At 57.8% G+C, this 57,671-nt stretch carries 53 protein-coding genes (2 of these 53 only partly in view); 23 read left to right on the top strand and 30 right to left on the bottom strand.

Annotation, left to right across the window (positions count from 1 at the left end; translation table 11 throughout):
• The 4 genes from IB226_RS06455 to lolB form a co-directional block, all read right to left on the bottom strand.
• Positions 1-570: the beginning of a GGDEF domain-containing protein gene (locus IB226_RS06455; RefSeq protein WP_192234164.1), read on the bottom strand. It extends 606 nt beyond the left edge of the window; 570 of the gene's 1,176 nt are visible here — the first part of the coding sequence; its start codon is at positions 568-570; the stop codon falls past the left edge of the window.
• 227 nt (positions 571-797) lie between these two features.
• Positions 798-1,745, bottom strand: coding sequence for a ribose-phosphate diphosphokinase (gene prs / locus IB226_RS06450; RefSeq protein WP_006118899.1), 948 nt, complete (start codon positions 1,743-1,745; stop codon positions 798-800).
• Positions 1,746-1,869: 124 nt separating this feature from the next.
• The gene (ispE, locus tag IB226_RS06445) at positions 1,870-2,739 is read right to left on the bottom strand and encodes a 4-(cytidine 5'-diphospho)-2-C-methyl-D-erythritol kinase (protein WP_192234162.1); all 870 of its coding nucleotides are present in this window, start codon (positions 2,737-2,739) and stop codon (positions 1,870-1,872) included.
• Positions 2,736-3,359, bottom strand: a complete 624-nt coding sequence (lolB, locus tag IB226_RS06440; RefSeq protein ID WP_101764109.1) for a lipoprotein insertase outer membrane protein LolB — start codon at positions 3,357-3,359, stop codon at positions 2,736-2,738. The genes ispE and lolB overlap by 4 nt, the downstream gene beginning before the upstream one ends.
• 216 nt (positions 3,360-3,575) lie before the next feature.
• On the opposite strand from lolB, the gene hemA reads away from it, so the two are divergent.
• The 6 genes from hemA to kdsA are packed head-to-tail and all read left to right on the top strand — an operon-like array spanning position 3,576 to position 8,887.
• The gene (hemA, locus tag IB226_RS06435) at positions 3,576-4,832 is read left to right on the top strand and encodes a glutamyl-tRNA reductase (RefSeq protein ID WP_061718543.1); all 1,257 of its coding nucleotides are present in this window, start codon (positions 3,576-3,578) and stop codon (positions 4,830-4,832) included.
• 41 nt (positions 4,833-4,873) lie between these two features.
• The gene (gene prfA / locus IB226_RS06430; RefSeq protein ID WP_192234160.1) at positions 4,874-5,956 is read left to right on the top strand and encodes a peptide chain release factor 1; all 1,083 of its coding nucleotides are present in this window, start codon (positions 4,874-4,876) and stop codon (positions 5,954-5,956) included.
• The gene (gene prmC, locus IB226_RS06425; RefSeq protein WP_192234158.1) at positions 5,956-6,795 is read left to right on the top strand and encodes a peptide chain release factor N(5)-glutamine methyltransferase; all 840 of its coding nucleotides are present in this window, start codon (positions 5,956-5,958) and stop codon (positions 6,793-6,795) included. Before prfA ends, prmC begins: the two co-directional genes overlap by 1 nt.
• A gap of 2 nt (positions 6,796-6,797) precedes the next feature.
• On the top strand, positions 6,798-7,196 hold the full coding sequence (locus IB226_RS06420) for a SirB2 family protein (RefSeq protein WP_101764112.1): 399 nt from the start codon (positions 6,798-6,800) through the stop codon (positions 7,194-7,196).
• Positions 7,193-8,002, top strand: a complete 810-nt coding sequence (sirB1, locus tag IB226_RS06415) for an invasion regulator SirB1 (RefSeq protein WP_101764113.1) — start codon at positions 7,193-7,195, stop codon at positions 8,000-8,002. Before IB226_RS06420 ends, sirB1 begins: the two co-directional genes overlap by 4 nt.
• Before the next feature lie 30 nt (positions 8,003-8,032).
• On the top strand, positions 8,033-8,887 hold the full coding sequence (gene kdsA, locus IB226_RS06410) for a 3-deoxy-8-phosphooctulonate synthase (protein WP_101764114.1): 855 nt from the start codon (positions 8,033-8,035) through the stop codon (positions 8,885-8,887).
• 119 nt (positions 8,888-9,006) lie between these two features.
• On the opposite strand, the gene chaA is transcribed toward kdsA, so the two are convergent.
• Positions 9,007-10,092, bottom strand: coding sequence for a sodium-potassium/proton antiporter ChaA (gene chaA / locus IB226_RS06405; RefSeq protein WP_110866345.1), 1,086 nt, complete (start codon positions 10,090-10,092; stop codon positions 9,007-9,009).
• 367 nt (positions 10,093-10,459) lie between these two features.
• Here chaA and chaB point away from each other — a divergent pair, with 367 nt between their 5' ends.
• Both chaB and IB226_RS06395 read left to right on the top strand, forming a co-directional pair.
• Positions 10,460-10,690, top strand: coding sequence for a putative cation transport regulator ChaB (chaB, locus tag IB226_RS06400; RefSeq protein ID WP_192234156.1), 231 nt, complete (start codon positions 10,460-10,462; stop codon positions 10,688-10,690).
• Positions 10,691-10,927: 237 nt separating this feature from the next.
• Positions 10,928-11,599 (top strand): gamma-glutamylcyclotransferase, encoded by a 672-nt coding sequence (locus IB226_RS06395; protein ID WP_168197458.1) that lies wholly within the window; start codon positions 10,928-10,930, stop codon positions 11,597-11,599.
• A 6-nt stretch (positions 11,600-11,605) separates the two neighbouring features.
• On the opposite strand, the gene IB226_RS06390 is transcribed toward IB226_RS06395, so the two are convergent.
• The 8 genes from IB226_RS06390 to IB226_RS06355 all read right to left on the bottom strand — a co-directional run bounded on the left by IB226_RS06390 (position 11,606) and on the right by IB226_RS06355 (position 20,590).
• Entirely contained in the window at positions 11,606-13,021 is a 1,416-nt protein-coding gene (locus IB226_RS06390; RefSeq protein WP_192234154.1) for a serine/threonine-protein kinase, read from the bottom strand.
• Positions 13,022-13,087: 66 nt separating this feature from the next.
• On the bottom strand, positions 13,088-14,038 hold the full coding sequence (locus IB226_RS06385) for a hypothetical protein (protein ID WP_192234152.1): 951 nt from the start codon (positions 14,036-14,038) through the stop codon (positions 13,088-13,090).
• 13 nt (positions 14,039-14,051) lie between these two features.
• Positions 14,052-14,828 carry a PP2C family serine/threonine-protein phosphatase gene (locus IB226_RS06380; RefSeq protein ID WP_137385968.1) on the bottom strand — a complete coding sequence of 259 codons (777 nt, stop codon included), beginning with the start codon at positions 14,826-14,828 and terminating at the stop codon, positions 14,052-14,054.
• Positions 14,825-15,937 carry a type VI secretion system-associated FHA domain protein TagH gene (gene tagH / locus IB226_RS06375; protein ID WP_192234150.1) on the bottom strand — a complete coding sequence of 371 codons (1,113 nt, stop codon included), beginning with the start codon at positions 15,935-15,937 and terminating at the stop codon, positions 14,825-14,827. The genes IB226_RS06380 and tagH overlap by 4 nt, the downstream gene beginning before the upstream one ends.
• A 33-nt stretch (positions 15,938-15,970) precedes the next feature.
• A complete protein-coding gene (gene tagF / locus IB226_RS06370; RefSeq protein WP_110866339.1) occupies positions 15,971-16,669 on the bottom strand; it encodes a type VI secretion system-associated protein TagF in 699 nt (232 codons plus the stop codon).
• 13 nt (positions 16,670-16,682) lie between these two features.
• Complete coding sequence (gene tssM / locus IB226_RS06365) at positions 16,683-18,797, bottom strand: type VI secretion system membrane subunit TssM (RefSeq protein WP_192234525.1); 2,115 nt, start codon at positions 18,795-18,797, stop codon at positions 16,683-16,685.
• Entirely contained in the window at positions 18,797-20,011 is a 1,215-nt protein-coding gene (icmH, locus tag IB226_RS06360; RefSeq protein ID WP_101764124.1) for a type IVB secretion system protein IcmH/DotU, read from the bottom strand. The genes tssM and icmH overlap by 1 nt, the downstream gene beginning before the upstream one ends.
• An 84-nt stretch (positions 20,012-20,095) precedes the next feature.
• Positions 20,096-20,590, bottom strand: coding sequence for an SH3 domain-containing protein (locus IB226_RS06355; RefSeq protein WP_192234148.1), 495 nt, complete (start codon positions 20,588-20,590; stop codon positions 20,096-20,098).
• Positions 20,591-21,074: 484 nt separating this feature from the next.
• Here IB226_RS06355 and IB226_RS06350 point away from each other — a divergent pair, with 484 nt between their 5' ends.
• The 10 genes from IB226_RS06350 (at position 21,075) to IB226_RS06305 (ending at position 36,775) form a co-directional block, all read left to right on the top strand.
• A complete protein-coding gene (locus IB226_RS06350; protein WP_101764125.1) occupies positions 21,075-22,295 on the top strand; it encodes a nitrate regulatory protein in 1,221 nt (406 codons plus the stop codon).
• Between the two features lie 264 nt (positions 22,296-22,559).
• Positions 22,560-23,813 (top strand): CmpA/NrtA family ABC transporter substrate-binding protein, encoded by a 1,254-nt coding sequence (locus tag IB226_RS06345; protein WP_110866338.1) that lies wholly within the window; start codon positions 22,560-22,562, stop codon positions 23,811-23,813.
• A gap of 11 nt (positions 23,814-23,824) precedes the next feature.
• Complete coding sequence (gene ntrB / locus IB226_RS06340; RefSeq protein ID WP_101764127.1) at positions 23,825-24,697, top strand: nitrate ABC transporter permease; 873 nt, start codon at positions 23,825-23,827, stop codon at positions 24,695-24,697.
• A gap of 10 nt (positions 24,698-24,707) precedes the next feature.
• On the top strand, positions 24,708-25,496 hold the full coding sequence (locus IB226_RS06335; RefSeq protein ID WP_101764128.1) for an ABC transporter ATP-binding protein: 789 nt from the start codon (positions 24,708-24,710) through the stop codon (positions 25,494-25,496).
• Between the two features lie 10 nt (positions 25,497-25,506).
• Positions 25,507-29,574 carry a nitrite reductase large subunit NirB gene (nirB, locus tag IB226_RS06330; protein WP_110866336.1) on the top strand — a complete coding sequence of 1,356 codons (4,068 nt, stop codon included), beginning with the start codon at positions 25,507-25,509 and terminating at the stop codon, positions 29,572-29,574.
• Positions 29,571-32,174, top strand: coding sequence for a nitrate reductase (locus IB226_RS06325; RefSeq protein ID WP_110866335.1), 2,604 nt, complete (start codon positions 29,571-29,573; stop codon positions 32,172-32,174). The genes nirB and IB226_RS06325 overlap by 4 nt, the downstream gene beginning before the upstream one ends.
• Before the next feature lie 11 nt (positions 32,175-32,185).
• On the top strand, positions 32,186-33,049 hold the full coding sequence (gene cobA, locus IB226_RS06320; protein ID WP_137385963.1) for a uroporphyrinogen-III C-methyltransferase: 864 nt from the start codon (positions 32,186-32,188) through the stop codon (positions 33,047-33,049).
• An 87-nt stretch (positions 33,050-33,136) separates the two neighbouring features.
• Positions 33,137-34,288 (top strand): flagellar biosynthesis protein FlhB, encoded by a 1,152-nt coding sequence (gene flhB / locus IB226_RS06315; protein ID WP_101764132.1) that lies wholly within the window; start codon positions 33,137-33,139, stop codon positions 34,286-34,288.
• Positions 34,281-36,368: a flagellar biosynthesis protein FlhA gene (gene flhA, locus IB226_RS06310; RefSeq protein ID WP_101764133.1), complete on the top strand. Its 2,088-nt coding sequence runs from the start codon at positions 34,281-34,283 to the stop codon at positions 36,366-36,368. Before flhB ends, flhA begins: the two co-directional genes overlap by 8 nt.
• A complete protein-coding gene (locus IB226_RS06305) occupies positions 36,368-36,775 on the top strand; it encodes a flagellar protein FlhE (protein WP_192234146.1) in 408 nt (135 codons plus the stop codon). Before flhA ends, IB226_RS06305 begins: the two co-directional genes overlap by 1 nt.
• Before the next feature lie 45 nt (positions 36,776-36,820).
• Here the strand turns inward: IB226_RS06305 and IB226_RS06300 are convergent, their stop codons facing one another.
• The 8 genes from IB226_RS06300 to galB form a co-directional block, all read right to left on the bottom strand.
• Positions 36,821-38,134, bottom strand: coding sequence for a cytochrome c (locus IB226_RS06300; RefSeq protein ID WP_192234144.1), 1,314 nt, complete (start codon positions 38,132-38,134; stop codon positions 36,821-36,823).
• Between the two features lie 10 nt (positions 38,135-38,144).
• Positions 38,145-39,746, bottom strand: a complete 1,602-nt coding sequence (locus tag IB226_RS06295) for a GMC family oxidoreductase (RefSeq protein WP_192234142.1) — start codon at positions 39,744-39,746, stop codon at positions 38,145-38,147.
• A complete protein-coding gene (locus IB226_RS06290) occupies positions 39,739-40,266 on the bottom strand; it encodes a sugar dehydrogenase complex small subunit (RefSeq protein WP_192234140.1) in 528 nt (175 codons plus the stop codon). Before IB226_RS06290 ends, IB226_RS06295 begins: the two co-directional genes overlap by 8 nt.
• 15 nt (positions 40,267-40,281) lie before the next feature.
• Positions 40,282-40,737: a heme-binding protein gene (locus IB226_RS06285; RefSeq protein ID WP_110866328.1), complete on the bottom strand. Its 456-nt coding sequence runs from the start codon at positions 40,735-40,737 to the stop codon at positions 40,282-40,284.
• Positions 40,738-40,853: 116 nt separating this feature from the next.
• Entirely contained in the window at positions 40,854-41,738 is an 885-nt protein-coding gene (locus IB226_RS06280) for an NAD(P)-dependent oxidoreductase (protein ID WP_192234136.1), read from the bottom strand.
• A gap of 3 nt (positions 41,739-41,741) precedes the next feature.
• Complete coding sequence (locus IB226_RS06275) at positions 41,742-42,830, bottom strand: 4-oxalomesaconate tautomerase (RefSeq protein WP_192234134.1); 1,089 nt, start codon at positions 42,828-42,830, stop codon at positions 41,742-41,744.
• Positions 42,831-42,833: 3 nt separating this feature from the next.
• Positions 42,834-43,547, bottom strand: coding sequence for a 4-carboxy-4-hydroxy-2-oxoadipate aldolase/oxaloacetate decarboxylase (locus IB226_RS06270; RefSeq protein ID WP_192234132.1), 714 nt, complete (start codon positions 43,545-43,547; stop codon positions 42,834-42,836).
• Positions 43,544-44,284: a 4-oxalmesaconate hydratase gene (gene galB / locus IB226_RS06265; RefSeq protein ID WP_192234130.1), complete on the bottom strand. Its 741-nt coding sequence runs from the start codon at positions 44,282-44,284 to the stop codon at positions 43,544-43,546. The genes IB226_RS06270 and galB overlap by 4 nt, the downstream gene beginning before the upstream one ends.
• 130 nt (positions 44,285-44,414) lie before the next feature.
• Between galB and IB226_RS06260 the strand changes: the two genes are divergently transcribed.
• Positions 44,415-45,641: a LysR family transcriptional regulator gene (locus tag IB226_RS06260; RefSeq protein WP_192234128.1), complete on the top strand. Its 1,227-nt coding sequence runs from the start codon at positions 44,415-44,417 to the stop codon at positions 45,639-45,641.
• On the opposite strand, the gene aroQ is transcribed toward IB226_RS06260, so the two are convergent.
• The 6 genes from aroQ to IB226_RS23325 form a co-directional block, all read right to left on the bottom strand.
• Positions 45,642-46,073 (bottom strand): type II 3-dehydroquinate dehydratase, encoded by a 432-nt coding sequence (gene aroQ / locus IB226_RS06255; RefSeq protein WP_101764144.1) that lies wholly within the window; start codon positions 46,071-46,073, stop codon positions 45,642-45,644.
• Positions 46,070-46,909 (bottom strand): amidohydrolase, encoded by an 840-nt coding sequence (locus tag IB226_RS06250; RefSeq protein WP_192234126.1) that lies wholly within the window; start codon positions 46,907-46,909, stop codon positions 46,070-46,072. The genes aroQ and IB226_RS06250 overlap by 4 nt, the downstream gene beginning before the upstream one ends.
• Positions 46,909-48,168, bottom strand: a complete 1,260-nt coding sequence (locus IB226_RS06245; RefSeq protein WP_192234124.1) for a gallate dioxygenase — start codon at positions 48,166-48,168, stop codon at positions 46,909-46,911. Before IB226_RS06245 ends, IB226_RS06250 begins: the two co-directional genes overlap by 1 nt.
• 18 nt (positions 48,169-48,186) lie before the next feature.
• Entirely contained in the window at positions 48,187-49,566 is a 1,380-nt protein-coding gene (locus IB226_RS06240) for an aromatic acid/H+ symport family MFS transporter (protein ID WP_110866319.1), read from the bottom strand.
• 402 nt (positions 49,567-49,968) lie between these two features.
• The gene (argS, locus tag IB226_RS06235) at positions 49,969-51,699 is read right to left on the bottom strand and encodes an arginine--tRNA ligase (protein WP_101764148.1); all 1,731 of its coding nucleotides are present in this window, start codon (positions 51,697-51,699) and stop codon (positions 49,969-49,971) included.
• A gap of 170 nt (positions 51,700-51,869) precedes the next feature.
• Entirely contained in the window at positions 51,870-51,992 is a 123-nt protein-coding gene (locus tag IB226_RS23325; protein WP_007889544.1) for a hypothetical protein, read from the bottom strand.
• A gap of 311 nt (positions 51,993-52,303) precedes the next feature.
• Here IB226_RS23325 and IB226_RS06230 point away from each other — a divergent pair, with 311 nt between their 5' ends.
• Entirely contained in the window at positions 52,304-52,864 is a 561-nt protein-coding gene (locus IB226_RS06230) for a VOC family protein (protein ID WP_192234523.1), read from the top strand.
• Here IB226_RS06230 and IB226_RS06225 read toward each other — a convergent pair.
• On the bottom strand, positions 52,861-54,000 hold the full coding sequence (locus IB226_RS06225; protein ID WP_192234122.1) for a MalY/PatB family protein: 1,140 nt from the start codon (positions 53,998-54,000) through the stop codon (positions 52,861-52,863). The genes IB226_RS06230 and IB226_RS06225 overlap by 4 nt on opposite strands.
• An 85-nt stretch (positions 54,001-54,085) precedes the next feature.
• Here IB226_RS06225 and cutC point away from each other — a divergent pair, with 85 nt between their 5' ends.
• The 3 genes from cutC to IB226_RS06210 all read left to right on the top strand — a co-directional run bounded on the left by cutC (position 54,086) and on the right by IB226_RS06210 (position 56,660).
• Positions 54,086-54,838, top strand: a complete 753-nt coding sequence (gene cutC, locus IB226_RS06220; RefSeq protein WP_101764150.1) for a copper homeostasis protein CutC — start codon at positions 54,086-54,088, stop codon at positions 54,836-54,838.
• 169 nt (positions 54,839-55,007) lie between these two features.
• Positions 55,008-55,865: a hypothetical protein gene (locus IB226_RS06215; protein WP_192234120.1), complete on the top strand. Its 858-nt coding sequence runs from the start codon at positions 55,008-55,010 to the stop codon at positions 55,863-55,865.
• Positions 55,866-56,039: 174 nt separating this feature from the next.
• Positions 56,040-56,660, top strand: a complete 621-nt coding sequence (locus IB226_RS06210; RefSeq protein ID WP_192234118.1) for a LysE family translocator — start codon at positions 56,040-56,042, stop codon at positions 56,658-56,660.
• Between the two features lie 3 nt (positions 56,661-56,663).
• On the opposite strand, the gene cmoB is transcribed toward IB226_RS06210, so the two are convergent.
• Positions 56,664-57,632 (bottom strand): tRNA 5-methoxyuridine(34)/uridine 5-oxyacetic acid(34) synthase CmoB, encoded by a 969-nt coding sequence (gene cmoB / locus IB226_RS06205; protein WP_192234116.1) that lies wholly within the window; start codon positions 57,630-57,632, stop codon positions 56,664-56,666.
• Positions 57,629-57,671: the end of a carboxy-S-adenosyl-L-methionine synthase CmoA gene (cmoA, locus tag IB226_RS06200; protein ID WP_192234114.1), read on the bottom strand. 686 nt of this gene lie beyond the right edge of the window; 43 of the gene's 729 nt are visible here — the last part of the coding sequence; its start codon lies beyond the right edge, outside the window; it ends in the stop codon at positions 57,629-57,631. The genes cmoB and cmoA overlap by 4 nt, the downstream gene beginning before the upstream one ends.

The raw sequence follows: 57,671 nt of genomic DNA, 5'->3' as shown, positions 1-57,671 counted from the left end.
AATCACATACACCGAGAAGCTGGAACCGCCAATCGCACCGCGCACCGGCGTCGCCACCGCATCGTCCAGAAAGATACGCGCCACGTGAAACAGCAAATGGATCCATAGCAGGATTTGTGCCGGCCAGAAGGTGACGGTCAACGACGCGCGCACGCGCCACAGCAAGCGGATTAGCGCGCCGGTATAGATGATGCACAGCAGGCAAACCACCAGCACGCGCTTCGGCTGGCTGTGATAAAACGCGGGGAACAGGCACAGAATCGCCCACAACAAACCGCCGCCTAACCAGCTGAGGCCAATCGCTTTTCCGCAGAAGATGCGGAAGGCATTGAGCAGATTGCCATAAGCCAGCAACAGCATGACGTTGCCGACCGCGACCGGTAAAAAATGGAATCCCGCACTGCGTAAGCTGCTAAGGAACACCGCCGCCAGGGTTAAAACCAGCGCCAGCGTGGTGCAGCCCAATACGCGATCGTACTGCGCACCGACCCAGGCAAAAATCAAAATGATACTCAAAAACCCCAGCACAAAGAGCTCGCAAACAAACAGTGTGTAGAGGTCGAGAGTCATAGTGGTCGGAGCTCTTAAAAAAGTGGGGAAGAAAATACCATTAATTATTGGAGCGCTAAAGGGCGGCAATGCGAGTTGATGGAAAAGAGTGGATGGCAGCGAGAATAGCGAGATTTAACGAAATTTATCGCGCAAATATCAATGGGGAAAGTGGCTTAATCGGTGAGTCAGATTGAGGGCCGGGTGCAAAGAAAAACCGGGCACGAGGCCCGGTTTCACGCGATGAATTAATGCTCAAACATCGCGGAGATTGATTCTTCGTTGCTGATACGACGAATCGCTTCGGCCAACATGCCAGACAGCGTCAAAGTACGCACGTTTGGCAGAGATTTCATCTCTTCAGACAGCGGAATGGTATCGCAGACAATCACCTGGTCAATCACCGACTTACGCAGGTTTTCCACCGCGTTGCCGGAGAAGATCGGGTGAGTAGCGTAAGCGAAAACACGTTTCGCGCCGCGCTCTTTCAACGCTTCAGCCGCTTTGCACAGCGTACCGCCGGTGTCGATCATATCGTCGACCAGTACACAGTCACGACCCGCAACGTCACCAATAATGTGCATCACCTGAGAAACGTTCGCGCGCGGGCGGCGTTTGTCGATGATAGCCATATCGGTATCGTTGAGCAGTTTGGCGATGGCGCGGGCACGCACTACGCCACCGATGTCTGGGGAAACTACAATGGGATTTTCCAGGCCAATTTGCAGCATATCTTCCAGCAGGATTGGGCTGCCGAAGACGTTATCCACCGGGACATCAAAGAAGCCCTGAATCTGTTCAGCATGCAGGTCAACGGTGAGAACACGGTCAACGCCCACGCTAGAAAGGAAATCGGCAACCACTTTGGCGGTGATCGGTACACGAGCAGAACGCACACGGCGGTCCTGACGCGCATAGCCAAAGTAAGGAATGACAGCAGTAATACGACCAGCAGAAGCCCGACGCAAGGCGTCGACCATCACAACCAGCTCCATCAGATTATCGTTGGTGGGGGCACAGGTGGACTGGATGATGAAAATATCACCACCGCGTACATTTTCGTTAATCTGTACACTTACTTCACCATCACTGAAACGGCCAACAGCGGCGTCTCCGAGGCTAGTGTAAAGGCGGTTGGCAATACGTTGTGCTAGTTCCGGGGTGGCGTTACCAGCAAATAGCTTCATATCAGGCACGAGAAGAACCTCAGGCTTGGCGTCCAGAGAATGAACGGCTCTAGAGTAACCGGCGAATACCAAAGAGCATGTTCATACGGGTGTGTTAATGCGCAACATGCAGTGTCTGGAACGGGTGACACTGTCACGTAGACGCTTTTAGCCCAGAAAGTGTGCGCTGTAACGGCGAGAGGTTAAGCCCGCGCGCCACAAATCCGCAAATCCATTTCGGGGCAAGCTCCAGCACCTGACGTGCGTCGGATTCGGTGTCAAATTCAGCAAACACACAAGCTCCGGTCCCAGTCAGGCGCGACGGCGCGTATTCTAGCAGCCAGGAAAGCAGCTCATCAACCTTACGAAAACGTTTTCTTGCCACAGCCTCACAATCATTGTGAAAAGGACGCTGTAACAGTTCATCTAATGTGCGGATTGGTGAATCGCGCGTCAGTTCGGGATCGCAGAACAGATCTGGCGTCGCGATGCTCACGCCTGGATGCGCCACCAGATACCATTTTTCTGCCGGTTCAGCCGGCTGCAACAGTTCGCCCACGCCTTCTGCAAAGGCCGCATGACCTCCAATAAACACTGGCACATCCGCGCCCAGTTTGATACCAATCGTCGCCAGCTCAGCAACACTTAATCCGGTTTGCCACAGATGATTCAGCGCCATTAACACCGTTGCCGCATCTGAAGAGCCGCCGCCAAGCCCGCCGCCCATCGGCAAAACCTTCTCCAGCGCGATGCTGGCACCGGCCTGCGCGGGCAAGGTGCCACGCGCAGCGGCAACGGTTTTTAACGCCTGCGCAGCACGCACAATCAGGTTCTCGTCATCCGACACGTCAGTCAGCGGCGTCAGCAGCGTTATCTTGCCGCTGCTGTCCGGTGTGATTTCCAGCGTGTCACCGTAATCGAGGAACTGAAACAGCGTTTGCAGATTGTGGTAGCCGTCAGCACGACGGCCAGTGATATACAGGAACAGATTCAGTTTTGCTGGCGCGGGCCACGTGGTGATCATTGAGTGGTCCAGCTATCCATGCGTAATTTGATGCGCTGACCGCCTTCAGACAGCTCCAGATTCGCTGGCAGCGGCGGATTCACTTTGCTGTCGTAATCAGAAATGTTCACTTTCCACTGCTGACCGTTGCGGCTGTAGTTCAGGCTTTGCAGCTGGTAGTTGTTATTCAGCTGATAATCGCTGGCATCGCCCGGCAAGCCCATCATCCACTGACGCAGATTGGCGAGCGGGATATCCATGCCGGTAAGCTGTGAAATCATCTTCTCGGCATCGTTACTCACGTAGCGCTTGCCTTTGTTATCCACGATCTGCACCACGGAACCTTGTGCATCCAACTGCAATTCGGTGCTGCCCAGCGGATTGGTCAGCAGCAGGCGATAGCGATCCGCAGCGGTTTGCTGCCAGTTAAAGCGTGCATACACTTTTTGCTTATCCGACAGGTAAGCGAACGCACCGCGCGTCTGATACTGGCTGATTTTCGCCACGGCTTGCTGATGCTGCTGCCATTGCGGTGACGTGGTGCTTGGGCCCGGACCTTGTGGTTTGTTAATGGTACATGCAGCCAGTAACACGCTGGCAAGGGGTAAAAGGCGCAGTAACTTGCGCGGGGGCAAATGCATCACGTGGTCATCTCCTCAGACACGTTTTTACTTCGTAACCGGTAACGCTAACCATCCGCATGTAAGCCGTCAATGCTGTTATGGCAATAATTGCGCACGATCAGTTTAATCTTATTACTGTCATAGGCTTTGTATGGCTTTTCTTGACCTGTGGCATCTTGTAGAATGCGCTGCACAAAACCCTGACAACACTTGGGATATCCCAACCCGAATCACATGACGCTGCTTGCACTCGGAATCAACCACAAAACTGCACCTGTTGCGCTACGCGAACGCGTTGCGTTTACACCAGACACGCTGGAACTGGCGCTGAATAGCCTGCTGTCCCAGCCGATGGTGCAGAGCGGTGTGGTCCTTTCGACCTGCAACCGTACAGAACTCTACCTCAGTGTAGAGCAGCAAGCCGACCTGCAGGAGAAGCTGGTGCGTTGGCTGTGTGACTATCACGATCTGCGTGAAGAGGATGTGCGCAACAGCCTCTACTGGCATCAGGATAACGCGGCGGTTAGCCATCTGATGCGCGTGGCCAGCGGGCTGGATTCACTGGTGTTGGGTGAACCACAGATTTTAGGTCAGGTTAAAAAAGCTTTTGTTGATTCGTCACGCGACCACGCGCTGAGCAGTGAACTGGAGCGCATGTTCCAGAAAACCTTCTCGGTGGCCAAGCGTGTGCGCACCGAAACCGAGATTGGCGCCAGCGCCGTATCGGTCGCCTTCGCTGCCTGTTCACTGGCGCGTCAAATTTTTGAATCGCTCAGCACCGTTAACGTGCTGCTGGTCGGCGCTGGTGAAACCATCGAGTTAGTGGCGCGTCATCTGCGCGAACACTCCGTCAAGAAGCTGATGATCGCCAACCGCACCCGCGAACGCGCACAGCTGCTGGCCGATGAAGTGGGGGCAGAAGTGATTGGCCTCGGCGATATCGAAACCCGTCTGGCCGATGCCGACATCATTATCTCTTCCACCGCCAGCCCGCTGCCGATTATCGGTAAAGGGATGGTGGAGCGCGCGCTGAAAGCACGTCGCAATCAGCCGATGCTGCTGGTGGATATCGCCGTACCGCGCGATGTCGAGCCGGAAGTGGGCAAGCTGGCGAACGCCTATCTCTACAGCGTTGATGATCTGCAAGCGATCATCGAGCAGAACATGGCGCAGCGCAAAGCCGCCGCCGTGCAGGCTGAAAGCATTGTGGTGCAGGAGAGCGGCGAATTTATGGCCTGGCTGCGCGCGCAAAGCGCGGTTGAGACCATCCGTGAATACCGTTCGCAGGCCGATCAGGTGCGCGCCGAGTTACAGGAACGCGCGCTGGCCGCGCTGCAGCAGGGCGCTGACGCCGAAAAAGTGCTACAGGAACTGGCACACAAGCTGACCAACCGTTTAATTCATGCACCAACCAAATCACTGCAGCAGGCCGCGCGCGACGGCGACAGCGAACGCCTGCAGATCTTACGTGACAGCCTCGGTTTAGAGTAATCTGGTCAGTCACGACCTATCACTGGGATACCCGCTATTACATGAAGAGCTCTATTGTTGCCAAGCTGGAAGCGCTCCAGGAACGCCACGAGGAAGTGGAAGCGTTGCTGGGCGATGCCGGCGTGATTGCCGATCAGGATCGTTTCCGTGCGTTATCACGCGAATATGCCCAGCTTAGCGACGTCACCCGTTGTTTCCGCGAATGGCAGCAGGTGCAGGAAGACGTTGAAACTGCCGAAATGATGCTGGAAGACCCGGAAATGCGCGAGATGGCGCAGGAAGAATTAAAGCTGTCACGCGAGAAGCGTGAAGTGCTGGAACAACAGCTGCAAGTGCTGCTGCTGCCGAAAGATCCCGACGATGAACGTTCGTGCTTTGTCGAAGTGCGCGCCGGAACCGGCGGTGATGAAGCGGCGATTTTTGCCGGCGATCTGTTCCGTATGTACAGCCGTTACGCCGAAGCGCGTCGCTGGCAGGTTGAGATCATCAGCGCCAACGAAGGTGAGCACGGCGGCTATAAAGAAGTGATCGCCCGCATCATCGGCGATGGCGCGTATGGCCGCTTTAAGTTTGAATCGGGCGGCCATCGCGTACAGCGCGTGCCAGAAACCGAATCGCAGGGCCGTATTCACACCTCGGCTTGTACCGTTGCGGTCATGCCGGAACTGCCCGAAGCGGAAATGCCGGAAATCAACGCCGGCGATTTGAAAATCGACACCTTCCGTTCTTCCGGTGCCGGTGGTCAGCACGTTAACACCACCGATTCCGCGATTCGTATCACCCACTTGCCAACTGGCATTGTGGTGGAGTGTCAGGACGAACGTTCACAGCACAAAAACAAAGCCAAAGCCTTGGCGGTGTTGGGCGCGCGTATTCACGCGGCGGAAATGGCGAAGCGTAATGCCGCTGAAGCTTCGACGCGTCGTAACCTGCTCGGCAGCGGCGACCGTTCGGATCGTAACCGCACCTACAACTTCCCGCAGGGCCGCGTAACCGATCACCGCATCAACCTCACGGTTTACCGTCTCGATGAGGTGATGGAAGGCAAGCTGGATGCGCTGATTGAGCCGATTGTGCAGGAGTATCAAGCCGATCAGCTGGCCGCGCTGGCTGGACAGGACTAATGATCATCCGTCGCTGGCTACAGGAGGCTGTGGTAGCGCTCTGTGGCGGCGACAGCCCGAAGCGCGATGCGGAAATATTGCTGGGTTTTGTGACGGGCAAAGCGCGCAGTTGGCTGATTGCCTTTGACGATGCGGAACTGGACGCGCAGCAGCTGGAACAACTGAATGCGCTGCTGGCGCGCCGCGTCAACGGCGAGCCGATTGCGCATCTGGTCGGCGAGCGTGAATTCTGGTCGCTGCCGTTGCGCGTCAGTGATGCCACGCTGATCCCGCGTCCGGACACCGAAGTGCTGGTGGAGCAAGCGCTGGCACATCTGCCGGCCGCCGCGACGTCTTTGTTGGATTTAGGCACCGGCACCGGCGCGATTGCGCTGGCGCTGGCCAGCGAACGGCCAGGCTGCCAGGTTATCGGCTGCGATCGCATCGCGGCGGCGGTGAAACTGGCGCAGGACAATGCGCAGCGTCTGCACATTGATAACGCCCGCTTCATCCTCAGCAACTGGTTTAACGATCTTCCCGCCCAACGTTTTGATCTGATTGTCAGCAATCCGCCCTATATTGATGCCGCCGATGAACATCTGCAGCAGGGCGACGTGCGCTTTGAACCGCGCAGCGCGTTAGTGGCGGACGATCAGGGTTTGGCCGATTTACGTTTTATCATTCACACCGCACCGCACTGGCTGCACGCTGGCGGCTGGCTGCTGCTGGAACATGGCTGGCAGCAAGGTGATGCCGTGCGCGCCATCATGACGCAGCACGGTTATCAGGCGGTGAGCACCGTTGACGATTACGGCGGTAATCCGCGCGTCACACTAGGACAATTTTTTAATAAGGAATAACGATGGCGAGCTGGTATCCCCTGATTAAACATTTTCACTTGCTGACCGTTGCGCTGACGATTTGTCTGTTTTTGCTGCGCTTCTACTGGCAAACCACCGGCTCAGCTATGCTGCAACGCCGCTGGGTGCGCATTGCGCCGCACGTTAACGACACCTTTTTGCTGTTAAGCGGTGCGCTGCTGGTGATGATTACGCATTTTTATCCGTTCACACCGCAAGGAAGCTGGCTGACGGAGAAGCTGTTAGCGGTTATTATCTACATCGCCTTAGGTTCCGTGGCATTGAGCCGTCGCCCACGTAAAATGGGGACACGTTGGATCGCCTTCCTGATTGCAATCGTAGCGTTGCTGTTTGTGATTAAGCTGGCGATGACCAAAATGCCGTTATTGGGGATTGTATGACCTCGCCAGAGCAACTCGATTACAGTAAAACACCGTTGAGTGAAGCGGTGATTGGCGCCACATGCGCCATACGCAATGATTTTTCCGCGCCTTCTGTGCAACAACAGTTGGCGGCGCTGGTAGATGAAGCCCGTGAGTTTGTCAGCAGCGAGCAGGACGCCGATTTGCAGCTGGGTAAGCTGCTGGAGCTGTTCTATCGTCAGTGGGGATTTGGCGGCGCCAGCGGCGTCTACAATCTCTCCGACGCGCTGTGGATCGACAAAGTCCTGAAGAGCCGTCAGGGCACGGCGGTGTCGCTGGGCGTGATCCTGCTGCACATCGCCGATGAGCTGGAATTGCCGCTGATGCCGGTGATTTTCCCGACACAGCTGATTCTGCGTGCCGACTGGTTAGATGGCGAAATGTGGCTGATCAACCCGTTCAACGGCGAAACGCTGGATACGCATACGCTGGAAGTGTGGCTGAAAGGCAACATCAGCCCAACCGCTAAGCTGTATAACGACGATCTCGACGAAGCCAAGACCATCAACGTGATGCGCAAGATGCTCGACACCTTGAAATCCGCGCTGATGGAAGAGAAGCAGATGGAGCTGGCGCTGAACGTCAGCAAAGTGCTGCTGCAGATCGATCCTGACGATCCTTACGAGATTCGCGACCGTGGTTTGATTTACGCGCAATTAGAGTGTGAACACATCGCGCTGAATGATTTGACCTATTTCGTTGAACAGTGTCCTGAAGATCCGGTCAGCGAGATGATTAAAGTGCAGATTCACGCAATTGAACAGAAACAGGTAACGCTGCACTAAGCGTTACCCGATAAAAGGAAAGGAAAGGGCATGACACAGAAAGTAGTGAATATCGGCGATATCAAGGTCGCAAACGATCTGCCATTCGTTCTCTTCGGCGGCATGAACGTGCTGGAATCGCGCGATCTCGCCATGCGCATCTGCGAACACTACGTTGAGGTCACCGACAAACTCGGGATCCCTTACGTATTCAAAGCCTCTTTTGATAAAGCGAACCGCTCTTCAATCAAATCTTATCGTGGTCCTGGCCTGGAAGAGGGCATGAAGATTTTCCAGGAGCTGAAGCAGGCTTTCGGCGTGAAAATCATCACCGATGTGCATGAAGCATCGCAGGCGCAGCCGGTGGCTGACGTGGTTGATGTGATTCAGCTGCCGGCCTTCCTCGCGCGTCAGACCGATTTGGTGGAAGCGATGGCGAAAACCGGCGCGGTAATCAACGTCAAGAAGCCCCAGTTTGTTAGCCCAGGCCAGATGGGTAACATCTACGACAAATTCGTCGAAGGCGGCAACGATCAGGTTATCCTGTGCGATCGCGGCAGCAACTTCGGCTATGACAACCTGGTTGTCGATATGCTCGGCTTCAACGTGATGAAGAACGTCACCCAAAATAGCCCAGTGATCTTCGACGTTACCCACGCGCTGCAAACGCGCGATCCGTTCGGCGCTGCGTCAGGCGGTCGTCGTGCGCAGGTCGCCGAGTTGGCGCGTGCCGGCATGGCGGTTGGCATTGCTGGCCTGTTCATCGAAGCGCACCCAGAGCCAAACAGCGCCAAATGCGACGGTCCATCCGCGCTGCCGCTGGATAAGCTGGAACCCTTCCTGGTGCAGATGAAAGCAATCGACGATCTGGTGAAGAGCTTCCCAGAGCTGGATACCAGCAACTGATTGTTTTGAAATGTGAAAAAGGCGCCGATGGCGCCTTTTTTATTGGCTGGTCGCCATAAATGGCGATCCTGCAACATGCACGATTTCCGTAAAGTTGGCATTTATGCCGACCGCTAGTCTCACAGCATAATCGTCAACAAATACCCGGCAAACAGCGCCAGATGCGCGGCACCGTTCAACACGTTGGTGCGGCCCGTTGAGAACGAGATGTGGCACAGGATCAGCACGGCGCTCATGATCACCATCTGCGGTGGCTCAAGGCCGAACACCAATTGCTGGTCGGTCAGGGTAGCGATGATGGTCACTGCAGGCACCGTCAGTGAAATGGTCGCCAGCACCGAACCGAAGAACAGATTCATAGCACGCTGGACTTGATTCATCAGTACCGCTTTGATTGCACCTAAACCTTCCGGCGACAGGATCAACAGCGCCACCAGGAAGCCGGTGAACTGCGCCGGGGCGTTCAGTTCTGTCAGCAGACTTTCCAGCGGATTGGCGTTCATCTTGGTCACGGTAATCACCGCAATCAGATGCACGATCAGCCATGCGGTGTGCCACAACGAGCTGTGCGCAGAAGGCTTACCGTGGTGCGGATCGTCGCCATCATCTTCATGCTCATAAACGAACAGGCTTTGGTGGGTTTTGGTTTGAATCAGCAGGAACACGCCGTACATGGCCGCAGAAATCGCCGCGATGATCAGCGCCTGCGTGGTCGTAAAGTTACCGCCAGGTAACGCATTGGGGAACACCAGCACCAGAATCGCCAGCGGGAAAATGGCGATCATGTACTGTTTTACGCCCGCCAGATTAACGTACTGCGTGGCAAACTTGCGTCCGCCCAGCAGCAGGGCAAAGCCGACTAAACCGGCGGTCACAATCATGATGATCGAGTAGAGCGTGTCGCGCATTAGCGCGGGCGCGGCATCGCCGGTGGCCATCAGCGCGGAGATCAGACTCACTTCAAGTATGACGACGGAAAGACTGAGAATCAGCGAGCCATAAGGTTCGCCTAAACGGTGTGCCAGCACGTCGGCGTGACGCACCACGCTGAAGGCGCTAAACAGAATGGCAACTAATGCCAACAGGTTGATGCCGATAACCGGCAGAAGCGCTGTCTGGTTGCCGAAGAAGCTCAGCACCGCCAGCGCAGCAACGGGGAAAATCAGTGAGTACTCGGTATGGCGGGTTTTCTCATGTCCAGGCATTTACCATCCTCTCCGGAAAAAGTACAAAGCAGGCAATCATTGCCTGATAAATATAATGAGTTTTCTGACGTAACGCAGTGTAACTTTTCATCAGCTGTGCTGCTGTGACTTTACGCGATTTTACCAAAAGCGTTTATTATGCATAACACGGCAAAAGAGTGTGTTATCGCTGGATTAACGCCTGTATTCATTATGTTGCATGAGTCACTCACCCAATTAAAGATGAGATTGGTCTGGTTAATCGTCGTATAGGGTGAAGTTTATAGAGGTTTAAACCTGTTTTACGCCATCTGCCAGTGAAAGTACCAGTTTGCGTTTTGACCCAGATGATCCAGACTTAAACTCTGGGTATGAAACCGGAGGAAATATGCCTTATTCATCAAACAAAGAGCTGCCAGACAGCGTGCGTCATGTCCTGCCGGCTCACGCGCAAACCATCTATCAAAAGGCCTTTAACAGCGCCTGGGACCAATATAAAGCTCCCGACGACCGGCGTGGTGATGAGTCGCGCGAAGAGGTGGCCCACAAAGTCGCCTGGGCAGCAGTCAAGCACGAGTACTCAAAAGGTGACGATGACAAGTGGCACCCTAAAAACTAGTTTGTTTTGCGGGCCGGTGCGGCCCGCCTCGCACTTTTCCCTTCGCCATTCAAGTTCCTCACCAGGCAGCCGATGCTATTTACACAGAATTTCCCTTTTGTGATCGGGGTCAATCTTGAATGTTTTGTTAAAAATGAATTAATGTCTTCTCTTAAGACGATGCAATGAGCGTCGCCTGTAGACATCAGTTTTGAGGAACCACACCGGCAAGATGTCAGCGTAGTAGAGGAGACCACAGTGTTAACGCGGGAATTTTTGTTAAAAGCAGATTGTAAAACATCGTTTGGCGATATTGATGAAGCGCTGTTCTGGAGCTGTGAAAAGCGTGCGGCATCGCTGTCCGCGACGCTGGCCTGTCGTCCTGACCAAAGCCCGGTGTGGATTTTTGGCTACGGCTCGCTGATGTGGAATCCCATTTTTGAAGCGGCCGAAGTGGCGCCGGGTCGTTTAGAGGGCTGGCACCGTGCGTTTTGCCTGCGTCTGATTGCCGGTCGCGGCACCGTAACCGCGCCTGGCCGTATGCTGGCGCTGAAAGAGGGCGGTTCCACCAGCGGACTGGCGTTCCGCTTACCGGAATCGCGTTTGCATGATGAGCTGGAGCTGCTGTGGAAGCGTGAAATGATTACTGGCTGCTATCTGCCAACCTGGTGTGAACTGGAGCTGGAGGATGGACGCAACGTCACCGCGCTGGTGTTCATCATGGATCCGCGTCATCCGCTGTATGAAACCGATTCCTGCCGCAGCACCATTGCGCCGTTGATTGCCCAGGCCAGCGGTCCGCTCGGCACCAACGCACAATACCTCTACGCGCTGGAGCAGGAGCTAGGCAAACGTGGCATGCAGGAAGCGGCATTGACGCGCCTGGCAGCAGATGTCAGAGCGCTGCAGAGTCATTCGGCAGCGCGCTGATACGGATTACTGCGCCGGATTAATCAGCCAGGTTCCCGGCTTATCGATGGTCAGCGATTGGCTATGCACCTGGTTGCCGTTACGCACCTCAATGCGATAGTTCCCCGCCGCCAGATTCAGTGAAGCGAATCCGCTGGAGGAGGGCTTCACATCGCGGGCTTCGCCATTCAGCATCACATTCTCACCCGCCTGCAAACGCAGATAAACCGTCGCCACCGTCGGTGCGCTGCTCGCTAGACTGTTGCCTGCTGCGGCAGGCGCAGCGGGCGCGGTGCTGGCGGCGACCGGTGGTGCTTCGCTGTGATGATTCGCTTTCCAAACCACCACCACAACCGCCAGCACCGCAATCGCAGCGGCCACCACTAAACCTGGCGACAAACGACGCACGTTGCGCGGCGTCAAAGGTTCAACGGTGGCAGCGGCATGATTGACGGCCAACACTTGCGGTTCCGGCGTTGCAACACTCGGCTCCACCGGCACAACCGGCTCAGCCACGAGCGGAATAGTGGTGGAGAGTGCTTCGACATCGCTGACCGGCAGATCGATCAAGCTGGCAAAGGCATCAATGCTTTGCGGACGATCTGCTGGCTTCATGGCTAACGCGCAGTCAATAGCGTGCAGCAGCGGCAGCGAATAGCCTTCCGGCTTGCGCTCCACCAGCGGTTGATAGTTATCCTCAATGCAGCGCACCACGCTCACCGGCGGTGCATGGCCGGTGATCAGGTTGTGCAGCACCGCGCCCAGCGCATAGATATCGGTCCACGGACCTTGCTCTATTTCGCCTTCTTCGCTGTACTGCTCAATCGGCGCAAAGCCGGGCTTCAGCATGATCTCGGTTTCATCCGAGAGGTTGCCGATCTCTTTGCGCGCCGAGCCAAAATCAAGCAGCACCGGCAGCTGGTTTTCCTGAATCTGGATGTTATCCAGCGAGATATCGCGATGCAGATAACCGGCGGCGTGGATAGTATCAATGGCGCCAAACAGCGGCGGTAGCAGACGACGGATCCAGCTCTCGTCAATGCTGTCCGGACTGGTGATCTGCCACTCTTTCAGCGTCATGCCGCTGTAATAGAGCGTGCCCATGTAGGCGGTGCCGTTCTCTTCCCAGAAGCGCAGCACGTGCAGCAAGCCGGGATGATTGAAGCGTGCCAGCAGGCGCGCCTCCTGAATAAAGCTATTACGACCGGCGGTAAACAGCTTATGGAAACGCTCTCCGCGCAGTTCCAGCGACATATCCGCCGCACGCACCGCCAACGAGACGGGCATGTACTCTTTGATCGCGATGGTGCGTTCCAGCTGATGGTCCCAGGCACGATAAACAATGCCGAAGCCGCCGCCGCCAATCACTTCCTTGATTTCAAATTCATTAAACCGGTAGCCCGCAGGGAGGGCGTTAGGTGTATGGTTTTCGTTTGCCGACATAGTGAACTCTCTGAACACGTCCTGTAGCGCCCCGTCATCACGATGACGGCAGGCAACGACCGCTAATTAATTAATGTTACGCCAGGCACCAATCGCCGGATCGGCGAGATCCGCATGCAGGGTGTCAATCAGTAACACAGTCACTTTTTGCTGTGGCATAAATTGCGGCGACCAAACGCCGCGTAACGTCTCAACCCGCTTTTTCAGCACATCGCTGCCCTGATCGGCGGTTTTGTCCATCTTCACCAGTAGTGTGCCGCTAAAACGCCACACATGCTGTTGTGCATCAAACGGCAGCACTAACCAGCTATCATCGGCATCCGGACGCGTAACAATCATGCGCTGGTTATTCACCGAGACCACTTCCAGCGGCGGACCGCTCATTTTCAAATCTGCAATCGGGTAGCCCTGATAGAAGTTCAGCGCCAGATTATGGGTTTTGCCAGCGCTCATCAGCGTCATTTCGCTCGGGCCTTCCAGCCAGCCTTCGGTGGAGCAGTGCTGATTCGGGTTATCCGGGATAAACAGCGATTCGCCTTTCTCATCCCACCAGGTACGGAAATGGCAGCCGCCCGGCAAGGCAAAGTGCTGCAGCGGCGTGCTATCCGCCGGGCGTGACAAATCGAGCGGCGCGGCGTTGCTGGTGGTGGCGCTGGCGGTGGCATCGTTCAGCACGATCGGGCGCCAGTTCTGTAATTTGGCTGCGCTGCCGTTAGCCAGCACGCTGCCCTCTTTATTGGTCATCTGCCACGGCAGTTCATCCAGCAGGCCGCACTGATTCGCCAGCAGCGTACCGACGCGCGGCAGGAAGCTGGTCAGGATGCTGGAGTCGGTGCTTTTGCCCGAAACGATGCGCAGCGGCAGCGTCTCTTTGCACCAGTCGTTGGGCGCTTTGCTCGCCACGTCATCAATGTAGACTTCTAATGACAGGCTCGGGGAATACACCACGCGGTAATCTTCTGCCTGCGCATTTACGGCCAGCAACAGGGTTGCGAAGCCCGTCAACCACACTTTCATAAGCATCCTTGGATCAATAACGTGACGGCAGAAAACGTGCCGCATCAGCCTGGGAATAAAGCAGCGTCGCTTCCTGCGGTTCGCCAATCCAGACGGCCAGAGCGCTGAGATTGTCGCTTTTAACACTGCGGTTAACGGCTTGTTCCATCAAAGTCAGCCACTCTTCGCAGGCATTCACCATGCGCAGGGCCAGTTCCATTTCGTGGGTGGTGAGATTGAGCCAGAATCCATCGCTGCAAACCAGAAACGCATCGCCATCGGCCAGCGTAATCACCTCGCTAAAAGTGGCCGGACGGGCAGGCTCAACACCGAGCGCATTATAGAGTAAATTACTGTTAATTCCGGTATTTTCATAGCCCGCCTCGCGTAACTGCTGGGCCAGACTGTGGTCACGCGTCACCTGATTTAGCACCCCATGACGGAAGTGATAAACCCGGCTGTCACCAGCGTGCGCCCACCATGCGCGCTGTTTTTCGCGGTCGATAAACAGCGCGGCGAGCGTGGTGCTCATACGTGAAAAATTCGGATTGTTTCCCTGTGCCTCAATCAGCACCTGCTGGCAGTGTTCGATGGCGGCGCGCGTGCTTTCAGGGGTGAACGTCGCACTGTGCTGCAGCTGCGTTAGCAGCGTATCGCGCACCAGCTGCGCGGCGATATCACCGCCAGGCAAACCGGCGACGCCGTCACACACCAGAAAACAGGCTTTGTGATCGTCCAGCTCGGCGCCGGTACGATCCTGATTTTCGTCGCGCATGCCTTGCTGGCAGCGGCTGGCAAACATCATCTTCATGCGTCTTCGGTCCGCGTTTGAGAATCTTTGTATTGATTCACTTCCATATCATAGGCATGCAGGAAGGCTTCGCCGAACAGCGTATGGAAGTCATCCTCAATTTCCCCAGCGGTACGTTGATAGTGGCGTGAGAAGTAATCCCACAGCGCCGCTTTGCGTCCGGTGCTGAACGCCATTTTGGGCAGCACGCCATCTTTGCGTGCTTCTTCTTCTAAGCGCTGCGGGTTAAACGACTGCAGCATGGCGGCAATAATGGCGCGGATACCGGCAATCATGCCGAGCTGATGCGCCTGCAAATCCACCAGCGCATCGCGCACCGCCGGTTCCGGCGGCATAAAGCCCGGCATCTGGCTTTGATACATCTGCATCAATACGGTTTTACCGGACGGCAGAATTTTGAACGGGTTATTCGCCTCATTGAGAATCATCGTCATGTCGGCTTTCACGCCGCGCTTGAGGATCGAGCGCGAGGAGAGCAGGGCGACGGTGCCTTGCGAAAACAGGCTCAGCATGCGACCGGTTACACGCATCTGCTCTTCGGTGATGTTGGTTTGATGGCCATTGTTGAGCCCCATCCCTTCCAGCAGCGCGGCAATCAGTTTGTCCTGAGAGACGCCCGGCAACGTGGCGGGCAGCGTCGTCGCATCGCTTTGCGGATCGATGGCGAGACGCGGATCGTTGCGGCGCTCCTGACGCGCAACCGGCTCGGGAATCACCTCCGACTCCTGCATCATACCGAGCGGGTCGTCGCTGCTGTCGGCAAAGAACGCCAGCGGATCGTCCTGACGGGCTTTCAGGTTGTTAGGATCGCGGACTTCGAGCCCATACTCACCGATTTGCAGCGTGTCGCCATCCTGCAACGCCACTTGCGAGCCGCGTTGCAACGCGACGCCGTTCAATACCACCGACGTGACGCTGCCCTGATTGGTCAGGCGGCACTCGCCCTCCGGCGAAAGATGCACCAGCGCTTGCAGACGCGATATGGCGCGCGATTCGTCAGGCAGCACCAGATCGTTATCCTGACTGCGGCCGATGGTGCCGCCGGGCGGTTTAAAGGCTACCGTCTTGGCGGGCACATCCGTATTGCACTGCACAATGGTAAATTGCATGAGTCATCCCGTTAACAAGGCAAACGCCACGGCCTATTCAAACATCGGTGGATAGAGGCCGTTGCGGCCCGGCTGTGCACCAGACGCCGGGTTAAACAATAATGAAAAAAGTTGCGCAGTCAGCGGGCCACTGTGTTTATGGGTGGCATGGCTAAAACCGTCACTGCGATTACTCCACCAGTAGCTCATGTGCTGCTGCGGATCGAATCTGTCAGCCACTTCACGCCAGCTCAGCGTGCAGGGTAAATCATCAAAACCAATCACATCCATGATGTCGCTGCGCTGCGTATCCGGCACCAGCAGCGGTGACAGGCGCTGCATCTGCTGCTCCAGCGCATCGGGATTGAGCCGATCGCGCACCGCGTGCAGCAGCAGCGCGCCCAGTTCCTGAAACCAGTCGCCGGACATCGCCAGCTGCGCGCTGTGCCAGTGGCTCAGCGGGAAGCTGCGCAGCGCCAGGAGCGGCCAGCTGCGGCCCACGCGATCGCATGACGGCAGCAGGCAGCCCATCTGCACCTGCTGACGCAGCGGCGAAAGCGGTAACACAAAATTCCACACCGGCGCACGTAAAAACTGTGCGGTGCTGGCATCGGCTTGCTGATGCCAGTGCAGTAATCCTTGCTGAAACCAGTGGCTCCACGGCGTCACGGTATTTTCGCTCAGACGCTGGCGCAAAAAATCGCCGGTGGCCGGTAACTTGCCGTACCAGCCCGGCGCAGTGTGTGTCGGCATGATTACCTCACCATTACTCACTGTGTCTGGTCAATCGCTGCGAAACAACGTGCGGCGCAATCGCCAGCGTGTTGCTGCTGTCACCGGCATTTTTCAGATTCTCCGCAAGCTTACGCATCATCAACGCATTGTCACGTGCATACGGCGAAGACTGAATTTGCTGATCCAGCAGCTGGCTCAGATGCCAGTCGAGCTGCTGCAAATCGCGCGCGCTGACATCATCCGGCAGCGTGCGCTGCAGGTTTTGCATCAGCCAGCCACGCAGGAACTCGCCGTCATAATTGCGCGGCTGATAGAGCATCTGATAGGCCCGCAACGCATTGCGACTGTACTCGTTATCGGTGCCAGGATCGTCACGCAGCAAATTGGTGATCTGCTGCGCCACGCGCGGCAGCAGTAAAGACTTAAGCGCATTTTGATAAAGCGCCCACGCCGCATCGCTGACCTGGTTGCCGCGATACAGCCCAACGCGCATGGTAAGCGGTGGATTGTCGAGGGAAAAACGCTCGGAGAGCGGCAGTTTCACCAGGTTATTTAAGAAGGGTAGCAGATCAAAAATATTATCGGCGGGCTGATGGATCACCTGCTGACTCTGGGTGGTGATCGGCGCGAGGCGTTCGGCAACCTGGTCCAGATAACGCTGATTCTGAATATAGCTGGTGAGCCACAAACAGGAGAGCAGCAGCAGCGCGCCGGTCAGCACGCCATAACCGATCCAGTGGAACAGGCGGTTGCGGTATTCCCAATGGCGATTGCTGCCCGCCAGGCCGCTTTCGCGGAACACTAAATTGCTCAGTAAATCGCGGATAAAGAAACTCTGTCCTTTGTTGCCGGGGATCGGACTGCTGCGATCGACGCTATTCCACGCCGCGAGGCTGCTTTCGCCGGTATGCGGCAGCTGCAGCTTGCGGTTCAGCTCGCCCATGATGCGGTCAAACGGTAAACCTTCCTGCGTGCCGCTGGTGAAGAACAGGCCGCGCGCCGACCAGGCGATCGGCTCCTGATGGCTGGAAAACACCACATCGAGATACTCATTCAGCAGCGGACGCAGCGAACTGAACTCTTGCGGGAACAGGAAGCTGTCGGCGCGCTGGGTGAGATCGCGCTCGCCGGCCATGACGTCGGCCAACTGCTGCTGTAAACGCTGCTCTAAGTGCTGATATTGCTGGCTGAAGCTGCGGTGCCAGTTGTCTTTATGCGGTTTGCCCGGTTCCCACGGGAAAGTGAAGCCCCAAATCGCATCGCGCTGCGGCTTGCTGAGCGTGCCGTAAAAACTCATAAACCCTTTCAGCAGGTCGGTTTTGGTCACCATCACATACACCGGGAAGTGAATGCCGGTGTGCTGATGCAGCTCCGCCATGCGTTCACGTAGCGCGCTGGCCTGCGCATGGCGCGCTTCGGCTGAATCGGTCAGCAGATCGGAGACGCTGATGGTCATGATCACGCCGTTGATCGGCTGACGGGTGCGATAGCGCTTTAGCAGATTGATAAAACTGTGCCACTCCGCGCCATCGCGCGCGCGTTGGCTCTCCTGCAGCGCGTAACGTCCGGCGGTATCGATCAGCACTGCACTGTCGGTGAACCACCAATCGCAGTGGCGCGTGCCGCCCACGCCGCGAATTGCCGCTTTGCCGAGGCTGTCGGTGAGCGGGAATTGCAGGCCAGCGTTAAGTAGCGCGGTAGTTTTACCGGCGCCCGGCGCGCCAATCATCACGTACCACGGCAGCTGATAAAGGTAGTGACTTTGAAAACGTGCCAGCCAGCTCTGCTGATGACGACGACCAAACTGGGTGCGCTTTAAACGCAGCGCTGCTTCACTGAAGCGCTGCGCCAGCAGGGTTTCGGTGGCCTGACGATCGGATAACTCTTCCTGGCTCATCTGCTGCAGCCGGTTGAGCAACTTGCTGTTAAACCAGCCGCGCCACAGTGCAGGGATAAACTGGAACAGCAGCCAGAGCAGATACAGCAGACCCACCGCTAACTGGCGCGGCAATACTGGCTCGAGCGGGCGCGTATCGCCCCAGCTCCACAGCGGTCCGAGCATCCACAGCACGCAGCTCAATGCCGTGACGCCAATCAGGCTCCACAGCAGGCGATGGGTTAACAGATGTTGCAGTGATGCGCGCATCATTGGCCTCCCTGATGATTGCCGAGGGTTTCCGGTGTCACAAACAGGGTGATTTCCACCCGACGATTGCGGGCGCGATTTTCATTACTGTCGTTCGGCAGCAGCGGATTGCTGTCGCCGCGACCTTCCGCTTTCACGCTGTGACCTTCCGCGAGCTGCGGATTAAGCAGCTGCATGATGGCGCGTGCGCGCGCAGAGGAGAATTCGTAGCTGGAGGCGAAACGGCCATCGACCGGGCTGTTATCGGTATACACCGACACCAAAACCGTGCCTTTAACGGTTTTCATTGCACTGGCGACATGCGCCAGCAGCGCCCGTCCCACCTGATTCACCACCGTGCCGTCGCTGGAGAACAGTTTGTCAGCGGGGATGATCACTTTGCTGCCGAACGCGCCGTCGCTCACTTCCAGCTGTCCAGCGGCAATCACATCATTCAGACGTTGATGCAGATCAAGCAGCGCTTGAGGGGAAGTAGGGCGACGTCCTGGCGTGATTTGTGGCAGCGGGGTTTGATAGATGGTGCGCAGCAGCGGTTCGGCGGCATTGCCGAGTCGCCAGTTCAGTCCGCTGTAAATCAGGCTCGCCACCAGCGTGGCCAAGGTAACGCAGGCCCAAAGCGGCACCATCGGACGCGTCAGGGTGCTGACCAGCGGATGCACTTCCACCAGCGGCACCGCCGGATTGGCGCTCGCCGGGCGATGTTCCGTAATGAGTTGTGCCAGGCGTTTGCGGATGGCTTCACACTGCGCGCGGCCGCTGTCACTGCCGCGATAACGGCCTTCATAACCAAGCAGCAGGCAATAGTGGATCAGTTCCAGCAGCCACAGATGCTGCTGCGGGCTTTGCGATACGCGCGACAACAGCTGGAAAACTTTCTCTCCGCCCCAGCTTTCATTGTGAAAGGTGACCAGCATGCCGTTGCCGGACCACACGCCGCGCGTGCCCCACGGCGTTTGCGCTGCGGCTTCATCCAGCACGCTGCACAGGCAGTAGCGCGCGCCGATAATCATCTCAAAAGGTAAGCCCGCTTGTTTACAGCGTTGTTCGAATTGGCGGATCTCTTCGATCAGTAACTGGCGCAATCCGGCAGGATCGTCATGTGTCGCGGCCTGCCGTATACGTACCACGGCATTCAGGATGGGTGCTGCGGCATTAAGCAAAAGGTTATCATTGCCCGCGACAATGCCATCGCGAGCAAGGGAATCCTGAGTCATTAAATCTTGGTTATCCAGGCAAGGGCGAAAATCACAGCCCGCAGAGCAAACGCTTCTGCGGGCATTGTGCGCCGGATTGCATTATCAGTCTAAAATCCAGGTCGCGGTATCGTTAGTGCGACAAGCCTTGCTGGCGCCGCCAACGGCCACACAAACCTGTTTGCTGTTGCGGCGGGGGCGCGGACGATCGCTTCGAATGGTCGCGTCGTAACGGCTGCTCTCCACGCCCGCTTTCGGCGGAATATAGCCAATTAACTGGCCGTTAGGCTCATCAGCCACTGCCAGCCAGCTGTGTTCAACACGGCCGAGCACTTCAAACGGTTTGGCGTTATCAAGATAGCGCACTACCTTGCCACCATAATCAGGCGTGGTCATTACCGAGGCCGCATACAGCGCGCGATAACTCTCATTGACCGGCGTGAATTCGCCAGGTGCTGCCACCGCATGACGATGGACCAGTTGGACGCCATTCACTTCACTGGTTACCAGCGTGTCATCTGTAACGGGTGGCGGTGGCGCTTTGCAAGCAGCCAGACTTAATACCGCCAGCAACACAAGCACGAGACTCTTATTCACCATGATCCTCAAATTTCATCAGATTAGCTGCAGAGTAATCTGCGGCACGGGCCGTTAAGGCAGGCAGATTAAGCAGCGAGAAAGCCATCAAAAAAACAGACAGATTACAGAAAGATAGTGCTGAACTAAGTCTACCTAAGACTTTTGAGAATTCAAACCATTGCACCATGAGAAATCCCGTGCTAGCGGGCGAAAAAGCAGCGCAGGCCGATGATATAAAACACATAGTCACGGTGATAGATAAGCTTAGTTAATTTATTCGCTGCAGTTAACGATGCGAGGCAGCGCAACGGCATTTGGTCGCTGTTAGTACCAAACGAAAATGGTAAATAAGATTAATCTATTTGTATGAAGCAAAAAAGATTGCCTTGCGAAACAATTTTCTCAATTTCGGAATTTCCGGGCCCAATTCTGCCACGTTTAAACGCAGCACGGCATGGCTTTTGCTTGACCCTCTGTTTACACCGCTAAACCGCTGGAGAAAGCAATGAATCGGGCTTTGAACTATCTACGTGCTAGCCGCGCCAGCGAGATTGCGAGCCTGCAACGGTTGCTGCGGACCGGCGAACAGATTACCGCCATCAGTGAATTGATCCATGTGCTGCAGCGTGAACGTGGAGCCAGCAATATCTGGCTGTGCTCGGCTGGTCGACTGTTTGGTGAAGAGCTAGCACAGCGCGCTGCGGAGGTAGAACTGCGCGAACAGCGTGCAATGGCGGTGCTGCCGGAAGCAGAGGCGCAGCCCGGCTATAGCCGATTTTGCATGCTGATCGCGACTGCGCTTCAGGCGCTGGACAGTCTGCCGGCGCTGCGTCAGCAAGTACACAGCCGCACCGTGACGCAGGCGCAGGCGATGGATGCGTTTAATCACATCATCTGCACCTTACTCAATCTGGTATTTGAAGCGGCGGATACCGCCAGTGAGCCGGACATCTCGCGTGCGTTAATCGCGCTATTTAGCTTTATGCAAGGCAAAGAGCTGGCCGGACAGGAGCGCGCCACCGGTTCGGCGGGATTCGCTGCCGGTGAATTTACCGAGACGCAACGGCAGCGCATTCAGGTGTTGATCGCTGCGCAGGAGCAAAGCTTTGCGACTTTCAGCCAATTTTCTGATGCGGAAAATCTACAACGCTGGCAGGCGATAGCCGATGCCGGCAGCCAAATTGAGCGGCTAAGACGCATCGCCTGCACCGGCGCACAGTGCGGTGAAAATGGCGTGTTGCAGTGGTTTAGTCTGCTCAGTTCGCGTCTCGATCAGATGAAACAGATTGAAGATACGCTGTGCGCCACGCTGATGAATCGCTGTCAGTGTGCGATTGCGGCTGCCCAGCACAGTGAATCTCCGCCGATAGCCATCGGAGAAGAGGCCAGTTTCTCGCTTTATATCGCGGGTGCCAGCTGGCTGTCAGGCGTTGAAACCACGCTGGACAGCAATGGCCTCGCGCCCCAGCTCGGGCGTTCGGTGCTGGCGTTGATCCGTGAGCAGTCGCAGCGTCTGCAGACGCAGGCCGATGAACTCGCCTCGATGCGCGCGTCACTGGATGAACGCAAAATTATCGATCAGGCGAAAAGCTGGTTGATGCAGCAGCACGGTTTCAGCGAGCAGGATGCGTGGCAGGCGCTGCGTAAGAGCGCCATGAACCAGAACAAACGGGTGCTGGAAATAGCCCTGGCGGTGCTGGCGGTTGCCGCCACGCTCAAGGCATAACTCGAAGGAGGTAGCTGCACAAACCCTGTGCGTAGAGTGCGTCAGCGCAGTGCAAAAACGACGCATCATCAGCGCATTTATAGCGCCAGCCTTGATAAAACGGCCTGATATTTTTGGCACAGGTTTTGCAATACCTTACAGACATTGCGCATTTGTTTCGCCAACGGCGGTGAAGCGAGTGCTTTGGATAAAGGCGTCCGGCCCCATGTTTTTGCGACATGCGGGAGGACGCCTTTTTTTATTCTTTTTTTCAGGATGCGCATGATGAGCAAAACGCGGTTCACATTGTCACGACGTCAATTTCTCCTGGGTAGCGCGGCGGTCGGTGGCAGCTATCTACTGCCGGGATTACGCAATGCGGTATGGGCTGCCGGTTCCGATGCGCCCGAAAAGAGCAACATTCGCGTCGGCTTTATTCCGCTCACCGACTGCGCGCCGGTGGTGATGGCGTCAGTAAAAGGCTTCGATAAAAAATACGGTCTGACGCTGCAACCGAGTAAAGAAGCCAGCTGGGCGGCGGTGCGCGACAAGCTCACCGCTGGCGAATTGGATGCCGCGCACGCGTTGTACGGCATGATTTATGGTCTGCAGTTGGGCATTGCCGGGCCTCAGCATGAGATGGCTAACCTGATGACGCTCAACAACAACGGGCAGGCCATCACCCTGGCGAATCAGCTTAAAGATCAGAAAGTTACTGATGCGGCCAGCCTGCAAAAATTAATCGCCAGCCAAGCCAAAGGCAGCTTTACCTTCGCGCATACCTTCCCAACCAGTACACACGCCATGTGGCTCTATTACTGGCTGGCCAACGCCGGTATCGACCCGTTTGAGGATGTGCGCACCGTGGTGGTCCCGCCACCGCAAATGGTGATGAACATGAAGATGGGCAACATGAGTGGCTTCTGCGTTGGCGAGCCGTGGAACCAGCGTGCTATCAGCGACAACATCGGTTTTACCGCCACCACCACACAGCAAATTTGGCCGGATCATCCGGAAAAAATTCTCGCCACGCGCGCCGCCTGGGTGCAAGAGAACCCCAATACCGCCCGTGCGCTGACCGCCGCAGTGCTGGAAGCCGCGCGCTGGATCGATGCCTCCGACGCTAACCGCAAAGAGACCGCGCAGGTGCTGGCCGGACGCGCGTGGATCAACACCAAAGTGGAAACGCTGGAAGGGCGCATGCTCGGTCAGTACGAAAATGGCCTCGGTCAGCGCTGGCAGGACGCGCACGGTATGCGCTTCTTCCGCGACGGTGAAGTGAGCTTCCCGTGGATTTCCGACGGCATGTGGTTCCTGACGCAGATGAAGCGCTGGGGCATGGTGCAAACCGCGCCTGATTATGCAGCAGTGGCGCGTCAGATCAACCGTATTGATATCTACAAACAGGCCGCCAGCGCGGTGGGCGGCATTAGCGTCCCAGCCGGCGAGATGCGCAGCAGCACACTGTTCGACGGCAAAGTATGGGACGGCAGCAATCCCGCCGCTTATGCCGACAGTTTTGCCCTTAAACGCCGTTAAGTGAGGTCATGATGAAATCTGAAGCACGCTCGCTCAATACCGCGCCGATCGCCGCGCCACCGGCGCAGGTGATTGCACTCAAGGTAACGCCCGCACCGCGTCGGGGTCAACGCTGGCTCCGTCCCCTGCTGCAGCGGCTAATCCCCGCCAGTTGCGGCCTGATTCTGCTGCTGTTTGTCTGGCAACTGGCTTCAATGTCCAGTAAAGGCTTCCCCACGCCATATGCCACCTGGCAAGCCGCCGTCACGCTGTTTGCCGATCCGTTTTACAACAACGGGCCCAACGATCAGGGCATCGGCTGGAACGTGGTCGCCTCGCTGCAGCGGGTGGCAATCGGCTTTGGTCTGGCGGCGCTGGTGGGCGTTCCCGCCGGATTCCTGATTGGCCGTTTTACCTTTATCGCGCACATGCTCAACCCGATCATCGCGTTGCTGCGTCCGGTCAGTCCACTTGCCTGGTTGCCGATTGGCCTGCTGCTGTTCCAGCGCGCTGAACCGGCATCAAGCTGGACCATTTTCATCTGCTCCATCTGGCCGATGGTGATCAACACCGCCGAAGGCGTACAGCGAATTCCGCAGGATTATCTCAATGTGGCGCGCGTGCTGCGGCTCAATGAGTGGACAGTGATGCGCCGCATTCTGTTCCCGGCGGTGCTGCCTGCAGTGTTAACCGGTATGCGTTTATCGATGGGCATCGCATGGCTGGTGATTGTCGCTGCGGAAATGCTAACCGGTGGGCTCGGTATCGGTTTCTGGATTTGGAACGAGTGGAACAACCTCAATGTGGAAAACATCCTGATTGCCATCGTGGTGATTGGCGTGGTCGGGTTACTGCTCGAACAGGCGCTGATGTTACTGGCACGCCGCTTTAGCTGGGAAAAATAAGGAGCCGATGATGAATCCAATTATTCGCGTACAGCAGGTCAGCCAGCGCTTCAATACCGCAGGCGGCGAGTTCCTCGCCCTCGATAACGTCAGTTTTGATATCCACGAAGGTGAAACCCTCAGCCTGATTGGTCACTCCGGCTGCGGAAAGTCCACGCTTCTCAATTTGATAGCCGGGCTGACGCAGCCGAGTAGCGGCGTGTTGCTGTGTGACAACCGCGAAATCAGCGGTCCCGGTCCGGAGCGTGCGGTGGTGTTCCAGAACCATTCGTTGCTGCCGTGGCTGACCGCCTACCAAAACGTGGAGCTGGCGGTGCAGCAAGTGTTCAAAGGAAAAATGAGCAAAAGAGAGATGAGCGAGTGGATCGAACACAACCTCAATCGCGTGCAGATGAGTCACGCGCTGCATAAGCGTCCGTCGGAGATCTCCGGCGGCATGAAGCAGCGTGTCGGGATTGCGCGTGCGCTAGCCATGCAGCCGCGTGTGCTGCTGCTGGATGAACCGTTCGGTGCGCTGGATGCGCTAACGCGCGCTCATCTGCAAGACAGCGTGATGCGCATCCAGCAGGAGCTCAATACCACCATTGTGCTGATTACGCACGATGTCGATGAGGCGGTGTTGCTGTCAGATCGCGTGTTGATGATGACCAACGGCCCCGCCGCGCAGGTCGGTGACATTCTCAACATCGACCTGCCGCGTCCACGTTCACGGGTAGCGTTAGCCGACGAGCCGCGCTATCACCAGCTGCGTCAGCGGATTCTGCATTTCCTGTATGAAAAGCAAACGGCTGTGGCGTAAGGGGACAACCATGGTGCAGCGACTGGTAGTGATCGGAAACGGCATGGCGGCGATGCGCATGGTGGAAACCTTGCTGCAACGTGCGCCGGGTCGCTACGCCATCACGGTGATTGGCCGTGAGCCGCACGGCAATTACAACCGGGTGCTGCTGTCGCCGGTGCTGGCGGGCGAAAAAGCCTTCGCTGACACGGTGATCCACGAACCCGCATGGTATGCGGCACATCAGGTGCAGTTGCTGATGGGGGAAGAGGCGCTGCAGGTGGATATCCCTACGCGCACAGTACTAACCGACCAGCGCACCCTGCACTGGGACAAGCTGGTGTTCGCCTGCGGTTCGAGGCCGCGCATGCCGGATCTGCCCGGCATCCATCGCCCACAGGTGCAGGGTTTCCGCACGGTGCGAGACGTGGAGGCCATGCTCGCGCAGCAAGGTCCGGTGGTGGTGCTGGGCGGCGGATTGATTGGCGTGGAAGCCGCAGCGGCGCTGCGTCAGCGTGGACGTGACGTCACGCTGCTGCATCATCGTCCGTGGCTGCTTGATCGCCAGCTGGATGCCAAAGCGGGTGCGCTGTTGCAGCAGCATCTGGCACAGCGCGGTATTCGCTGTCGGCTCGGCGTCACTTTGCAGGCCATTGACGCCGAAAGCGTCACGCTCGGCGATGGGGCGGTTATCGCAGCGGAACAGGTGGTGATCGCCATCGGCGTGCTGCCGGAGATCGCGCTGGCGCAGGCGGCGGGCGTGCCTTGCCAGCGCGGCATTCTGGTTAACCGTCAACTGCAAACCGCGCTTCCGCATGTGTATGCGCTGGGTGAGTGCTGCGAAATCAGCGGCGAAACCTTTGGCTTGATTGCGCCTTGTCTGACGCAGGCCGCCGTGCTGGCAGCACAACTGGCGGGTGAACCCGTGGCCGACTTTCACTATCAGGAAAACGGTACGCGGCTGAAAGTCAGCGGCATTGAGATGTTCAGTGCGGGCGATATCAGCGAAGGCGACGCCATCAGCAGCTTTGACCCGCTGCACCAGCACTATCGCCGACTGTTTTTGCGCAATGGCGCACTGCGCGGCGTGCTGCTGTTTGGCGACAGCCAGGCGGCAGGCACGCTGCTACCACAACTTCAACAGGCCGCGCAGGTGGGCATTAACGCACTGTTCGGTCTTGACGACAACACAACGCAGCCAAGCGCTGCAGGAAGCCAGATGATGAGCAAACCTCTTCTCGCCGTGGTTGGACATGGCATGGTCAGCCACCATTTTCTCGAACAGCTGGTGAGTCGTGAACTGCATCAGCACTATCACATCGTGGTATACGGCGATGAGCCGCAGATGGCCTACGATCGCGTGCATCTTACCGAATACTTCAACGGTAAAAGCGCGGACGATTTGTCACTGGTCTGCGATAACTTCTTTCAGCAACACGGCATCGAACTGCGCAGCGGTTGTGAAGTGGTGGCAATTGACAGTGCAAAACGCAGCCTGCGTGATGCCAGCGGCGCGGAATTGACCTGGGATAAACTGGTGCTGGCGACCGGCTCGGTGCCGTTTGTACCGCCGGTTCCCGGCCACGATCACGCGCGTTGTTTTGTATACCGCACACTGGCCGATCTGGATGCGATTGCTGACTGTGCCCGTAATGCGACGCGCGGGGTGGTGATTGGAGGCGGGCTGCTCGGACTGGAAGCCGCCAACGCATTGAAACAGCTCGGTCTGGAAACCCATGTGGTGGAGTTCGCGCCGCGTCTGATGGCGGTGCAATTGGATGACGGCGGCGCGCAGATGCTGCGCGGCAAAATCAGCGCGCTGGGCGTTCAAGTTCATACCAGCAAGCAAACTGAAGCGATTGAGAGTCTGCCGGATGGCAGCCTGCAGCTGCGTTTTGCCGATGGCAGCCTGCTGGCAACGGACCTGCTGGTATTTTCAGCGGGTATTCGTCCGCGTGATGCACTGGCGCGCGCCGCCGGTCTGCAACTGGGTGAACGCGGCGGCATTCTGATCAACGACGCTTGCGCCACCAGCGCCGCAGATGTCTATGCGATTGGTGAATGCGCGCTGTGGCAAGGGCAAATTTTCGGTTTGGTTGCGCCGGGATATCAAATGGCGCGCGTACTGGCGGCGCAGCTGGCGCAGGAAGAACTGGCGTTCAGCGGTGCCGACATGAGCACGAAACTGAAACTGCTCGGCGTGGAAGTGGCGTCATTTGGCGATGCGCACGGGCGCACCGCTGACAGCCAAAGTTATCAGTGGATCGATAATCCAAAGGGCATCTACAAAAAACTGGTGGTGTGCAAAGATCGCAAAACGCTGCTTGGCGGCGTGCTGGTGGGCGACAGCGCAGATTACGCCAGCCTGCTGCAGATGATGCTGAATCAGTTACCGTTACCAGAAGAGCCGGAAAGCCTGATTTTGCCCCAGTTAGCGGGTGCGCCGGCTAAAGCGCTGGGTGTCGCGGCGTTGCCAGACAGCGCGCAAATCTGCTCGTGCCATAACGTCAGCAAGGCGGACATTTGCGGGGCAGTGCAGGGCGGCTGCGGTGACATGGCGGCGATCAAAAGCTGCACCAAAGCGGCAACCGGCTGCGGTGGGTGTAGCGCATTAGTCAAACAGGTGATGGAGTTCCAGCTCGCCAGTCAGGGCGTGGAAGTGAAGAAGGATATCTGCGAACACTTTGCCTACTCGCGTCAGGAGCTTTATCACCTGATCAGCGTCGGCAACATCAGCACCTTCGAGCAGCTATTACAGCTCAACGGGCGCGGACAGGGCTGTGAAGTGTGCAAGCCGCTGGTGGGATCATTGCTGGCATCATGCTGGAATGACTACTTACTGAAGCCCGAACATCTGCCGCTGCAGGATACCAACGATCGCTACTTCGCCAACATCCAGAAAGATGGCACCTATTCGGTGGTACCGCGTGTGCCAGCCGGTGAAATTACGCCGCAAGGGCTAATTGCGATTGGTGAAGTAGCCGCTCGTTACGATCTCTACACCAAAATCACCGGCGGTCAGCGCATCGATCTGTTCGGTGCGCGGCTCGATCAGTTACCGGATATCTGGGAACACTTAATCGCGGCGGGTTTTGAAACCGGTCACGCTTATGGCAAATCGCTGCGCACGGTAAAATCCTGCGTGGGGTCAACCTGGTGCCGTTACGGCGTGCAGGATTCTACCGCCTTCGCCATCGCATTAGAGAATCGCTACAAAGGGCTGCGCGCCCCGCACAAAATTAAAATGGCGGTTTCCGGCTGCACGCGTGAATGCGCTGAAGCGCAGAGCAAGGACATTGGCGTAATCGCCACGGAAAAAGGCTGGAACCTGTATGTCTGCGGCAACGGCGGGATGAAACCGCGTCATGCCGATTTGTTCGCCAGCGATCTCGATGATGAAACGCTGCTGCGCTACGTTGACCGCATCTTGATGTTCTATGTGCGCACCGCCGATCGTCTGCAGCGCACCAGCGTGTGGATGGATAACATGGAAGGCGGACTCGACTACCTGCGTCAGGTGGTGATCGAAGATTCACTCGGTATAGCCGTGCAACTGGAGCAGGAGATGCAGCGCGTGGTGGAGCGCTATCAGTGCGAATGGCACAGCACGCTGCAGGATCCTTCGCGTCGCGCCTTGTTTACCGCCACCGTCAACAGCGAGCAGCCTGACGAGACGCTCAACTATGTGCAGGTGCGCGGTCAGCGTCAGCCCGCGACGGCGGACAGCATTCCCGTTACCACGTTGCCGGCAGAACCCTGGAGTGCCATTTGCCTTGTCGACGCTATCCCGCCGTCTGCGGGCATGGGTGCGCGGTTAGGCGGTCAGCGTGTGGCCTTGTTCCGCTTGGGCGAGGCGATTTATGCGCTGGAAGATATTGAGCCCGGCACGCAAGCCAGCGTGCTGTCGCGTGGCATTCTCGGCGACGTAGCGGGCGAGCCGGTGGTGATATCACCGCTCTACAAGCAGCGCGTGCGGCTGCGCGACGGACAAAGTCTCGATAACGCCGAGCATCAGCTGCGCTGCTGGCCGGTGCGCGTGGAGGGCGGCAAAGTGTGGCTCGGGCATCAGCCGATTATTGCGCTGGCGGCGGCCTCATGAAAACCACCTGTCCGTACTGCGGCGTGGGCTGTGGCGTGGAGGTGAAAGCCCTCGATGCGCCGGTGAGCGGCGACCGCCAGCATCCGGCTAATTTCGGTCGGCTGTGCGTCAAAGGTTCAGCGCTGGGCGAGACCCTGATGCATGACGGTCGTTTGCTCTGGCCGCAGATTGATGGTCAGCGCGTCAGTATCGATGCCGCACTGGACCATGTGGCGGCGGGTTTCCGGCGCATCATCGATCAACATGGCCCGCAGGCGGTGGCCTTTTACGGCTCCGGTCAACTGCTAACGGAGGATTATTACACCGCCAATAAGCTGATGAAGGGCTTTATTGGCTCTGCCAACATCGATACCAATTCACGGCTGTGTATGGCTTCGGCGGTGGTGGGTTACAAACGCGCTTTCGGTGCCGATGCGGTGCCGTGCTGCTATGACGATCTTGAACAAGCCGATGTTGTGGTGTTAGTCGGCTCCAACGCGGCATGGGCGCATCCAGTGGCGTGGCAGCGGCTGGTGCAGGCCAAAGCCGAACGCCCTGAGATGCAGCTGGTGGTGATCGATCCGCGTCGTACTGCCAGCTGTGACCTTGCTGATGTTCATCTGGCGCTGCAACCGGGATCTGATAGCGCGCTGTTTGCCGGGCTGCTGAACTGGCTGGCGCACCATGCGGGTATCGATGCCAGTATGTTGCCGCATCTGGCCAATGTGGAAGCGACCTTAGCCGCCTGTGAGGCGTGGGATGTGGCGACGGTCGCCGCTGCCTGCCAGCTGAGTGAGCATGACATTGTGGCATTTTGGCAGCTGTTCGCAGCGCAGCCGCGCGTGCTGACGCTGTGGTGCATGGGCATCAATCAGTCACAAACCGGCAGCGATAACAACAACGCCATCCTCAATGCGCATCTGCTCAGCGGCAAAATCGGCCGTGCGGGCTGCGGACCGTTTTCGCTGACCGGACAGCCCAACGCCATGGGCGGCCGTGAAGTGGGCGGCTTAGCCAATCAGCTGGCGGCGCACATGGGCTTTAGCGCAGCAGAGGTTGATCGTGTTGCGCGCTTTTGGCGGAGCGATCGTGTTGCGCAGCAGCCGGGACTGACGGCAGTTTATCTGTTCAATGCCATCGAACGCGGCGACGTCAAGGCAGTGTGGATCATGGGTACCAATCCTGCCGTTTCGATGCCGGAAGGTAACCGCGTGGCACACGCGCTGGCGAAATGCGAGCTGGTGGTGGTGTCGGAAGTCAGCGCCCACAGCGACACGGCACAATTTGCTGATGTGCTACTGCCGGCGCAGGCATGGGGCGAGAAAAACGGCACCGTGACCAATTCGGAGCGGCGTATCTCACGCCAGCGCAGTTTTATTGCGCCAGCCGGTGAGGCCAAAGCGGATTGGTGGCTGCTGGCGCAGGTGGCGCAGCGACTCGGTTTTGGCGCGGCCTTTGCCTGGCAGCATCCAGGCGAGATTTTCGCCGAGCATGCCGCGCTGTCTGGTTTTGAGAATCGCGGCACGCGCGCCTTTGATATCAGCGCGCTGGCAACCATCACGCGTGAGCAATATGACCAGTTAGCCCCGGTGCAGTGGCCGATCACTGCCGCGTCACCCAACGGCACCGCGCGGCTGTTTGCCGATCGCCGCTTTTACCATGCCGATGGAAAAGCGCGTCTGCTGCCGCCCGCGATACCGGTTAAAACCCTCATGACCACTGATTATCCGCTGCTGATGAATACCGGCCGCATCCGAGATCAGTGGCACACCATGACGCGCACCGGCAACGTGCCGCGACTGATGCAGCATTACGATGAACCCTTTGTCGCGCTAAATCCGCTGGATGCGGCGGCGTACGGCTTGAGCCACGGCGATGTGACGCGCGTGCAGTCGGCGCTGGGCTGGTGCAGCGGACGCGTCACCCTCGACAGCGGCCTGCAGCGTGGGCAAATCTTTGTGCCGATGCACTGGACAAGACAGTTCAGCGGGCAGGCCAACGTCGATGGATTAGTCGCGGCCAGCTGTTGTCCCGATTCCGCTCAGCCAGCGTTAAAACAAACGGCGGTGCGCTTGCAACTACTGCGTCCAGCGTGGCAAGGCTGGCTGTGGCTGCCGGACATCATCACGCCGCCTGCACTACTCTACTGGTCGCGAGCCCCACAGCCCGGCGTGCAGCGCTATGTGCTGGCGGGCAGCGCTCATGCTGGCGAATGGCTGATGCAACTGCCGGGCATGTCCGCATTGCAATGGCAGCAGGCGCAGGCGGGACAGCAATTGCACTGGCTTGGTTGGCGCGAGGGCAAGTTGGCATGCGCCTTTTATGCCGCGCCCTGGCTACCAGACATCGATCACCCATTTATCGCGCGGGCCTTCAGCCAGCCGCCCGATTTGCCGCAGCAGCGACATGCGCTGTTGGGCGGGCGACCGGCGCAGGGCGGCAGCCACGGACGTACCCTTTGCAGCTGCTTTGGCGTCGGTGAAGTGGCGATTCGCCGGGCCATCGCTGAGGGCTGTGATTCCCCGGCAGCGCTCGGCGCGGTGTTGAAATGCGGCACCAACTGTGGCTCCTGTATCCCGGAGCTCAAACAACTGCTCTCATCTCTGCGCGTGGCGCAGTAACGGAAAACATCATGACGCAAGCCAGTGAATCCCTCGACAAGCTGTTTAATCCGCGTGACGGCGAACACGCGCAAGGTGGCGTCTGGCTGGTTGGGGCTGGGCCGGGAGACGTAGAACTGCTCACCTTAAAAGCATGGAGGCTGATCAACAGCGCCGACGTTGTGGTGTATGACCGGTTGGTGAGCGAGGCGATCATGGCGGAAGTGCCGCCGGAGACGCTGGCGATTGATGTCGGCAAGAAGCCCGGCAGCCACGGGTTAAAGCAGGCGCAAACTAATCAGCTGCTGGTGGATTTAGCCCGCAGCGGGCGGCAAGTGGTGCGGCTCAAAGGCGGCGATCCCTTTATTTTCGGGCGCGGCGGTGAAGAGATGCTCTATCTGCAACAGGCGGGAATAGCCTGCCAGATCGTGCCGGGTATTACCGCCGCCGCCGGATGCGCGGCAGCCAGCGGCATTCCGCTAACGCACCGTGATTGCGCACAGTCGCTGCGGTTAATTACCGGTCACGGCAAAAGCGGTGAACCGCAGCTGGATGATGCCAGCCTCGCCGCCAATAACCAGACGCTGGTGTTTTATATGGGGCTGAAGTGGAGCGCCAGCATCAGCGCACAGCTGCAGGCGCAGGGCCGCAACGCGCAGACGCCGGTGGCAATCATTGAGAATGGCACGCGTGCCGATCAGCGGGTGATGATCACTACGCTGGCTGAGCTGGCACACACTGTTGAGGTGCAACAAGCCCAATCGCCGGCGTTATTGTTGGTGGGTGACGTGGTGCACTTTTATCGCCAACCGGTCAGGATTAATGCACATTCGAGCAATGTAGCGGCGCCATTTATGGCGACCAATCAGCCCGCAATTTCACTTATGGCTAAATAAGCTCACATTTCCCCCCTTTAATCCGCGCTTTAGCCTGTCAGGGTTTTGGCATTCTATGCTCAGAATTCCTGCCAGCTGAGGTAAGTCGTGGCTGAAGAGAGTAACGAGGACAAAACAGAATCGCCCACGCCCCACCGACTTGAAAAAGCGCGTGAGGAGGGGCAGATTCCGCGTTCGCGCGAGCTGACTTCAGTGATGATGCTGTTGATTGGATTGCTGATCCTGTGGGTCGGCGGCAACAGCATGGCGGAGCGTCTGGCCAGCATGGTCGCCACCGGATTTCGTTTTGATCACGGCATGGTGAACGATGACAAAGTGATCATTGGTCATATCGGCAGCCTGATTAAGCAGGCGGTGATCGCGCTGCTGCCGCTGATGGGCGGCTTAGTGGTGGTGGCGATTGCCGGGCCGATGGCGCTGGGCGGCCTTAACTTCAGCGGCAAATCCATTAAGTTCGATCTCAAAAAGCTCAACCCGCTCACCGGTATTGGCCGCATGTTCTCCGGCCAAACCGCTGCAGAGCTGGTTAAATCGATCATGAAAGCGGTGCTGGTTGGGCTGGTGGCTGGCTGGTACATCTGGAGCCATTGGGAAGAGATGCTGCGTTTGATGAGCGAATCGCCGATCAACGCGCTACATCATGGTTTGTCGATGATCGCCGCCTGCTGTGGGCTGATCATGCTGGGCCTGTTCCCGATGGTGGGTTTTGATGTGTTCTGGCAGCTCTACAGCTACTTCAAAAAGCTGAAGATGACGCGCCAGGAGATCCGCGACGAACACAAACAGAACGAAGGCGACCCGCACGTTAAAGGGCGTATTCGCCAGGCGATGCGCGCGGCGGCACGCCGTCGCATGATGGCTGATGTACCGAAAGCCGACGTTATCGTCACTAACCCGACGCACTACTCGGTGGCGCTGAAGTATCAGGAAGGCAAGATGAGCGCGCCCAAAGTGGTGGCCAAAGGTGCTGGCGATATCGCCCTGAAGATTCGTGAGCTCGCCAAAGAGCACCGCATCCCGATTCTCGAAGCACCGCCGCTGGCGCGTGCGTTGTATCGACACACTGAAATTGGTCAGTTCATCCCCGGCGCGCTGTATGGCGCGGTAGCGGAAGTGCTGGCCTGGGTTTGGCAGCTGCGACGCTGGAAGCGCGAAGGCGGCCTGATTCCAAACAAACCAAAAAACCTGCCGGTTCCGGCAGACATGGACTTTGCAGGAGAGAACACTAACGATGGCTAATTTAGCCGAGAAGCTGCGTTTACCGGGCAACTTTAAAGACACGCAATGGCAAGTGCTGGCGGGCCCGGTACTGATCATGTTGATCTTGTCGATGATGGTGCTGCCGTTACCCGCATTCATTCTTGACCTGCTGTTCACCTTTAACATTGCGCTGTCGATCATGGTGCTGCTGGTGGCAATGTTCACCCAGCGCACGCTGGAGTTCGCCGCCTTCCCGACCATTCTGCTGTTCTCGACGCTGCTGCGTCTGGCGCTGAACGTTGCGTCAACCCGTATCATTCTGCTGGAGGGCCACACTGGCGCCGATGCGGCCGGACGCGTGGTGGAAGCCTTCGGTCACTTCCTCGTTGGCGGTAACTTCGCCATCGGTATCGTGGTGTTCATCATCCTCGTTATCATCAACTTCATGGTTATCACCAAGGGTGCGGGACGTATCGCCGAAGTCGGCGCGCGTTTTGTGCTGGATGGGATGCCCGGTAAGCAGATGGCGATTGATGCTGACCTCAACGCCGGCTTGATTGGCGAACAGGAAGCCAAGCAACGCCGTACCGAAGTGACGCAGGAAGCCGATTTCTACGGCTCAATGGACGGTGCGAGTAAGTTCGTTCGTGGTGACGCCATCGCCGGCATCCTGATCATGGTGATCAACATCATCGGCGGCCTGTTGGTCGGCGTGGTGCAGCACGGCATGGATCTCGGTCACGCCGGTGAAACTTACACGCTGTTGACCATCGGTGACGGCCTGGTAGCACAGATTCCGGCGCTGGTGATCTCCACCGCCGCAGGTGTCATCGTAACGCGCGTGGGCACCGATCAGGACGTCGGCGAGCAGATGGTAACGCAGCTATTCAAGAACCCGCGCGTGCTGATGCTGAGCGGCGGCGTGATTGGTTTGCTCGGCCTGGTGCCGGGCATGCCAAACCTGGTGTTCCTGCTGTTTACCGCTGCGCTATTAGGGCTTGCATGGTGGTTACGCGGTCGCGAAATGCAGCCGAAGAAACCAGCGGAAGCTTCCAGTCTGGTGAAAACCCAGGAAACGCCGGCCACGGTGGAAGCATCGTGGACCGATGTGCAGCTGGAAGATTCGCTCGGTATGGAAGTGGGTTATCGCCTGATTCCGATGGTCGATCACCTGCAAAACGGCGAACTTTTGGGGCGTATCCGCAGTATTCGTAAGAAGGTGGCACAAGAGGTGGGCTTCCTGCCGCCGGTGGTGCATATCCGTGACAACATGGAACTGCCACCCGCGCGTTACCGCATCCTGATGAAAGGCGTAGAAATTGGCAGCGGCGATGCTTATCCGGGCCGCTGGATGGCGATCAACCCCGGCACCGCCGCTGGTTCGCTGCCGGGCGAGCCAACCGTCGATCCGGCCTTTGGTCTGGCGGCGATCTGGATCGACAGCGCCCTGAAAGAGCAGGCGCAGATTCAGGGCTTTACCGTGGTGGAAGCCAGCACCGTGGTGGCGACGCACCTCAATCACCTGATTGGCCAATACGCCAGCGAGCTGTTTGGCCGTCAGGAAGCGCAGCAGCTGTTGGATCGCGTCACGCAAGAGATGCCGAAGCTGACCGAAGATCTGGTGCCGGGCGTCATCACGCTGACGACGCTGCACAAAGTGCTGCAAAACCTGCTGACCGAGCGCGTCTCGATTCGCGATATGCGCACCATTATTGAAACATTGGCGGAACATGCGCCGGTGCAGAACGATCCACAAGAGCTCACCAGCGTGGTGCGTGTGGCGCTGGGACGGGCGATTACCCAACAGTGGTTCCCGGGCAACGGCGAAGTGCAGGTGATCGGCCTCGATGCCACGCTGGAACGCCTGCTGCTGCAGGCGCTGCAAGGTGGCGGTGGACTCGAGCCAGGTCTGGCAGATCGCTTACTGGTGCAGGCGCAAGGCGCACTGCAGCAGCAAGAGATGGCAGGCGCGCCGCCGGTGCTGCTGGTCAATCATCCGCTGCGTGCGTTGCTGGCACGCTTCCTGCGGCGCAATCTGCCGCAGCTGATTGTGCTGTCGAATATGGAGCTGACCGACAACCGTCAAATCCGCATGACCGCCACCATTGGAGGCAAGTAATGCGTCGCTGGTGCTGGGCAGTAATGCTGATGCCGTTGATGGCGCTGCCGCTGGCTGTTAATGCGTCCAGCGGTGCCTGGACAGCCAACGCCAGCGGCCCAAGCCTTGGCGTGCGCGGTAACTGGCTGATGACGCCTGCGCTGCGTGCGCCTTCCAGCGCGCCGGGCAACATTTCGCTGGTGTACTGGCGTTATCAGCTGAGCCGTCCTGCGCCCTCGGGTTTGGTGGTGCGCTTGTGTGCGGGCGATCGTTGTGTCGAGATTGAAGGCGCCAGCGGCAGTACGCGCGGCTTAGCCAACGTGGCGGCGGAAGAGACGCTGCATCTGGCATTTGGCTTTCAGGGGAAGGGCGCCTTACCGCCCGGCTTACGCGTGGTAAGCAGTGAAGTGACGGTGAATTATCAGTAACGCGTGCTACCTCGGCGACGCGCCCCGCGCCGCCGAGTGAAGTAATTAAGGCTTATCTCCCTGACCGTAAATCGGGGGTGAAGCCAGTTTTGCATCCTCTCTTAACCCTTTTACCTGCTTCGCATCCACTTTGGCCGCCGCCGGATTACCAAACTGCTGGGTAACAAAGTTACTGACATCCGCCACCTGCTGGTCACTCAGCTCAGGCGCAAAAGGCGGCATAAAGACTTCGCCCTCGCGCATATGGCGATGTACACCGTTGAGGACCACCGATACCACGTTCAGCGCATCTGCCGCGCCGGTGCTGGTGTGATGGAACAGTGACGGATAGGCATGGAAACCGCTGCCCGATCCCGCACCTTCGGCGCCGTGACAACTGGCACAGTTACCGGCAAATACCACCGCGCCGGGCTGAGCATGGCGGGTCGCCTCATCGGCGCCGCGCAGTGCAATCAGCGCGGTGGAAGGTTGTCCCCAACTGTCACGCGCGCGGGCTTGTTGCGCGTCCGGCTGCGGCTTAACGCTGCGCAGATAGGTGGCGATGTCCTGCAGATCACTCTCGGGCAGATATTGCAGGCTGTGTTCAATCGCTTCGGCCATCGGCCCGGAGGCGCTGGCTTTGTTGGCGACAAAGCCGGTTTTCAGGTAGGTCACCAGCTGCTGCTGGCTCCAGTCACCAATGCCTGCCTGCTTATCGGGTGTGATGTTGTACGCCATCCAGCCACCGAGATCGCCGCCGGCCAATGCTTTATCGTTGTCCATGCCCATGGTCAGATTACGCGGCGTATGGCAGGTGCCGCAGTGCGCCAGCGCTTCAACCAGATAGCGGCCGTTATTCCACTGCGCGCTCTGCTGCGTATCGTTCTGCAATTCGCCTTTATCGAAGTTAAACCACTTCCAGAAGCGCATGCCCCAGCGTTGGTTGAATGGGAACGGCAGGTCGGTTTGCGGTGAAGCCTGATGCACCGGCGGCATCGACATGAGATAGGCTTTGATTGCCAGCACATCGTCGCGCTTCATTTTGGTAAAGGAGTCATACGGCATCGCCGGATAGAGCTGCTCGCCGTTTTTGCCAATGCCGTCGCGCACCGCAGCAACGAACTGATCGTCACTCCAGCTACCGATACCGTACTGCTTATCAGAGGAGATATTGCTGCCCCAGATCTGGCCGAAAGGCGTACTGACCGCAAAGCCGCCGCCAAACAGCGGGCCGTTGGTGGCGGTATGACAGGCGGTGCAGTCACCGGCGCGCGCCAGATATTCACCGCGCTTAATCTGAGCGGCATTGTCTGCCGCCTGCGCCACGGCGCACTGCATCAGGACCACCGCGATAGCGGCCTGAATCAATACAGGTTTCATCGGGTGCTCCTTACAAGCTTGCCAGAACGCTATCGGCCATACGCAGCGCCAGCGCGGTTCCGGTCAGCGTTGAGTTGACCGTCGAGGCCGACGGCATAATGCCGGTGCCGGCGATAAACAGGTTCGGGTGATCGTGGGTGCGGCAGTGACCATCCACCACCGAATCCTGCGGATTGCTGCCCATGATCATGGTACCGGTGATGTGTTGGTTGTTGTCGTAGACGCCGCGTTTGCTGTAGACCGCCTCGGTGCCGCCCATCTCTTTCACCATGCGCTGGAAGTCGATCATCGACTGGTCGTAGCCGCGATGCACGTAGTCCGGGAAGCGGTAGTAAACCTCGAGGCGGGGAATGCCCCAGGCATCCTTCTCGGTTTTGCTCAGCGTGACGCGGTTCTGCGGCTCCGGCAGCATCTCCAGCAGGCACTTGAGCTGAACAAAACGCTCAGCCTGGAAGGCCAGTTTGTCGTTAAGCGCCTTGCCGTAATAGCCCTGACGCACCAGACGTTCGGTGAGATAACGCACCGGCGAGGTGTTGGCGAGGTCGATACGCAGCGCCGAGCGCTCACCACGGAAATCGCCGTCGCGCATGTTGTTGATGCTGCCGGGACGCATCGGCCCACGGCCAAACCACACCGGCTCATCGGCGTAGAACTCTACCGACGATCCTGGATGATCCATCAGATTGCGGCCCACCATGCCGGAACTGTTGGCGATGCCGTTCGGGTAGCGATCGCTGGTGGAGAGCAGCAGGATTTTCGGGCTTTCGATGCCGTTGGCGGTCAGGACAAACTGTTTGCCAGTGACGCGATGGCGCGCTTTGTTCTGATCGAGATAGTGCACCGCCTGAATGGTGCCTTTGTCGTCAGCCTCAATGCGGAACACCACCGCATTAGTGACGATTTTGACACCGGCATCCAGCGCCTTACGCGCGGCGATGCCGCCGTGGTACTGCGCATCGATCGGGCAAACCGGCATGCAGTTGTTGTTGCCGCAGCAGGCCGGACGCCCGTCATAGGCGATGCTGTTACGCGCCTGCGGACCAATGCCCACCTCATAACCCAACGGACCGAGTCGCTGCTTCAGACGATCAAAGCCATACGGCAGCGGAATGCCCGGCAGCGGATAAGGGCGCGAACGCGGCGAAGCCAGATCGCTGTCACCGGACACGCCCATCTGGTATTCGGCGTCGCAGTAATAGGGTTCCAGCTCGTCATAGCTGATCGGCCAGTCGCGGCCAATGCCGTACAGCGACTGAATGCGCATATCGTTCGGCAACAGGCGGAACGCTTGTCCAGCCCAGTGCCATGTGGTGCCGCCGGTGCCGCGCAGATATTGGGCGCGATAGGGATCCGGGCCTTTTTGAATCAGGTAATTGTTATCGCTGGGAATGAATTTTGGCTGCGGTGCCCATGGCTGCGGCGGATACGGTTCGGTGAAGTCGCCCTTAAACGGCGAATTGCGAAAATACTCCACCGCCTGATCGCGCTTAATCTCCGGGCCGGACTCCAGCATCAATACCGAAGCGCCTGCTTTGGCCATCTTCAGCGCCGCCAGTGAACCGGCAATGCCGGCGCCAATCACCACCACATCGGCGCTTAATGAATCAGACATGTGCTCTCCTTGCAGGCGGCTGCGTCCAGAAGTTAGGTTGCCCCGGCGCGTAGCTCGGTGGTAACAGGGAATCACGCACCAGCTGATAGCTGACGATATTCTCAAAAGCGATACATTGCGGGCGCGGCAGCGGGCCGACAACGCCGAGATACCAGCCGGAAACCAGCGCCTGATAAAGATCGTCGAGGGCTTTGGGTTGGGTACTCAGCAGCGCCAGCAGGCTGCTGCCGTTGGCGGTGGGTTGCTGCTGCAGCAGCGCGCTGAGCGTATCGAGCTGGCTATCCAGCTGCGGGAAATGTGCGTGCAGCCAGCTGTAGAGGCGCTGCGCCAGCAGGGCATCCGGCTGGTCCAGTCCGGTTAATCGGGCGGAAATCGCCGTGAAACTGGCGGACGGAGCCACTGCGGCGGCCAGCGGTGGCGAGGCGAAAGCCAGGCTGCCGGTGAGCGCCTGCGTCAGGACGCCAGCCACCAACAGGCCCGCCGTGCCGGTCAGCAACCGGCGGCGTGAAAGAGTCATCATGGAAATCCCCGAAAGTTATTTCAATGCCTGAGCGGCAGCCTCTGAAGCCTGATTATCCAGATCCTGTTTGGGGGTGCTGACGCCAACCGCGCCGACCACTTCATTCTGCAGCGTGAGCGGGAAACCGCCGCCGAGCGCCACCGCGTGCGGGATGGCGAGAACCGTGGTTTCGCCGCTCTGCAGACGCTGCATAAATTTCAGGGAAGGGGCGTGATACAGCGCCGAGGTGCGCGCTTTACCAATGGCGGCATCGACGCAGCCCGGCGATGCGCCGTCAAGGCGCTGGAAGGCCAGCAGCGTACCGCTGGCATCAACCACCGCTACACAGCCGGTGCTGTGCTGCGCGCTGATGCTGTTTTTGACACTGGTCATCACCTGGTTGGTGTGGCTGGCGTCCAGCGCGGCGGCGCTGGCCTGGTTAATACCCGCTGCCAGCAGCAGAGAAAGGGCGACAGATGCTCTAATCTTCATGTTTTGCTTCCGATAGTTATTGTTTTAAAACCTGCTTCTCGTCTCGCTTACGCTACGCTGTTACAAAAATGTAAACAATTGCCGATAAACAAAACGCATACCTCTATGCGTATAACTCATTGAGGTGGATAGATCTTATCCAGCGTCTGTTGCCAGACGAACGGCGTCAGTTGTTGATAGCGCAGGGAGCGGGCGTTTAACGCATCAATCAGCCCTTGCTGCGTGGCAACAATCGCTGCACTCATGGCGGCCGGTACCTTGACGTCCTGCAGCGTTTTCACCACTTCCTGCATCTCTTCGGCGCGTCGCTGGCCGTGCTCCGCCACGCGGCTAATCAGGTAGTGCGGCAGCTGATCGTTCCAGCCCAGCGACGGGAAACTGGCGTGCAGCGAGTCGAGCACCGCTTGCTCTACGCCATACTGGCGCGCCGCGCTCAGGCATTCGGTGGTCAGCGCCTCGAGGCCTTTGATCATCACGCTGCGGCACATCTTAATCGCTGAAGCTTCACCCACTTCGCCACCCAGCAGGCGGCTGTTGAGGCCCAGCTGTTGCAGCAGCGGCTGCACCTGTGTAGCCTGAGCGCCACCAATCAGCAGCGGCGTCGCCAGCCGCTTAGGCGGCACCGGCGCCATCACCGCTACGTCGATATAGCTGGCACCCGCAGCGTGAATCACTTCAGCCGCGGCGCGTTTGGTGTGCGGTGCCACCGAGTTGAGATCGAGAAAGTGCTGCCCGGCCTGTAACCGCGCTGCCGCCTGCTGCGCCACGTTGAGGGCCTGCGACGCGGTAACGGTGGAGAACACCAGCGCGGCATCCTGCAATGCATCCGCCAGCGAAGCGGCCAGCCGCACGCCGCTCTGCTGCGCTTTTTGCTGCAGCGCGGGCAGGGTTTCTGCCGCGAGGGCTTTGCGATCCCATACCGTCACCGCATTGCCCTGTGCCTGTAAATCATGGGCGAGAATGCCGCCCGCTTCGCCAAAACCGATAAAGGTGATGTTCATCAATTACTCCTTGCTGAAGGGCCAGACTGCCGCCGGAATCATGACTTCACCGGCGAAAATGGCACGCGCGGTGCGCAACAGACCGCAGCCCGCCAGCGGGTTATCGCCTTCGCGCTGCAGCAGCACGCTAAATTCACCGCTGGGATGTTCCACGCTCAGGCGCTGTTGAGGTTGCTGGCTGGTGCGTGCCAGTCCGTCGGCGACGCTGCCGGGGATCAGGCAGGCGCTGGCAACGCTGACCGCGCCAAGCACACCAATCGAGGCGTGGCAGCGGTGTGGAATAAAGGTGCGTGAACTGATGGCGCCGCCGTGACGCGCTTCGGCCAGCAGCGTGACTTTGGGCACCGTACGCTGGCTGACATCTCCTAAATTCATCCGCGGCCCGGCCTGCAGGCGGATCGACTCCAGCCGCTGCTTGAGCTCGCTGTCGTTATCTAACGCGTCGCGGCTTTCATAGCCGCTGCGATTGACATCCGCTGCACGCACCAGGATCACCGGCATGCCGTTGTCGATGCAGGTGACGTCAATGCCATCAAAACGATCGCGCGGCTGACCGGTTGGCAAAAGCGCGCCACAGCTCGATCCGGCAATGTCTTTGAAGGTGAGGGCGATCTCGCCTGCGCTGCCCGGTACGCCATCAATGCGTAAGTCGCCGTCATAGTCGACTTCACCGTCGGGCGTGGCGAACGCCGCCTCGGCAATCTGCCCGGTGTTCTGCATGAAAATGCGCACACGGGTGCGTTCGCTGCCAGCCTTAACCAACCCGCGTTCGACGGCGAAAGGCCCGACGGCGGCGAGGATATTGCCGCAGTTTTGCCCATAATCGACGCGGGCTTGATCGACGTTGACCTGGGCAAACAGGTAATCGACATCGGTATCGTCCCGCCGCGAAGCGCTGACGATCGCCACTTTGCTGGTGAGCGGATCGGCCCCGCCGAGGCCGTCAATTTGACGGATATCGGGCGAACCCATCACCGCCAGCAGTACCCGATCGAGGGCCGCCGGTTCGGCTGGCAGATCCTGTGCCAGAAAGCAGGCGGCTTTGGAGGTGCCGCCGCGCATCAGCAAGCAGGGAATGCGACGCTGGCGCATGGTTTATTCCTCCAGTTGATCGAGCGTGTCGAGATAGCGCAGTCCTTTTTCCGCCAGGCGCGGGCGCATCTGATAGATATCCAGTCCCAGCTCACCGGCCGCTAAACGCAGGCGTTTGCTCTCTTCCAGCTCTTCACGCTGACGCGCTTTGGCCGCCACGCTGGCGGCTTCATCGCGTGCCACCACCACCACGCCGTCGTCATCGGCGACGATAACGTCACCCGGCCAGATCAGCTGCCCGGCACACACCAGCGGCACATTCACCGAGCCGAGCGTCTCTTTCACCGTGCCCTGCGCATATACCGCACGCGACCAGACGGCAAAGCCCATCTCACGCAACGTGCGGCTATCGCGCACACCGACATCCGCCACCAGCCCGCGCACGCCGCGCGCCTGCAGCGAGGTCGCCAGCAGATCGCCGAAGAAGCCGTCGCTGCACGGCGAGGTCGGCGCGACCACCAGCACATCGCCCGGCTGGCAGAGCTCCACCGCGACGTGAAACATCCAGTTATCGCCGGGTGCGACCAGCACGGTGACCGCGCTGCCCGCAATAGCACAATCCTGCTGAATCGGACGAAGGGCAGGATCGAGCAAACCTTTACGCCCCTGCGCTTCATGCACGGTGGCGACGCCAAAGCGCGCCAGTGCGTCGATATCCGCGGCTACCGCGCGCGGGATGTGGCGCACCGCGACGCCTTTTTTCGCGATGATGCTCATGCCAGATCCTCCGTTACGCGCGGGAAGATGCTCTGATAACCTTCGCCATAAATGATGTCGCGGCGGGTGGTAATGCCGACGTTACGCTTGGCCTGCACACCGCGCTGCTGCGCTACGCGCGTGTAGTATTCCCACAGATGTTCCTGCCCGGCCATGCACTGAATCGCCTGATATTTTTTGTCCCACACCGAGGTGATATCCAGCAGCACATCCGGCTTCCAGTTGCACTGCTCAGGCTGGTGCGGCTCGAAGCAGTACACCGGTGGTGCACCGACAATTTTTTCGCCCGGACGGTAGCCTTCGGCCTGGGCGATAATGCGCGCCTCCTGCGCCAGATGCGTGGCCATCGGGTGATCGTAGTTGTAGGGATCCTGCAAGGAATGGGTCAGAACAAAGTGCGGTTGCACCCGGCGATAGACGTCCGCGAGGCGGAACAGGGTTTCTTTATCGGCACGCAGCGGATAATCACCGAGATCAAAAAATTCAATGCTAGCACCGAGGATCTCGGCGGCGGCCTGCGCCTCGCTGCGGCGGGCGGCTTTGACTTTCGCCTCGCTCATCTCCCCCTTGCGCCACAGCTTGGCCGATTCGCCGCGCTCACCAAATGAGAGGCAGACAACGTGAACGTCATAGCCCTGCGCATGGTGCAGCGCGATGGCACCGCCGGCGCGCCAGACAAAATCCGCTGAGTGAGCGCTGACCACCAGCGCGGTTTTTTTTGGGGTGTTGTTAGTCATGGCATACTCCTCCGCTGTTTTTTTCCATGCTGTCACTGCCCACCTGGCGGCGATAATTCATTTCATTGCAGCGGGTATGCGTTTTATTTATATTGCGACATCGAACGGTGGTGAAAACAGGCAGGGAAAGATGGCGGAAAAGGGCACGCAGGAGCTGACAAATCTGATGCAAATCAGGGCATTTAGTCAGGTGGTAGCACAAGGCAGTGTCTCACGGGCAGCGGATGAATTATTTCGCACCCAGTCGGCCATTACCCGCGCCATTCGCGACCTGGAACTCACCTTAGGCGTCACGCTATTTGAACGTCACGCCGGCGGCATGATGCTGACTGACTTCGGTAAATGTGTGCTGCCGCGTGCGCTGCGGGCGATTGAGGAACTGCATCAGGTGCCGCAGCGGCTGGCTAAATTGCAGGGACGCGGTGCGCAGCGTAGCGATGCGGAACCGCTGTGGCTGTTTAACGTGCGTCGGCTGCAAATTTTTATCACGCTGTGCCAGACGCGGCATATGCAGACGGTAGCGGCACGTCTCGGACTGAGCCAGCCGGCGGTGAGCGCCGCGCTGCGCGTGCTGGAAAACGGCGCGGGCATCGCGCTGCTGGAGCGCACGCCGCACGGCATGATGCCTTCGCTGGCCGGACGTGAAATCGAAGCCAACGTGCGGCGTGCGCTGAATGAATTGCGCCATATTCCGGCCGATATTGCTGCCCGCAGCGGAATACTTGAGGGAACGGTGCGCGTGGGCGCATTGCCGCTGGGACGCACGCGTATCCTGCCGCAGGCGATCGTGATGCTGACGGCGCGCTATCCGGGCGTGCGCGTGGTCACCAGTGAAAGCGCCTTTGGCGTGCTGGCCTCGGAGATGCGCTCGGGCGATATCGATTTTATTTTTGGCGCGCTGCGCCGCGATGAAGATGCGCTGGACGTCACGCGCGAGACGCTGTTCTCCGAACGCATGGTGCTGCTGGCGCGTCACGATCATCCGCTGGTGGGACGTGAGCTCTCTACCGAAGATCTGCGCGCGGCGCGTTGGGTGCTGCCGCGTTCGGCCACGCCGGCACGTTATCTGCTGAATAACAGTTTTCAGGCGATGGGCATTCCGGCACCCGATCCGGTGGTGGAGACCGGCGATCTGGCGTTGGTGCGCGGCTTGCTGATGCAGTCGGATATGCTGGCGGCGGTCTCCGCGCACCAGCTGGAAGTGGAACTGGCGTCCGGCGCGCTGGTGGCGTTGCCGGTGCCTTTGCCGGATACCGATCGCGCTATCGGGCTGACGGTGCGGGCGGGCTGTCTGCACTCACCGGCAGCGGATGCGTTGATCCGCTGCCTGCGTGAAGTGTGCGGGCAGGACCAATAATCAACCTGCGCGCGCCGCTTCCATCAACGCATAGCGGTAACCGCGAATGCCGTAGCCGCAGATCACGCCTTGTGCGACGTCGGAAAGATAGGAGTGATGACGGAAAGGCTCACGCTTGTGCACGTTGGTGATGTGCACTTCCCACAGCGGCAACCCCACGCCGGTGACCGCATCGCGGATCGCCACCGAGGTGTGCGTCCACGCTGCCGGGTTGATCACCAGCGCCTGCGCTTCGAGACGAGCCTGCTGAATCCACTCAATCATTTCCCCTTCGTGGTTGGTCTGGCGAAACTCAATCGTCACGCCCAGCTCTTCCGCCGTTGCGCGGCACAGCGCTTCGACGCTTTGCAGCGTGTCGGAACCGTAGGTTTCTGGCTCGCGGGTGCCCAGTAGATTGAGGTTCGGGCCGTTCAGTACATAGATGGTTCTCATCGTGACTCCTGTAATTCAGTAAAACCAAACAGCCGCTGTGGCGTGTGCCAAAGCACCTGACGGCGGCTCTTTTCATCGGGGATCAGCTGTTCGATCAGCAGCAGTTGCGTGCCCATATCCATGCGTTCACTGGCGCGCAGGAAAGGCCAGTCCGATCCCCACATGCAGTTTTCCGCGCCGAAAGCGTCCAGCAATGCCAGCAGGTAAGGATGACCATCGCTGAAGGGATAGGGCTGCCGGGAGAATTTCGCCAGCCCGGAGAGCTTGACGCTGGTGCGCTGCTGGCCGGCCAGCGACAGCAGCGCATGAAAGGCTGGTTGTGCTACGCCCGCGCTGACGTCAGGCCGACCGGAGTGATCGATCAGCAAACGCGTGCGGGTGCGTGACAGCAGCGGCATCAGCGCCAGTAGCTGATCGTTTTGCACCTGAATCTGGGCAAAGAGATCCAACTCCGCCAGCCTGCCCATCAGGGCATCAAGCTGGAGAAACGGCTCGGTGCCCAGCATCGCCACGTTAAGCGCAATGCCGACGATGCCTTGATCTTTCAGGCTGGCGAGCGTGTCGCTCTCCACGTCACGCGGCGTGACGGCAATCCCTTTAAAACGTCCTGCACCGCGCTTGATGGTATCCAGCAGGCAGCGGTTATCGGTGTTATATCCCGACGTCGGGCCGACAATCAGCGAGTGGCGGATGTTATACGCCTGCATCACGGCACGATAGTAATCCGGCGTCGCCAGCTCGTGTCCGTCCGGGTTATAGGCGCTCTCGGGCGCCCAGGGAAAGTTTACTGGATCAAAAACGTGGTGATGGCAGTCGATGATCGGTTGCGTAAACATCAGTCTGCTTTCCCCGCCACCGAATAGAGCACCTGCTGATTGCGCGTCTGCTGGAACTGTTCCAGCGTTTCACCCCGCATCGCTGAGTAGATATGCAGGTTAGAGACGCCCACCACCGCACCCAGTTTTTCCAGCAGGAAGAAGCTGACGCCGTAATGGATCATGCCGCGCCAGTCGAGCTGGGTCATCAGCGTTTGCTCTTCAGCGCTCAGTCCGGCTTCCTGATACAACGCCTGTGGAGCTTCGCGGAATCGCTTACGCCATTCTGGCTGAATCATGCGGTGCAGGAAGCGGTTGATGCGCAGCGCTTTCAGGCTGCGCGCCTGGGTGAACGGATAGGTGCCGGGCAGTTTTTCCACGCCGCTGAGTTGCAGATTGATCTTATCGCGCTGGCGCTGGTGCACATCGACCGGCGCTTCGCGTGACTGATTTTCGAGGATCAGCGTGGCGATCCCGGTCATCGAAGGCAGATAGTAATCCTGATGCAGTTTCTCGACGTTGGCCGACAGCGCACCGCGCATGATCAGCCACATAATCACTTCCGCACCTTCCAGGCCGCCGAGCGTGGCGTATTCAGCCAGCGTTATTTCGGTCAGACGTTCGGGATCGTTAATCAATAGATCGATAAACTGCGCATCCCATTCGGGATTGTTGAAGCCGCAGCGCTCGCCGTGTACCTGATGTGAAACGCCGCCGGTCGCGACCACCGCGACTTTTAGATCCTCCGGGAAACTTTCTACCGCGCGCTTCAGCGCCTGGCCGAGTTTATAGCAGCGACGCGCCGTCGGGATCGGGAACTGCAACACGCCGACCGCCAGCGGAACCACCTGCATCGGCCAGCCGCCTTGCCACGGTGCCAGCGCCGACAGCGGCGAAAACAGGCCGTGATCCAGCGCTTTGTCCTGGAAGAATGACATATCGAACTCATCCGCCATCAGGCTGGCACCAATATGCTGTGACAGCGCCGCATGGCCTTTTACCGGCGGCAGATCGCGCGGGCCGCCGCCTTCATCCGCAACGGCATATTCGTCATCAATGCCCAGCACAAACGCCGAGTAGTGATCAAAAAAGAAGGAGGTGACGTGATCGTTAAACACATACAGCAGCACATCCGGTTTTTTCTCCTCCAGCCAGCGCTGCATTGGGGCAAAGCCATCGAAAATCGGGGCCCATGCGCCTTCCTGCTGCTTGTTGTGATCAACCGCAAAGCCAATGGTGGGAGTATGGGAAACCGCTAAACCGCCTATGATTTTAGCCATAATTTGTTGACCTCTACTTCATCGATTATTGAGGGTACGCGACAGGGACGGCAGGTCGTTAAGGTCGATGCCTTTAACCTGACGGGCCACCTGTGCAGGGTGATGTCGGGTGATGGAAAGTGCCGCCAAAACTGCCGGGAGCGACAAAACGATAAAAATGGCTGTTTGCCCAGGGAACACGCCGAGCAGCACGCCGCCCAGCGACGAGCTGATAATGGCGCCGCTACGACCAATGCCGTGCATCCAGCACACGCCGGTGGCGCGCATTTCGGTGGGATAAAAGGCCGGGGAGAAGGCCTGCAATCCGGTTTGCGCACCGTTGATGCAGACGCCAGCGAAGAACACCAGCAGCGCCAGCACATTCGGGCCAAAGCTCCAGATGCCCTGCGACACCAGGCAGAAGCTGCCCAGCAGATAGAACAGGGCGATCACATATTTCGCTTTGAAACGGTCCATCAGCCCACCAACCATCAGGCCGCCAAAGGTGCCGCCCAGCTGGAATAAGCCCGCCACAATCGCCGCGCGCTCCAGCGTTACGCCGCCAGAACGCAGGATGGTTGGCAGCCAGCCGTTAAGCAGGTAGATGACGAATAGCCCCATGAAATAGGTGAGCCATAACACCACCGTGCCGCCTGCATAGCCGCGGCTGAACAGCTGCAGCACCTGCGCTTTTTTCGGGATGATTGGAGCATTGAGCACAAAGGCGGTGCCAGCGGAGAATTCGCCGCCCAAACGTTTGAGCACGGCGGCAATCTTGTCGCGACTGACTTTGCGCACCACCATATACATCGCTGATTCCGGCAGCAGCCACAGCAGCAGCGGCAACATCAGTAGCGGCAGCAAGCCCCCTAAACCCAGCACCGCTTGCCAGCCAAAGTGTGGCAGCATGCCGGCGGCAATGAATCCGCCCAATCCGGAACCGATATTAAATCCGCTGTACATCACGGTGATCATCAGGCTGCGACGGCGTTCCGGCATATATTCCGACACCAGCGTGACGCAGTTGGGCATCACCGCACCGAGACCGAGACCGGTGAGAAAACGTAACACACCCATTTCCAGCGGCGTGCGCGCGAAGGCGCTCATCAGGCTGAAGCAGGCGAAGACGGCAATCGACAGCAGCAGCACGCGTTTGCGGCCAAATTTGTCGGACCACGGACCGGCAATTAGCGCGCCAATCGCCACGCCAAACATCGCGGCACCGAGAATCGGCCCCATTTCCGCATGGCTGATGCCCCAGTCTTCAATCAGCGCGGGCGCAATGAAACCCATCGCTGCCGCGTCGTAGCCATCAAACATGATGATGATGAAGCACAGGCTGAGGGTCAGCCACTGGTATCCGGTGATCGGGCGGGCGTCGATCCAGCCTTTTACGTCGATAATGTCGTGATTGCTCATAGGATACGCTCTGATTTTTTTATTAATAACGTTATCGGGTTGAGATTTTTTTCTGCCCTGACATTAGCCGGGGGCATCACTTTAACCCGATTGCAGGGGGTGAGTTTTATAGTTTTTAGCTGTTAAAACAGCTTGTTGCATGTTTTTATGTTCTTGCTTCCATAACCAAATTAGGGATGGCGTGCGAGTTTGTCTGCCATAAAATGGTTATGAAGGTATGAGTTTTGTTTATTTGGTGAGCTGTGTCGGAAAAATGAGAAAGCGTATCGAGGCTGAGGAATGGCGGGTATTGGGCACGGCAGCAGCGCTATTCAGAGCGGGCTGAAGAGCAAAATTTTGTCAGAGGGGAAAAAAGGGGGAAAGCAAGCGGAGAGCCATTTGTGGCGCTCTCCGCCAGAGGTATTACATGCGTTCGACGGTTTTAATGCCCAGCGTATCCAGACCTTGCTTCAGCGTTTTCGCGGTTAACGCGGCCAGCTGCAGGCGGCTCTGACGGATGTTCTCGTCCTCGGCGGAGAGAATAGGGCAGTGTTCGTAGAAGCCAGAGAACTGGCCGGCCAGATCGTACAGATAAGCACACATCACATGTGGTGTACCGTCGCGCGCGACCTGCGTTATCACTTCTTCGAACTGCAGCAGACGCGTAGCCAACTGCGCTTCACGCTCTTCAGTCAGCACGATGTCACCGCTCAGGCTATCGGCATCAATGCCGGCTTTGCGGAACACCGACAGCACGCGCGTGTAGGCGTATTGCATGTAAGGCGCCGTGTTGCCTTCGAAGGCCAGCATGTTGTCCCAGTCGAAGATGTAATCGGTGGTGCGGCTTTTTGACAGGTCAGCGTATTTCACTGCGCCGATGCCGACCACTTCCGACAGATCCTTCAGCTCTTGCGCGGACATCTCTGGATTCTTTTCGCTGACCAACGCATGCGCGCGTTCAACCGCTTCATCCAGCAAATCGGCGAGACGAATAGTGCCGCCGCTGCGGGTTTTAAATGGACGACCATCTTTACCCAGCATCATGCCGAAGGCGTGATGCTCAAGCGGTACCGATTCCGGCACGTAACCGGCTTTACGCACGATGGTCCACGCCTGCTGCAGATGCTGATGCTGACGGGAATCGATGTAATAGAGCACGCGATCGGCATGCAGGGTTTCGAAACGGTATTTGGCGCAGGCGATGTCGGTGGTGGTGTAGAGATAGCCGCCATCTTTCTTCTGAATGATCACGCCCATCGGTTCGCCTTCCTTGTTTTTGAACTCATCAAGGAAAACCACCGTGGCGCCTTCGCTGGTCACCGCCAGGCCTTTTTCGCGCAGATCGGCAACGATGCCTGGCAGCATGTCGTTGTACAGGCTTTCACCCATCACATCTTTGCGCGTCAGCGTCACGTTCAGGCGGTCATACACCTGCTGATTCTGGCTCATGGTAATATCTACCAGCTTCTTCCACATGCTGCGGCAATATTCGTCGCCACCCTGCAGTTTCACCACGTAATTACGCGCGCGCTCGGCGAAGGCTTCGTCGGCATCGTAGGTCACTTTGGCTTCGCGGTAGAAAGCTTCCAGGTCAGCCAGTGCGATCTCTTCGTGATGTTCGTTCTGCTGCTTTTCCAGATAGGCAATCAGCATACCGAACTGCGTGCCCCAGTCGCCGACGTGGTTGGCGCGGATCACGTTATGGCCAAGGAACTCCAGCGTACGCACTGCGGCATCACCAATGATGGTGGAGCGGACGTGACCGACGTGCATCTGCTTCGCTACGTTAGGCGCGGAGTAATCCACCACGACAGTTTGTGGCGCAACCGCACTCACGCCAAGACGCGGCAGCTGCAGCGCCTGCGCGGTTTGCGCCGCCAGCCATGCACGATCGAGGAAGATATTGATAAAGCCGGGACCGGCGATTTCGACTTTGCTGGCGATGCCGTTAAGATCCAGATGCTGAATCACCTGCTCAGCCAGTTGTCGCGGTGCCTGACCGAGCTTTTTCGCTACGGCCATCATGCCGTTTGCCTGGTAATCACCGAACTGTACCTTCGCAGACTGGCGAACCTGAGGTTCGCAATCGGCAGGCGCACCCGCCGCAATCATTGCCTGACTGACTTTGTCGGAAAGAAGAGCCTGAATATTCACCGCGTTACCTTCATATGCTGAAAAGGCCCGCCTGTAGGCGGCGAGCCGATGTCGTCATCCCGCAACTGCGCGGCGGGACGGAAAAATAAGAGGGGAAGTATACGTGAAATGTTAAAGTGAGTCAGCTATTCGGTATCTGATGACAGGCAACATCGGGCCCCCAGCGCCGATTAACGGCGCCGCGGGTGACGACGAGGATTTTTAACGCTTTTGTCTTCACGCACCTTCCAATGGCGGGAAATTGCAAATCCCATTAATGCAATCAGGACTGCGACAACAATGAGCATAGACATAAGGCCGTTCCTTGTAGTTGTGAAACCCAAATTTATAAGAAAGGGTTTCAAGCTGCAATTGTTTGCAATTTAAATAAGATTTATCTCATTGTATTAACTATTATGATTAAAAACATATATTTAGCCTACTTTCATAAAGTAACTGCTGGACCTGATTAGGTGATAAATCTGAAATGAATGGTCTATTTATGCGGTTTTTAGCCTTTTTGGCGCCTAAATCGGATGAATCCGACAATTTTGTCAAGCGGAATCAACGGTTAGCAAATTTCATATTGATTAGTAAACCTGAACTGAATTAGAGGTAAGGCATGATGCAGACCCACTTTCCTGTGGAATTGGATGATTTACAACAAGACATGGCGCGTTTTGAGCAGTCGCTGATGAATTTTTCTGAGCGTTTAGGCATTAACCTGGCTGAACATGAAGCCGATCACGTCGCGGTGCGCTGCCACCAGTTTGCAACAGCAGAACGCTGGAAATCTGGCTTATTGCAGATGGGCACACAGTTTTCCGAGGCAATGATCAATGGTCGCCCGATTTGTCTGTTCAAACTGCATCAGCCACTGAACCTGGCGGGCTGGCAAATTGATGTGATTGAATTGCCGTGGCCAGGCGAAAAGCTGTATCGCCACGAAGGGTGGGAACATGTAGAGATTGTACTGCGTGGAGAACCGGAAACGCTGGGCATGCGGGCGATGGCGCTGCTTTCTGATGATGCGCTGACACAGCCGGGCATCTCGTTTAAAACCAGCGCGCCCAAAGGCGAGAACGAGCGGTTGCCCAATCCGACGCTGGCGGTGACGGACGGGCAAACCACCATTAAGTTTCATCCATGGCGACTGGAAGAGATTGTCGCCAGTGAGCAGGCTTAACGCCGCGCCGCGACCGCTTTTTGCAAACGCGTGACCGCCTGTTCCAGCGTGGCGCGCGTACAGCCAAAGTTGAAGCGCACGAAATTATCATCGCCAAAATCGTGGCCCGGCGAAAAACCGAGGCCGTGCTGCTCGAAATACGCCATCGGATTGGCGACATCCAGTTTGCTGGCGTCGATCCATCCCAAATAGGTCGCTTCCGGCGCGGCCATCTGCAATTCTGGCAGTGCATTCACCTGCGCCACCAGCCAGTCGCGATTGGCGCGTAGATAATCCAGCTGCGCTGCCAGCCATGCATCGCCATCGCGCCACGCCGCTTCGGCAGCTACCAACGCCAGAATATCCACGCCAGGCACGATGCCTTCACGTACGCGTTTGAACCGCGCACGCAACTCCGGATTGGGAATGATCGCCAGCGACGCGCCCAATCCGGCAATATTGAAGGTTTTCGATGGCGACAGCAGCGTGATGCTGCGCTGTGCGGCATCTTCACTTAACGTAGCAAAGGGAATATGCTGTGCGCCGGGTGACAGCAATAAATCGCAGTGGATTTCATCGGAGCAGACGATCAAATCATGCTGCTGCGCAAACGCCAGCTGCGCTTCCAGCTCGTCACGACGATAAACCGTGCCGCCCGGATTCTGCGGATTACACAGCATCAGCAGGCGTTCATTGCCCTGCATCGCGCTATTATCCAGATTCATCACCCAGCGATCGTCTTGTAAACGCAGCGGTAAATTTACCTGTGCGCGGTTGGCCAGCTTTGCTGCACCGCGAAACGGCGGATAGATCGGCGTCGGGGAAACGGTGGATTCGCCAAACTCCGTGAATGCGCGGACCGAAAGATTCAAACCGCACACCACGCCGGGCAATAACACAATCCAGTCCGGTTCAATCTGCCAGTTGTAGCGCTGCGCTAAACGCGAAAGGGTGATATCAATCAATCCGGTTGGCGTTGCGCCATAGCCAAATACACCGTGCTCAGCGCGCTGTTTAATGGCCTCAATCACACTCGGCGGCGAACGAAAATCGCTGTCTGCGACCCAGAGCGGCAGCACATCGCGATCACCATATTTGTGCCATTTCAAACTATCGCTGTGACGACGGTCTATCCATTGATTAAAATCGAATGCCATAGTGCGAGTTCCACGTAAACTGTCCAATTAAGTAGACTAACTGAAGCATTCATCCCGAGCCAGAAGTCATGAGAAGGAGCATGGTATGACGAAACTGGAAATTTGTTGCTACGGCATCGACTGCGCAATGACTGCGCAGCTGTCCGGTGCCGATCGCGTGGAGCTGTGCAGTGCACCGCGCGAAGGTGGGTTGACGCCTTCAGCCGGCGTGCTGGAAGCGGCACGACGTGAAATTTCGATCCCGGTACATCCTATCGTCCGTCCGCGCGGCGGCGATTTTTGCTACACCCACTTTGAGTTTGAGTCGATGAAATCGGACGTTGCGCTAATGCGTGAACTCGGTTTTCCCGGCTTAGTGATTGGCATGCTGGATGAAGATGCGCATGTCGATATTGCTCGTATGCAGCAGATTATGAAGCTGTGTGACGGCATGGACGTCACCTTCCATCGCGCCTTTGATTTATGCCACAGCCCGAAACGCTCACTTGAGGTGCTGGCTGATTTAGGCATCGCGCGGATCCTGACGTCTGGTCAGCAGCAGAGTGCCGAAGCAGGAATTGCATTATTAAGGGAACTAAATGAACACAGCACAGGTCCAATTATTATGGCCGGTGCGGGCGTACGTTTGAGCAACATCCAGAAATTCATCGACAGTGGATTGCAGGAAGTCCACAGCTCCGCCAGCCGTTTAGTCGCTTCGCCGATGCGCTACCGTAAAGCCGGTGTTTCCATGTGCTCCGAAGCCGAAACCGATGAATTCAGTCGCTATTGCGTTGATGGTGATGTGGTTGAAGCCATGAAAAGCATGACGCAGTTGAGCGCCGTCCGGGTAGCCTGAATTCCCCCCGATTTTGCCGCGCAGCACGCCAGCTCAAATGACGTGATGTTTGCAAGTACCAACCCCAGTTCTTCTAACTGGGGTTCTTTTTATCTGCAGTTTCCGCGGAGATAGCGTGATCGCGTAAATGATGCTTTGATTACTCTATGGCTTCGTACGGATAACCTTCATGAAATCCATCCCTTATACCGTTTTAATGCTGCTACTCCCGTACTGCGGCGTCGCGCTGGCGGTCAGCACCGCGTGTCCGCCGATGAGCAAAAACATCACCAGCAGCAACAACTGGATCATGCTGGGTGGCGATGCCAAAGGCGCGGTGCGTCAGGTGGTGGCAGGCGAATTTGGCAAAGATGTGAACTCGCAAAAGCGCGTACTCGGCCAGTTTGATCAGTGCGGCGATTTGATGGTGGCCGATATCTCCTACGACAAAAATGAAGGCAATGTTCTATTGACGATGGAACAGCATATCGCCCGCGTTCAACGCGGCTGGGTGGCGGAATATGCCTACATGGTTAAAGTGATCAAAGCTGGGCAAGAGGAAGTGGTCGACAACCGCCAGGGCACCATCAGCTGGCAAATCGGCCAGCATGGCAACATCATCAGCTCATCCGATAAATTCACCAGCATGGGCAAAGATGGCTTTACCGATACCACTTATCGCTATGACAAACAGTTCAGAGTGGAAAAAAGCGTGGCGCGCGGCAGCGATAATATGACCAACGGCGAAAGCAGCTGGCGCTGGAATCCACAAGGATTGGTAACCTTATCCACCAGCGCGCGCAGCAAAGATACTTATAGCTATGATAACCAGTGGCGGGAACTGCGTTTGAACAGCACCGCGACCACGCCAGTCAGCACGCTGCGCTCGGTGGATGAGTGTCAGCTGTGGGATGAAGTGGGCAACTGCACGCTCAGTTATCTGCATGAAACCGAAGTGTTCGCCAAAGGCACCATTGAACGCCATCTCAGCTCCGCTTATAAATACCAATACTGGAACGCACCCAACGAAACCGCCGCACAAGATTAAAGCAAAACGAACAAAACCCACAAAACCCACATAAAGGCTGGAAACAAGGGCCGCGAAGTAAAGCTTCCGCCGCATGGATGCGGCGGCAGAGTCCACAGGGAAGTGTCCACGACGCCTTTACGCAGCGGCCCTTGTTTTCAGCCTGAAACGCACCGGAGCAATTGAGAACATCGCATGACACTAATTTTATCTTTCCTCTTCGCCATCACCATCCTCACACTCACGCCCGGTTTTGATACTGCATTAGTGTTGCGTTCCGCCGCCGCGCAAGGCTGGAAACGTGCCTGGGCTACGGCATTTGGCGTTACGCTGGGTTGTCTGGTGTGGGGCGTTGCGGTGGGTTTAGGCTTGGGCGCGCTGCTGCTGGCCTCGGAAATGGCGTATAACCTGCTGAAATGGATCGGTGCGGCCTATCTGCTCTATCTCGGTGTCAAATTACTCATCAACCCACGCACCCAAGCGGAAGAAGGGCAGCACGCGCAGAGTAAAGAGCAAAGTTATGTTGCCTGCTTCACGCGCGGACTCTTTGGTAACCTGTTAAATCCTAAAGTCGGCGTATTCTACGTTACCTTTCTGCCGCAGTTTATTCCGGCGGGCGCGTCGGTGCCGCTGTGGTGTACGCTGATGGCGCTCACGCACATGGTGATTGGTTTGGTGTGGAATGCGGTGCTAATTGGCAGCAGCCAATACTTTGCGGCGCATCTGCGTCGCCCAGCGGTGCTGAAAGTGATGGATCGCCTGACGGGCTGCGTGTTTATTGGCTTCGCCGCGAAGCTGGCGCTATCGCGGCGTTAAACATTACGGCTTGCGCGCGACTAGCACGGCGCGCAGCGGGGCGGGATAACCTTCCACGGTTTTGGTGCTGTCGTTAGGATCAAGAAACTCAGCCAGCGACTCGCTGGTCATCCAGCTGGTGCGACGCTGCTCTTCCACGGACGTCACCGCGTAATCCGCGATGCGCACATCGACAAATCCGCACTTCTCCAGCCAGCTCTTCAGCGCCGCCGCAGAAGGGATAAAGTAGACGTTACGCATCTGCGCATAACGCTCACCCGGCACCAACACCGCGTTTTCATCACCTTCAATCACCAGCGTCTCCAGCACCAGCTCGCCGTCACTGACTAACTGATTTTTCAGCTGCATCAAGTGGTCGAGCGGCGAACGGCGGTGATAAAGCACGCCCATGGAAAACACGGTATCAAACGCTTGTAACGCCGGCAGTTGCTCAATGCCCAGCGGCAGCAAATGCGCCCGACGATCGTCACCCAACAGCTTACGCACCGCTTCGAACTGACACAAAAACAGCTGCATTGGATCGATGCCGACCACCAGTTTGGCGCCCGCGCCTATCATGCGCCACATGTGATAGCCGCTACCGCAGCCAACATCCAACACCGTACGATGCTGCAACGGCGAAATGTGCGGCAACACGCGATCCCATTTCCAGTCGGAACGCCATTCGGTATCGATCTCGGTACCGTACAGCGAATAAGGACCTTTGCGCCACGGCATCAAATTGCGTAACAGATTCTCAATGCCCAGACGCTGACGATCGGTCAGATCCTCAACATCGGCGCTCACGCTATGCAACAAATCCAGCTTTTGCGGCGTCAGCAGCGGCAAATAATCAACTGACTTCTCCCAGTCGCGGAACTTACCGTGCAAATTTTCACGCTGCCATGCGGCGACTTGCGCCGGTAACACTTCCAGCCAACTGGCGAGCGGGCCGGTGGCAATCTGCTGATAAAAACGGCCAAACTCAATCATTTCAACGCCACCAACGAACCAAAGTTAAAGCACTGGAAC

It is taken from the genome of Pantoea sp. PNT03 (assembly GCF_014852515.1).
Lineage (GTDB): Bacteria > Pseudomonadota > Gammaproteobacteria > Enterobacterales > Enterobacteriaceae > Pantoea > Pantoea leporis.
The sequence above is the reverse complement of the archived record's forward strand: the minus strand, read 5'-3'. Positions and strand labels throughout refer to the sequence as shown.

Coding starts and splice junctions, on each gene's coding strand:
- ispE (WP_192234162.1), bottom strand. CDS start 2,739: ATGATCACCACGTGGCCCGCGCCAGCAAAACTGAATCTGTTCCTGTAT.
- lolB (WP_101764109.1), bottom strand. CDS start 3,359: ATGCATTTGCCCCCGCGCAAGTTACTGCGCCTTTTACCCCTTGCCAGC.
- hemA (WP_061718543.1), top strand. CDS start 3,576: ATGACGCTGCTTGCACTCGGAATCAACCACAAAACTGCACCTGTTGCG.
- prfA (WP_192234160.1), top strand. CDS start 4,874: ATGAAGAGCTCTATTGTTGCCAAGCTGGAAGCGCTCCAGGAACGCCAC.
- prmC (WP_192234158.1), top strand. CDS start 5,956: ATGATCATCCGTCGCTGGCTACAGGAGGCTGTGGTAGCGCTCTGTGGC.
- IB226_RS06420 (WP_101764112.1), top strand. CDS start 6,798: ATGGCGAGCTGGTATCCCCTGATTAAACATTTTCACTTGCTGACCGTT.
- sirB1 (WP_101764113.1), top strand. CDS start 7,193: ATGACCTCGCCAGAGCAACTCGATTACAGTAAAACACCGTTGAGTGAA.
- kdsA (WP_101764114.1), top strand. CDS start 8,033: ATGACACAGAAAGTAGTGAATATCGGCGATATCAAGGTCGCAAACGAT.
- chaA (WP_110866345.1), bottom strand. CDS start 10,092: ATGCCTGGACATGAGAAAACCCGCCATACCGAGTACTCACTGATTTTC.
- chaB (WP_192234156.1), top strand. CDS start 10,460: ATGCCTTATTCATCAAACAAAGAGCTGCCAGACAGCGTGCGTCATGTC.
- IB226_RS06390 (WP_192234154.1), bottom strand. CDS start 13,021: ATGTCGGCAAACGAAAACCATACACCTAACGCCCTCCCTGCGGGCTAC.
- IB226_RS06385 (WP_192234152.1), bottom strand. CDS start 14,038: ATGAAAGTGTGGTTGACGGGCTTCGCAACCCTGTTGCTGGCCGTAAAT.
- IB226_RS06380 (WP_137385968.1), bottom strand. CDS start 14,828: ATGAAGATGATGTTTGCCAGCCGCTGCCAGCAAGGCATGCGCGACGAA.
- tagH (WP_192234150.1), bottom strand. CDS start 15,937: ATGCAATTTACCATTGTGCAGTGCAATACGGATGTGCCCGCCAAGACG.
- tagF (WP_110866339.1), bottom strand. CDS start 16,669: ATGCCGACACACACTGCGCCGGGCTGGTACGGCAAGTTACCGGCCACC.
- tssM (WP_192234525.1), bottom strand. CDS start 18,797: ATGCGCGCATCACTGCAACATCTGTTAACCCATCGCCTGCTGTGGAGC.
- icmH (WP_101764124.1), bottom strand. CDS start 20,011: ATGACTCAGGATTCCCTTGCTCGCGATGGCATTGTCGCGGGCAATGAT.
- IB226_RS06355 (WP_192234148.1), bottom strand. CDS start 20,590: ATGGTGAATAAGAGTCTCGTGCTTGTGTTGCTGGCGGTATTAAGTCTG.
- IB226_RS06350 (WP_101764125.1), top strand. CDS start 21,075: ATGAATCGGGCTTTGAACTATCTACGTGCTAGCCGCGCCAGCGAGATT.
- IB226_RS06345 (WP_110866338.1), top strand. CDS start 22,560: ATGAGCAAAACGCGGTTCACATTGTCACGACGTCAATTTCTCCTGGGT.
- ntrB (WP_101764127.1), top strand. CDS start 23,825: ATGAAATCTGAAGCACGCTCGCTCAATACCGCGCCGATCGCCGCGCCA.
- IB226_RS06335 (WP_101764128.1), top strand. CDS start 24,708: ATGAATCCAATTATTCGCGTACAGCAGGTCAGCCAGCGCTTCAATACC.
- nirB (WP_110866336.1), top strand. CDS start 25,507: ATGGTGCAGCGACTGGTAGTGATCGGAAACGGCATGGCGGCGATGCGC.
- IB226_RS06325 (WP_110866335.1), top strand. CDS start 29,571: ATGAAAACCACCTGTCCGTACTGCGGCGTGGGCTGTGGCGTGGAGGTG.
- cobA (WP_137385963.1), top strand. CDS start 32,186: ATGACGCAAGCCAGTGAATCCCTCGACAAGCTGTTTAATCCGCGTGAC.
- flhA (WP_101764133.1), top strand. CDS start 34,281: ATGGCTAATTTAGCCGAGAAGCTGCGTTTACCGGGCAACTTTAAAGAC.
- IB226_RS06305 (WP_192234146.1), top strand. CDS start 36,368: ATGCGTCGCTGGTGCTGGGCAGTAATGCTGATGCCGTTGATGGCGCTG.
- IB226_RS06300 (WP_192234144.1), bottom strand. CDS start 38,134: ATGAAACCTGTATTGATTCAGGCCGCTATCGCGGTGGTCCTGATGCAG.
- IB226_RS06295 (WP_192234142.1), bottom strand. CDS start 39,746: ATGTCTGATTCATTAAGCGCCGATGTGGTGGTGATTGGCGCCGGCATT.
- IB226_RS06290 (WP_192234140.1), bottom strand. CDS start 40,266: ATGATGACTCTTTCACGCCGCCGGTTGCTGACCGGCACGGCGGGCCTG.
- IB226_RS06285 (WP_110866328.1), bottom strand. CDS start 40,737: ATGAAGATTAGAGCATCTGTCGCCCTTTCTCTGCTGCTGGCAGCGGGT.
- IB226_RS06280 (WP_192234136.1), bottom strand. CDS start 41,738: ATGAACATCACCTTTATCGGTTTTGGCGAAGCGGGCGGCATTCTCGCC.
- IB226_RS06275 (WP_192234134.1), bottom strand. CDS start 42,830: ATGCGCCAGCGTCGCATTCCCTGCTTGCTGATGCGCGGCGGCACCTCC.
- IB226_RS06270 (WP_192234132.1), bottom strand. CDS start 43,547: ATGAGCATCATCGCGAAAAAAGGCGTCGCGGTGCGCCACATCCCGCGC.
- galB (WP_192234130.1), bottom strand. CDS start 44,284: ATGACTAACAACACCCCAAAAAAAACCGCGCTGGTGGTCAGCGCTCAC.
- IB226_RS06260 (WP_192234128.1), top strand. CDS start 44,415: ATGGCGGAAAAGGGCACGCAGGAGCTGACAAATCTGATGCAAATCAGG.
- aroQ (WP_101764144.1), bottom strand. CDS start 46,073: ATGAGAACCATCTATGTACTGAACGGCCCGAACCTCAATCTACTGGGC.
- IB226_RS06250 (WP_192234126.1), bottom strand. CDS start 46,909: ATGTTTACGCAACCGATCATCGACTGCCATCACCACGTTTTTGATCCA.
- IB226_RS06245 (WP_192234124.1), bottom strand. CDS start 48,168: ATGGCTAAAATCATAGGCGGTTTAGCGGTTTCCCATACTCCCACCATT.
- IB226_RS06240 (WP_110866319.1), bottom strand. CDS start 49,566: ATGAGCAATCACGACATTATCGACGTAAAAGGCTGGATCGACGCCCGC.
- IB226_RS23325 (WP_007889544.1), bottom strand. CDS start 51,992: ATGTCTATGCTCATTGTTGTCGCAGTCCTGATTGCATTAATGGGATTT.
- IB226_RS06230 (WP_192234523.1), top strand. CDS start 52,304: ATGCAGACCCACTTTCCTGTGGAATTGGATGATTTACAACAAGACATG.
- IB226_RS06225 (WP_192234122.1), bottom strand. CDS start 54,000: ATGGCATTCGATTTTAATCAATGGATAGACCGTCGTCACAGCGATAGT.
- cutC (WP_101764150.1), top strand. CDS start 54,086: ATGACGAAACTGGAAATTTGTTGCTACGGCATCGACTGCGCAATGACT.
- IB226_RS06215 (WP_192234120.1), top strand. CDS start 55,008: ATGAAATCCATCCCTTATACCGTTTTAATGCTGCTACTCCCGTACTGC.
- IB226_RS06210 (WP_192234118.1), top strand. CDS start 56,040: ATGACACTAATTTTATCTTTCCTCTTCGCCATCACCATCCTCACACTC.
- cmoB (WP_192234116.1), bottom strand. CDS start 57,632: ATGATTGAGTTTGGCCGTTTTTATCAGCAGATTGCCACCGGCCCGCTC.